Annotated in this window: 49 protein-coding genes and 1 pseudogene (2 of these 50 cut by a window edge); 28 read left to right on the top strand and 22 right to left on the bottom strand. The window is 67.6% G+C overall.

Features of this window, described 5'->3' with window-relative positions:
• The 3 genes in view from manT to mmpH are tightly spaced (at most 10 nt apart) and all read left to right on the top strand, a layout consistent with a single transcriptional unit that may run on beyond the window.
• Positions 1-762, top strand: the 3' portion of a protein-coding gene (manT, locus tag AC5Y46_RS08885) for an MMP alpha-(1->4)-mannosyltransferase (protein ID WP_499990756.1). It extends 489 nt beyond the left edge of the window; 762 of the gene's 1,251 nt are visible here — the last part of the coding sequence; the start codon falls outside the window, past its left edge; its stop codon occupies positions 760-762.
• A complete protein-coding gene (locus tag AC5Y46_RS08880; protein ID WP_499990755.1) occupies positions 756-1,490 on the top strand; it encodes a class I SAM-dependent methyltransferase in 735 nt (244 codons plus the stop codon). Before manT ends, AC5Y46_RS08880 begins: the two co-directional genes overlap by 7 nt.
• A 10-nt stretch (positions 1,491-1,500) precedes the next feature.
• Positions 1,501-2,568, top strand: a complete 1,068-nt coding sequence (mmpH, locus tag AC5Y46_RS08875; protein ID WP_499990754.1) for an MMP endo-(1,4)-3-O-methyl-alpha-D-mannosidase — start codon at positions 1,501-1,503, stop codon at positions 2,566-2,568.
• On the opposite strand, the gene AC5Y46_RS08870 is transcribed toward mmpH, so the two are convergent.
• The 3 genes from AC5Y46_RS08870 to AC5Y46_RS08860 all read right to left on the bottom strand — a co-directional run bounded on the left by AC5Y46_RS08870 (position 2,569) and on the right by AC5Y46_RS08860 (position 4,568).
• Positions 2,569-3,225 carry a class I SAM-dependent methyltransferase gene (locus AC5Y46_RS08870; protein ID WP_499990753.1) on the bottom strand — a complete coding sequence of 219 codons (657 nt, stop codon included), beginning with the start codon at positions 3,223-3,225 and terminating at the stop codon, positions 2,569-2,571.
• A gap of 99 nt (positions 3,226-3,324) precedes the next feature.
• Complete coding sequence (locus tag AC5Y46_RS08865; protein ID WP_499990752.1) at positions 3,325-3,603, bottom strand: hypothetical protein; 279 nt, start codon at positions 3,601-3,603, stop codon at positions 3,325-3,327.
• A gap of 95 nt (positions 3,604-3,698) precedes the next feature.
• Positions 3,699-4,568 (bottom strand): cyclopropane mycolic acid synthase family methyltransferase, encoded by an 870-nt coding sequence (locus tag AC5Y46_RS08860; protein WP_499990750.1) that lies wholly within the window; start codon positions 4,566-4,568, stop codon positions 3,699-3,701.
• 183 nt (positions 4,569-4,751) lie between these two features.
• On the opposite strand from AC5Y46_RS08860, the gene AC5Y46_RS08855 reads away from it, so the two are divergent.
• From AC5Y46_RS08855 to katG, 3 genes are all read left to right on the top strand, one after another.
• The gene (locus AC5Y46_RS08855; RefSeq protein ID WP_499990749.1) at positions 4,752-5,444 is read left to right on the top strand and encodes a DUF899 family protein; all 693 of its coding nucleotides are present in this window, start codon (positions 4,752-4,754) and stop codon (positions 5,442-5,444) included.
• Between the two features lie 70 nt (positions 5,445-5,514).
• Complete coding sequence (locus tag AC5Y46_RS08850) at positions 5,515-5,952, top strand: Fur family transcriptional regulator (RefSeq protein WP_499945877.1); 438 nt, start codon at positions 5,515-5,517, stop codon at positions 5,950-5,952.
• Between the two features lie 49 nt (positions 5,953-6,001).
• A complete protein-coding gene (katG, locus tag AC5Y46_RS08845) occupies positions 6,002-8,242 on the top strand; it encodes a catalase/peroxidase HPI (RefSeq protein ID WP_499990747.1) in 2,241 nt (746 codons plus the stop codon).
• Between the two features lie 52 nt (positions 8,243-8,294).
• Here katG and AC5Y46_RS08840 read toward each other — a convergent pair whose 3' ends face one another.
• The 3 genes from AC5Y46_RS08840 to AC5Y46_RS08830 all read right to left on the bottom strand — a co-directional run bounded on the left by AC5Y46_RS08840 (position 8,295) and on the right by AC5Y46_RS08830 (position 10,813).
• Positions 8,295-9,050, bottom strand: a complete 756-nt coding sequence (locus tag AC5Y46_RS08840; RefSeq protein ID WP_499990746.1) for an STAS domain-containing protein — start codon at positions 9,048-9,050, stop codon at positions 8,295-8,297.
• 130 nt (positions 9,051-9,180) lie between these two features.
• Positions 9,181-9,978 carry a DUF1906 domain-containing protein gene (locus AC5Y46_RS08835; protein ID WP_499990744.1) on the bottom strand — a complete coding sequence of 266 codons (798 nt, stop codon included), beginning with the start codon at positions 9,976-9,978 and terminating at the stop codon, positions 9,181-9,183.
• A 37-nt stretch (positions 9,979-10,015) separates the two neighbouring features.
• Complete coding sequence (locus AC5Y46_RS08830; RefSeq protein WP_499945881.1) at positions 10,016-10,813, bottom strand: enoyl-CoA hydratase-related protein; 798 nt, start codon at positions 10,811-10,813, stop codon at positions 10,016-10,018.
• 242 nt (positions 10,814-11,055) lie between these two features.
• Between AC5Y46_RS08830 and AC5Y46_RS08825 the strand changes: the two genes are divergently transcribed.
• The gene (locus AC5Y46_RS08825; RefSeq protein ID WP_499945882.1) at positions 11,056-11,694 is read left to right on the top strand and encodes a cutinase family protein; all 639 of its coding nucleotides are present in this window, start codon (positions 11,056-11,058) and stop codon (positions 11,692-11,694) included.
• A 3-nt stretch (positions 11,695-11,697) separates the two neighbouring features.
• On the opposite strand, the gene AC5Y46_RS08820 is transcribed toward AC5Y46_RS08825, so the two are convergent.
• Entirely contained in the window at positions 11,698-11,970 is a 273-nt protein-coding gene (locus AC5Y46_RS08820) for a hypothetical protein (RefSeq protein WP_499990741.1), read from the bottom strand.
• Positions 11,971-12,733: 763 nt separating this feature from the next.
• Between AC5Y46_RS08820 and AC5Y46_RS08815 the strand changes: the two genes are divergently transcribed.
• Genes AC5Y46_RS08815 through AC5Y46_RS08800 form a run of 4 tightly spaced genes read left to right on the top strand, consistent with a single transcriptional unit; the run spans position 12,734 to position 16,324 of the window.
• Complete coding sequence (locus tag AC5Y46_RS08815; protein WP_499990740.1) at positions 12,734-13,033, top strand: PE family protein; 300 nt, start codon at positions 12,734-12,736, stop codon at positions 13,031-13,033.
• 30 nt (positions 13,034-13,063) lie between these two features.
• A complete protein-coding gene (locus AC5Y46_RS08810; protein WP_499990739.1) occupies positions 13,064-14,251 on the top strand; it encodes a PPE family protein in 1,188 nt (395 codons plus the stop codon).
• A 23-nt stretch (positions 14,252-14,274) separates the two neighbouring features.
• Positions 14,275-15,462, top strand: a complete 1,188-nt coding sequence (locus AC5Y46_RS08805) for a PPE family protein (RefSeq protein ID WP_499990738.1) — start codon at positions 14,275-14,277, stop codon at positions 15,460-15,462.
• Positions 15,463-15,514: 52 nt separating this feature from the next.
• A complete protein-coding gene (locus tag AC5Y46_RS08800; RefSeq protein WP_499990737.1) occupies positions 15,515-16,324 on the top strand; it encodes a glycoside hydrolase family 16 protein in 810 nt (269 codons plus the stop codon).
• 96 nt (positions 16,325-16,420) lie between these two features.
• Here the strand turns inward: AC5Y46_RS08800 and AC5Y46_RS08795 are convergent, their stop codons facing one another.
• A complete protein-coding gene (locus AC5Y46_RS08795; RefSeq protein ID WP_499945888.1) occupies positions 16,421-16,627 on the bottom strand; it encodes a hypothetical protein in 207 nt (68 codons plus the stop codon).
• A 260-nt stretch (positions 16,628-16,887) separates the two neighbouring features.
• Here AC5Y46_RS08795 and AC5Y46_RS08790 point away from each other — a divergent pair, with 260 nt between their 5' ends.
• From AC5Y46_RS08790 to AC5Y46_RS08775, 4 genes and pseudogenes are all read left to right on the top strand, one after another.
• Positions 16,888-17,892 carry an NADP-dependent oxidoreductase gene (locus AC5Y46_RS08790; protein WP_499990733.1) on the top strand — a complete coding sequence of 335 codons (1,005 nt, stop codon included), beginning with the start codon at positions 16,888-16,890 and terminating at the stop codon, positions 17,890-17,892.
• A 192-nt stretch (positions 17,893-18,084) separates the two neighbouring features.
• Positions 18,085-18,276: pseudogene (locus AC5Y46_RS08785) on the top strand (nitroreductase/quinone reductase family protein); the annotation flags it as partial.
• A gap of 87 nt (positions 18,277-18,363) precedes the next feature.
• Positions 18,364-18,633 carry a hypothetical protein gene (locus AC5Y46_RS08780; RefSeq protein WP_499990731.1) on the top strand — a complete coding sequence of 90 codons (270 nt, stop codon included), beginning with the start codon at positions 18,364-18,366 and terminating at the stop codon, positions 18,631-18,633.
• 131 nt (positions 18,634-18,764) lie between these two features.
• The gene (locus AC5Y46_RS08775) at positions 18,765-19,520 is read left to right on the top strand and encodes an SDR family NAD(P)-dependent oxidoreductase (protein WP_499990730.1); all 756 of its coding nucleotides are present in this window, start codon (positions 18,765-18,767) and stop codon (positions 19,518-19,520) included.
• Positions 19,521-19,553: 33 nt separating this feature from the next.
• Here AC5Y46_RS08775 and AC5Y46_RS08770 read toward each other — a convergent pair whose 3' ends face one another.
• Complete coding sequence (locus tag AC5Y46_RS08770; protein ID WP_499990728.1) at positions 19,554-20,459, bottom strand: NAD-dependent epimerase/dehydratase family protein; 906 nt, start codon at positions 20,457-20,459, stop codon at positions 19,554-19,556.
• 87 nt (positions 20,460-20,546) lie between these two features.
• Between AC5Y46_RS08770 and AC5Y46_RS08765 the strand changes: the two genes are divergently transcribed.
• Complete coding sequence (locus AC5Y46_RS08765) at positions 20,547-22,250, top strand: sensor histidine kinase (protein ID WP_499990727.1); 1,704 nt, start codon at positions 20,547-20,549, stop codon at positions 22,248-22,250.
• Positions 22,232-22,927, top strand: coding sequence for a response regulator (locus tag AC5Y46_RS08760; protein WP_499990725.1), 696 nt, complete (start codon positions 22,232-22,234; stop codon positions 22,925-22,927). Before AC5Y46_RS08765 ends, AC5Y46_RS08760 begins: the two co-directional genes overlap by 19 nt.
• Here AC5Y46_RS08760 and AC5Y46_RS08755 read toward each other — a convergent pair.
• Entirely contained in the window at positions 22,893-23,219 is a 327-nt protein-coding gene (locus tag AC5Y46_RS08755) for a PE family protein (protein ID WP_499945897.1), read from the bottom strand. The two genes, AC5Y46_RS08760 and AC5Y46_RS08755, sit on opposite strands and share 35 nt — an antisense overlap.
• 308 nt (positions 23,220-23,527) lie before the next feature.
• On the opposite strand from AC5Y46_RS08755, the gene AC5Y46_RS08750 reads away from it, so the two are divergent.
• From AC5Y46_RS08750 to AC5Y46_RS08725, 6 genes are all read left to right on the top strand, one after another.
• Positions 23,528-24,163: a PE family protein gene (locus AC5Y46_RS08750; protein ID WP_499990724.1), complete on the top strand. Its 636-nt coding sequence runs from the start codon at positions 23,528-23,530 to the stop codon at positions 24,161-24,163.
• Positions 24,164-24,245: 82 nt separating this feature from the next.
• Positions 24,246-24,506, top strand: coding sequence for a hypothetical protein (locus AC5Y46_RS08745; protein WP_499945899.1), 261 nt, complete (start codon positions 24,246-24,248; stop codon positions 24,504-24,506).
• Between the two features lie 18 nt (positions 24,507-24,524).
• Positions 24,525-24,926, top strand: a complete 402-nt coding sequence (locus AC5Y46_RS08740) for an NYN domain-containing protein (RefSeq protein ID WP_499990723.1) — start codon at positions 24,525-24,527, stop codon at positions 24,924-24,926.
• On the top strand, positions 24,916-25,863 hold the full coding sequence (locus AC5Y46_RS08735; protein ID WP_499990721.1) for an NAD(P)H-dependent flavin oxidoreductase: 948 nt from the start codon (positions 24,916-24,918) through the stop codon (positions 25,861-25,863). The genes AC5Y46_RS08740 and AC5Y46_RS08735 overlap by 11 nt, the downstream gene beginning before the upstream one ends.
• Before the next feature lie 327 nt (positions 25,864-26,190).
• On the top strand, positions 26,191-26,343 hold the full coding sequence (locus tag AC5Y46_RS08730) for a hypothetical protein (RefSeq protein ID WP_499945902.1): 153 nt from the start codon (positions 26,191-26,193) through the stop codon (positions 26,341-26,343).
• 137 nt (positions 26,344-26,480) lie between these two features.
• Positions 26,481-29,723, top strand: coding sequence for a LuxR C-terminal-related transcriptional regulator (locus tag AC5Y46_RS08725; protein WP_499990786.1), 3,243 nt, complete (start codon positions 26,481-26,483; stop codon positions 29,721-29,723).
• Positions 29,724-29,728: 5 nt separating this feature from the next.
• On the opposite strand, the gene tpx is transcribed toward AC5Y46_RS08725, so the two are convergent.
• Positions 29,729-30,223: a thiol peroxidase gene (gene tpx / locus AC5Y46_RS08720; RefSeq protein ID WP_499990719.1), complete on the bottom strand. Its 495-nt coding sequence runs from the start codon at positions 30,221-30,223 to the stop codon at positions 29,729-29,731.
• 110 nt (positions 30,224-30,333) lie between these two features.
• Between tpx and AC5Y46_RS08715 the strand changes: the two genes are divergently transcribed.
• Complete coding sequence (locus AC5Y46_RS08715) at positions 30,334-31,284, top strand: GlxA family transcriptional regulator (protein ID WP_499990785.1); 951 nt, start codon at positions 30,334-30,336, stop codon at positions 31,282-31,284.
• Between the two features lie 37 nt (positions 31,285-31,321).
• On the top strand, positions 31,322-32,059 hold the full coding sequence (locus AC5Y46_RS08710; protein ID WP_499990718.1) for a DJ-1/PfpI family protein: 738 nt from the start codon (positions 31,322-31,324) through the stop codon (positions 32,057-32,059).
• Here the strand turns inward: AC5Y46_RS08710 and AC5Y46_RS08705 are convergent.
• The gene (locus AC5Y46_RS08705; protein ID WP_499990717.1) at positions 32,056-32,532 is read right to left on the bottom strand and encodes a nuclear transport factor 2 family protein; all 477 of its coding nucleotides are present in this window, start codon (positions 32,530-32,532) and stop codon (positions 32,056-32,058) included. The genes AC5Y46_RS08710 and AC5Y46_RS08705 overlap by 4 nt on opposite strands.
• A gap of 19 nt (positions 32,533-32,551) precedes the next feature.
• On the opposite strand from AC5Y46_RS08705, the gene AC5Y46_RS08700 reads away from it, so the two are divergent.
• On the top strand, positions 32,552-33,004 hold the full coding sequence (locus AC5Y46_RS08700) for a hypothetical protein (RefSeq protein ID WP_499990716.1): 453 nt from the start codon (positions 32,552-32,554) through the stop codon (positions 33,002-33,004).
• Here the strand turns inward: AC5Y46_RS08700 and AC5Y46_RS08695 are convergent.
• The 5 genes from AC5Y46_RS08695 to AC5Y46_RS08675 are packed head-to-tail and all read right to left on the bottom strand — an operon-like array spanning position 32,998 to position 38,933.
• Positions 32,998-33,765: a YqjF family protein gene (locus AC5Y46_RS08695; RefSeq protein ID WP_499990714.1), complete on the bottom strand. Its 768-nt coding sequence runs from the start codon at positions 33,763-33,765 to the stop codon at positions 32,998-33,000. The genes AC5Y46_RS08700 and AC5Y46_RS08695 overlap by 7 nt on opposite strands.
• Positions 33,762-35,585, bottom strand: coding sequence for a fatty acyl-AMP ligase (locus AC5Y46_RS08690; protein WP_499990713.1), 1,824 nt, complete (start codon positions 35,583-35,585; stop codon positions 33,762-33,764). The genes AC5Y46_RS08695 and AC5Y46_RS08690 overlap by 4 nt, the downstream gene beginning before the upstream one ends.
• A 28-nt stretch (positions 35,586-35,613) precedes the next feature.
• Entirely contained in the window at positions 35,614-36,891 is a 1,278-nt protein-coding gene (gene lipD / locus AC5Y46_RS08685) for a lipase LipD (protein WP_499990712.1), read from the bottom strand.
• Between the two features lie 21 nt (positions 36,892-36,912).
• On the bottom strand, positions 36,913-38,028 hold the full coding sequence (locus AC5Y46_RS08680; RefSeq protein WP_499990783.1) for a serine hydrolase domain-containing protein: 1,116 nt from the start codon (positions 38,026-38,028) through the stop codon (positions 36,913-36,915).
• 41 nt (positions 38,029-38,069) lie between these two features.
• On the bottom strand, positions 38,070-38,933 hold the full coding sequence (locus tag AC5Y46_RS08675; RefSeq protein WP_499945912.1) for a lysophospholipid acyltransferase family protein: 864 nt from the start codon (positions 38,931-38,933) through the stop codon (positions 38,070-38,072).
• An 85-nt stretch (positions 38,934-39,018) separates the two neighbouring features.
• On the opposite strand from AC5Y46_RS08675, the gene AC5Y46_RS08670 reads away from it, so the two are divergent.
• Positions 39,019-39,483 carry an SRPBCC family protein gene (locus AC5Y46_RS08670; RefSeq protein ID WP_499945913.1) on the top strand — a complete coding sequence of 155 codons (465 nt, stop codon included), beginning with the start codon at positions 39,019-39,021 and terminating at the stop codon, positions 39,481-39,483.
• A gap of 25 nt (positions 39,484-39,508) precedes the next feature.
• On the opposite strand, the gene AC5Y46_RS08665 is transcribed toward AC5Y46_RS08670, so the two are convergent.
• Together AC5Y46_RS08665 and AC5Y46_RS08660 are read right to left on the bottom strand one after the other, a co-directional pair.
• Complete coding sequence (locus tag AC5Y46_RS08665; RefSeq protein WP_499990711.1) at positions 39,509-40,672, bottom strand: LLM class flavin-dependent oxidoreductase; 1,164 nt, start codon at positions 40,670-40,672, stop codon at positions 39,509-39,511.
• A 174-nt stretch (positions 40,673-40,846) separates the two neighbouring features.
• Positions 40,847-41,287, bottom strand: a complete 441-nt coding sequence (locus AC5Y46_RS08660) for a hypothetical protein (protein ID WP_499945915.1) — start codon at positions 41,285-41,287, stop codon at positions 40,847-40,849.
• Positions 41,288-41,963: 676 nt separating this feature from the next.
• On the opposite strand from AC5Y46_RS08660, the gene AC5Y46_RS08655 reads away from it, so the two are divergent.
• A complete protein-coding gene (locus AC5Y46_RS08655; RefSeq protein WP_499990709.1) occupies positions 41,964-46,805 on the top strand; it encodes a PPE domain-containing protein in 4,842 nt (1,613 codons plus the stop codon).
• 396 nt (positions 46,806-47,201) lie between these two features.
• Here the strand turns inward: AC5Y46_RS08655 and AC5Y46_RS08650 are convergent, their stop codons facing one another.
• The 3 genes from AC5Y46_RS08650 to AC5Y46_RS08640 form a co-directional block, all read right to left on the bottom strand.
• On the bottom strand, positions 47,202-53,759 hold the full coding sequence (locus AC5Y46_RS08650; protein WP_499990708.1) for a PE family protein: 6,558 nt from the start codon (positions 53,757-53,759) through the stop codon (positions 47,202-47,204).
• Between the two features lie 284 nt (positions 53,760-54,043).
• Complete coding sequence (aceA, locus tag AC5Y46_RS08645) at positions 54,044-56,332, bottom strand: isocitrate lyase ICL2 (protein ID WP_499990707.1); 2,289 nt, start codon at positions 56,330-56,332, stop codon at positions 54,044-54,046.
• A 126-nt stretch (positions 56,333-56,458) separates the two neighbouring features.
• Positions 56,459-57,671 carry the 3' portion of an RsbRD N-terminal domain-containing protein gene (locus AC5Y46_RS08640; protein ID WP_499990706.1) on the bottom strand. The gene runs 71 nt beyond the window's last position, so the window shows 1,213 of its 1,284 coding nt (coding positions 72-1,284); its start codon lies beyond the right edge, outside the window — the gene reads right to left on this strand; its stop codon occupies positions 56,459-56,461.

Genomic DNA, 57,671 nt, shown 5'->3' with positions numbered 1-57,671 from the left:
GTGCACCGCTGGTATGGGTTCTCCACCATGCAGAAGCAGGTGGCGGCCCAGATCCCGGACCTGCTGACGGTGTCGTCCTCGTCGGCGCAGGACATCGTCACCGACTTCGGGGTCTCCCCGGATCAACTGCACGTGGTGCCGTTGGGCGTCAATACCGATCTGTTCAAACCGGTTTCGGCGCCGCGACAACCCGGCCGGGTGATGGCGATCGCGAGTGCCGACACTCCGCTCAAGGGCGTCAGCACGCTGTTGCACGCGGTCGCCAAGTTGCGGGTGAACCGCGACCTGGAACTGCGGCTGGTCGCGAAGGTGGAGACCAACGGCCCCACCCACAAGCTGATTGCGGAGTTGGGTATCTCCGACATCGTCCACATCGCCAGCGGCCTGTCCGATGCGGACCTCGCAGCTTTGTTCGCCTCGGCCGAGGTGGCTTGCATTCCCTCGCTCTACGAAGGGTTTTCGCTGCCCGCGGTGGAAGCGATGGCCAGCGGAACCCCGATCGTGGCCAGCCGGGTGGGTGCGCTGCCAGAGGTGCTGGGGACCGACGGCGCGTGTGCCGAGCTGGTGGCACCCGCCGACGTCGACGCCCTCACCCACGCGCTGGGCAAGCTGCTCGACTCACCGGAAAAGCGGCGCAGCCTGGGCCAGGCGGGCCGGGCGCGCGCGGTCGGCGTGTTCAGCTGGGAGGCGGTGGCAGCCCAGACCGTGCGCGTCTATGAGCGCGCGATCGACCGCGCCGCTGAGGGCCGTACGCGATGCTGACGGTTGACTTCGACCGGCTGGACATCGGTCCCGGCACGACGGTCATCGACGTGGGCTGCGGGGCGGGGCGGCACGCCTTCGAAGCGTATCGGCGCGGGGCTGACGTCGTCGCCTTCGACCAGAACGAGTCCGACCTGCGCGACGTGGACGCCATCCTGCGCGCGATGGGCGAAAGCGGCGAGGTACCGGAATCGGCCACTGCCAAGGTGGTTCGCGGCGATGCGCTGCATCTGCCCTATGCCGACGGAACCTTCGACTGCGTCATCGCCTCGGAGATCCTGGAGCACATACCCCACGACGATGCCGCCATCACCGAACTGATCCGGGTGCTCAAAGTCGGTGGCACACTGGCGGTCAGCGTGCCACGCTGGCTTCCCGAGCGGGTGTGCTGGTTGCTGTCCGAGGAGTACCACAGCAACGAAGGCGGCCACGTCCGCATCTACCGGGCCAGCGCGCTGCGGGACAAAATCGTCGGCCGCGGACTGGAATTGACCCACGCACACCACGCGCACGCCCTGCACTCGCCGTTCTGGTGGCTCAAATGCGCTGTGGGCGTGTCGAATACGCAGCACCCCGCGGTGACCGCTTACCACAAACTCCTGGTGTGGGATCTGATGCAGCGGCCCAAGTTGACCCAGCTGACCGAGACGGTGCTCAACCCGTTCGTCGGTAAGAGCGTGGCCATGTACTTCAGCAAGTCGCGGCCGGTAAAAACCAACGCAGCGTGAGGTGTTGAAGTTGCTTCGCGATAACGCGCCGGCCGTGGCCGGCATCCTCACCCCTGAGCAGTGCCGGCAGACCGCGGTGTCGATCGCGGCCGCCCAGGAGCCGTCTGGGGCCATCCCCTGGTTCGCCGGCGGCCACACCGATCCGTGGGATCACGTGGAAAACGCGATGGCCCTCACCGCGGCCGGACTGCTGGAACCGGCGCGGGCCGCCTACGAGTGGTGTCGGCGGACGCAGCGGCCCGACGGTTCCTGGCCGATTCAGTTGCGCTCGGGTGTCGTCGAGGACGCCAACAGCGACAGCAACTTCTGCGCCTACATCGCCACCGGCGTATGGCATCACGTGCTGGTCACCGGCGACGAAGCGTTCGCCGCGACGATGTGGCCGGTGGTGCACAAAGCAATCGACTTCGTCATCGACCTGCAGATCGGCTACGGCGAGATCTGCTGGGCCCGAAGCGAAGTCGGGCCGGTGCCGGAGGCGCTGCTGACCGGTTGCGCGAGCATCTATCACAGCATCCGCTGCGCGTTGGCGCTGGCCGCCTTCATCGGCGAGCCGCAACCGGAATGGGAACTGGCAGCGGGCCGGTTGGGGCATGCCATCATCGCGCACCCCGAGGCGTTCACCGAGAAGGACCGGTACTCGATGGACTGGTACTACCCCATCCTCGGTAGCGCGTTGCGTGGCCCGGCGGCCGCCGTCCGGATCAAGCAGCGCTGGGACGAATTCGTGGTGAGCGGCCTGGGTATTCGGTGCGTGTCGGACCGGCCCTGGGTCACCGGAGCCGAAACATGCGAATTGGTAATGGCTTTGGACGCCCTCGGCCACCGTTCGGCGGCGTACCGGCAGTTGGCGGCGATGCAGCACCTGCGCGAGGGTGACGGTTCTTACTGGACGGGTCTGGTGTTCGCCGACGGGAAGCGCTGGCCCGAGGAGCGGACCACGTGGACCGGAGCGGCCATGATCCTGGCCGCGGACGCGCTGTCGGACACCACCCCGGGTAGCGGGATCTTCCGCGGCGACGCGTTGCCGACGGGCCTGCAGACCGACTTCGACTGCGAGTGCGTGGCGACCGGGTAGTCAGACCTGCTCGCCGGCCTGACCGCCGGTGCGTTCCAGCACGCGCAGCGAACCCAACGCCGCCACTTCCTTGAATTGACCGGAATCCAGTGCGCGGCAATAGATCTGGTATGGAGCGCGGCCTCCGTCTGCCGGATCGGGGAACACGTCGTGGATGACCAGCGCGCCGCCGGCGGACACCCATTTCGCCCAGCCCTCGAAGTCCCGGGCGGCGGCGGCCTCGGTGTGCCCGCCGTCGATGAACAGGAACTGCAGGGGCGTGCGCCATCCCCGCGCGACGAGCGGGGACTTGCCCACGACGGCGACGACGTGGTCGTCGAGGCCGGCGGCGTCCAGCGCGCGGCGGAAGGTCGGCAGCGTGTCGAACAGTCCGGTGACCTCGTCGACCAGTGACGAGTCGTGGTATTCCCAACCGGCCTGGTGCTCCTCGGAGCCGTGGTGATGGTCGATGGTGAACAGCACACTGGCCGTTTCGAGCGCCGCCGCACCCAGCAGCAGGGTGGACTTGCCGCAGTAGGTGCCGATCTCGACTCCGATGCCACCGTCGAGGTAGCGCAGCGCGGCGTCGTAGAGTGCGCGACCCTCGTCGCCGGGCATGAAGCCGCGCACCTGCTCGGCCAGCGCGAACAACCGGTCGGTCGCGTCGTGATCGCTCATCGGCTCAACCTATCGGTCGCTCGTCGAGCGCCGGCGCCGTGGTCGTCGGTCCTTGCTGGCTTGTCCTCGTGGGCGACTCGGCTGGACAGCAGTCCGGGGTCAGCCGTGCGGCGCTTCGGAGATCTTGCTGTCCGGCTTGCCGACGGTCTGACAGTAGGTCTGCACCGAGAGGCGGGTGGCAGTGATCTCCAGTGAGGCCGGTTCGGTGCCGCTCTTGTCCTTGAGCATCTTGCTGACCTCCTCACTCTGCTTCTTCTCGTCCTGGCTGACGAAGTCCTTGCATTTGGTGTCGCCGCCGGTGTTGATCACTTCTGACGGCGAACAAGCACTGAGCATCAGCGCGGCGATGATGACTGCGGGAGGGGCGAAGCGCTTCATCGAAGGCCTTTCAGAGTCGGGGTCGCTGCTATTTATAGACCGCGGTGCCTGATTCCAAACGCCGCCTTGGGATCCCGGCCTGCGGGTGGCCCGGGTCAGGGCTGCTTTTCCAGCGTGAACTGGTTGACGTCGATATAACCCGCGCGGAAGTTGTCGGCGCAGCCGGTGAGGTACTTCATGTAGCGGTCGTAGACCTCTTCGGACTGAATGGCGATCGCTTCGTCGCGCCGGGATTTCAGCGCGGCCCCCCACAGGTCGAGGGTCTTGGCGTAGTGCTGTTGCAGCGACTGCTGGCGGGTCAGGGCGAAGCCGGCCTTCCCGGCGTGCGTGGCCACCATGTTGGTGCTGGGTAGCCGTCCGCCGGGGAAGATCTCGGTGAGGATGAACTTGGCGAAGCGGACCGTGTCCATGGTGATGGGCAGACCACTCGCGGTGAGCTGCTCCTGATCCAGCACGGTGATCGAGTGCAGCAGCATGACGCCGTCGGCGGGCAGGACCTGGTAGGCCAGCGCGAAGAAGTCGTCGTAACGGTCGTAGCCGAAGTGCTCGAACGCGCCGATCGACACGATGCGGTCGACGGGCTCGTCGAACTCTTCCCAGCCCTGCAGCAGCACCCGCCGGCTGCGCTCGGTGTCCAGCTCGTCGAACGTCTGCTGCACGTGCGCGGCCTGGTTCTTGGACAGGGTCAGCCCGATGACGTTGACGTCGTACTTCTCGATCGCGCGGCGCATGGTGGCGCCCCACCCGCAGCCCACATCCAGCAACGTCATGCCCGGCTGCAGACCCAACTTTCCCAGCGACAGGTCGATCTTGGCGAGCTGCGCCTCTTCCAGGCTCATGTCGTCGCGCTCGAAGTAGGCGCAACTGTAGGTCCGGGTCGGGTCGAGGAACAGTTCAAAGAACTCGTCCGACAGGTCGTAATGGGCCTGTACGTCGTCGAAGTGCGGCGTCAATCGCTCGTTCATGAGGTGGGGAGATGCCTTTCCGGCTTCAGAGGCACTGGGGAGCCCGGCATTCCCGCCGTTGGCTACCCCAGGGTTCCCCGGAAAGCCCAGATCAAACGGTGCGGCGATGAGTTTCGGTCGCACCGCGGGTCATAACGTTCACAACGGACACATCGACAACGTGCGCGAGCAAAGGTGGATTTCATGTCTCATTCCTCCCCGACCCTACCCCCTGTCGCCGATCATCAGACCTGGCGCGCTCAGCTGGATGAACTTCGCAAACGCGAGAAGGCCGCCACCCGGGAACTGGATGCGATCGCCGCCCAGCGCCGCCGGCTCCCGATGGTCGCCCTGCCCGATTACACGCTGATCGGCGCCGATGGTCCCCTCAGTCTGAGCGAGGTGTTCGGCGGCCGCGCGCAGCTCATCACCTACCACCACATGTGGTCGCCGGGAGCGGACTGGCAGTGCGGCGGCTGCACGGGCTTCACCTCGCAATTCACCCGATTGGAATTCCTGGACAACTACGACGCCCGGTTCGTCGTCGTCACCACCGGGACCATCGAGGAGGCCCTGGCGTACCGGACGAAGGTCGGCAACAGGATGGAGTGGTACTCGTCGTCGGACAGCACCTTCTCCTCGGACATGGACGCACCGGCCGGCGGCGGGTTCGCGGTGAATGTGTTCCTGCGCGACGGTGACGCGGTGTACCGCACCTGGCACACGGCCGGCCGGGGCACCGAGCAGCTCAGCCATTCGTTCGGCCTGATCGACATCCTGCCGTGGGGCCGGCAGGAGGAATGGCTCGACTCGCCGCCGGGCTGGCCGTCCCGACCCACCTATTCCGGCTGGCTCGACTCCCCCGACATCGCCCGCGCTTACGGCGCCCCGCATTAAGCAATCCGGTTACCGGACTGGGTTCAACAAAGTCTTGACTGAATCCAGACGAGCGCGAAATATGTGCGCTGTGTCCTCAGCCCAGGATTACGCCGAGCAATTGCGGCGGGCCGATCTGCGGGTGACACGACCAAGGATCGCAGTGCTGGAAGCCGTGCAGGTACATCCGCACGCCGACACCGACACCATCTTCTCCGCCGTACGGCTGGGCCTGCCCGACGTGTCCCGTCAGGCCGTCTATGACGTCCTGAACGCGCTGACCGCGGTCGGTCTGGTCCGGCGAATCCAGCCGTCCGGCTCGGTGGCACGGTATGAGTCCCGGGTCGGCGACAACCACCACCACGTCGTGTGCCGATCCTGCGGGGTGATCGCCGACATCGATTGCGCGGTCGGTCAGGCTCCCTGCCTGACTCCGTCGGACGACGACAACGTCTTGGATGGGTTCGTTCTCGACGAGGCCGAAGTCATCTATTGGGGCCTGTGCCCCGACTGTTCGAGTGATTCCTGATCACAACCGTGATCACTGCCCGTTTCACCTAACACCCGGAAGGAATGCTGTGTCATCCGATACGTCCGACAGCCGCCCACCCCACGACGACGCGGGAACCGCCAGCACGAGCGAGAGCGAGAACCCGGCGATCCCCTCGCCCACGCCGAAGTCGGATGCGCCGCGGACCAACCAGGACTGGTGGCCCAATCAGATCGATGTGTCGAAGCTGCACCCGCACTCGCCGCAGTCCAACCCGCTGGGCGAGGACTTCGACTACGCCGCGGAGTTCGCCAAGCTCGACGTCAACGCGCTCAAGGCCGACCTGACGTCGGTGATGACCACCTCGCAGGACTGGTGGCCCGCCGACTACGGCCACTACGGCGGCTTCTTCATCCGGATGAGCTGGCACGCGGCCGGCACCTACCGCATCTACGACGGTCGCGGCGGCGGCGGCCAGGGACTGCAGCGGTTCGCGCCGCTGAACAGCTGGCCCGACAACGCCAGCCTGGACAAGGCGCGCCGGCTGTTGTGGCCGGTCAAGAAGAAGTACGGCAACAAGATCTCCTGGGCAGACCTGCTGGTCTTCGCCGGCAACGTGGCCCTGGAGTCGATGGGATTCGAGACGTTCGGCTTCGCGTTCGGTCGTCCGGATGTCTGGGAGCCCGAAGAGATCCTGTTCGGCGAAGAGGACGAATGGCTGGGCACCAACAAGCGCTATTCCGGTAAGCGTGACCTCGCCGAGCCGTACGGCGCGACCACGATGGGTTTGATCTACGTCAACCCCGAGGGGCCCGAAGGCAAGCCGGATCCGATCGCCGCCGCGCACGACATCCGGGAAACGTTCGGCCGGATGGCCATGAACGACGAGGAGACCGCCGCGCTGATCGTGGGTGGCCACAGCTTCGGCAAGACGCACGGTGCCGGCGACGCCGGCCTGGTGGGACCCGAGCCGGAGGCGGCCCCGATCGAGGCGCAGGGGCTGGGCTGGCAAAGCTCGTACGGCAGCGGCGTGGGCAAGGACGCCATCACCAGTGGACTGGAAGTGGTCTGGACACCGACCCCGACCAAGTGGGACAACAGCTTCCTGGAGACGCTGTACGGCTACGAATGGGAGCTGACCAAGAGTCCCGCCGGTGCCTGGCAGTACACCGCGAAGGACGGTGCCGGCGCCGGGACCATCCCCGACCCGTTCGGTGGCCCGGGCCGCAACCCGACCATGCTCGTCACCGACGTCTCACTGCGCGAGGATCCGATCTACCGCGAGATCACCAGCCGCTGGTTGAAGAACCCCGACCAGCTCTCCGAGGCCTTCGCCAAGGCTTGGTACAAGCTGCTGCATCGCGATCTGGGACCGATCTCGCGCTACCTCGGGCCCTGGGTTGCCGAGCCGCAGTTGTGGCAGGACCCGGTTCCGGCGGTCGACCACGCTCTGGTGGACGACCAGGATGTGGCGTCGCTGAAGGCCAAGGTTCTGGACTCCGGTCTGACGGTCCCCCAGCTGGTCAAGGCGGCGTGGTCGTCGGCGAGCAGCTACCGCAACACCGACAAGCGCGGCGGGGCGAACGGGGCGCGGGTTCGGCTGGAGCCGCAGAAGGACTGGGAGGTCAACGAGCCGGCTGAGCTGGGTCAGACGTTGGCGGTCCTCGGGCAGATTCAGCAGGACTTCAACGCCTCTGCCGGGGACGGCAAGAAGATCTCGTTGGCCGACCTGATTGTGCTGGCCGGGTCCGCGGCGGTGGAGAAGGCGGCCAAGGACGGCGGCTACGAGATCTCGGTGCACTTCGCGCCCGGGCGCACCGATGCCACGCAGGAGAACACCGACGTGGAGTCGTTCTCGGTGCTCGAACCGCAGGCCGACGGGTTCCGCAACTACGTGCGCCCCGGCGAGAAGGCGCCACTCGAGCAGCTGCTGCTCGAGCGTGCCTACCTGCTGGGGGTGACCGGCCCGGAGTTGACGGTGCTCATCGGTGGTCTGCGTGCCCTGGGCGCCAATCACGGCGGCACCAAGCACGGCGTCTTCACCGACAAGACCGGCGTGTTGACCAACGACTTCTTCGTCAACCTGCTCGACATGGGTACGCAGTGGAAGCCGTCGGAGACCGCGGAGAACGTCTACGAGGGCACCGACCGGGCGACCGGCGAACTCAGGTGGACCGCCACCGCCAACGACCTGGTGTTCGGCTCGAACTCGATCTTGCGGGCCTTGGTCGAGGTGTACGCGCAGGACGACAATCAGGGCAAGTTCGTCGAGGACTTCGTCGCAGCGTGGGTCAAGGTGATGAACAGCGACCGGTTCGACCTGAATTAGTTCGGGGCGAGAGGGCACCCCGCGGGCCACGTGCTCGCGGGGTGTCGCTTTCTCAGCAGACGTGGTTGGCCGGACCGATGACCGCCCACACCGTCTTTCCGGAGTCGGTGGGAGTGTTCCCCCACTCACGGCTGAGGACCCGCAGGACCTCCACGCCTGACGCGCCGGGCACGGCTGTACAGATATGACGCAGTTGCGTGGGCGTGGGATCCGGGTCGTCGACGGCAACCGTGACGCTGGCGCCGTTGGTTTCCAGCCGCAGCTTCGCGCAGCCGCCGGAACGCTGATTGATCAGATCCTCGAAGAACACCGTCGCGACGGTCGTGGCCGCGGGGATGAACTCGCACTTCGACCATCGGGTGAGCCAGTCGGTGACCAGACTGCAGGCCCGTGCCACCGTGTCCGGCATGATCGGCAACTCGACGTGCGCGCGACGCCGCAGCGGACTCTCGCGGGGCACGTTGGCGACGGCTTCGGTGAGCGACGGATAAACCGTCAGATACCGCGTCAAACCGTTGCGCCGGATCGCGTCGCGACCTTGCTGGTGGGAGCAGACCAGCGCCATCGGCACCTCGTGCCAGACGTTGACCTGCCAGTAGGCGTTGAGGAACACCATCCAGGCCGAGGCGGCCGGCACCTCCAGTTCGGACACGTCCACCACCACCGCGACCGGCTCGTCGACGGCGGTCTTGACCAGGTAATCCCGCAGCCGCAGATACGTGGTGCTGTCGAGCACACCTACAGCGGTGACCAGGGTGACGTCGTCGCGCACGGACGGCGTCAGCTCCAGTCGACTATGAATGCCCAAGCTGCGCCCCCTGGCCCAGAACCACCACCTGTGCGTATCTTGCACCGGGCGTCCTACCTGTGGCAACGGCCGTTTGTCGATCGAGCTTGCCGGATGCGATGTCAGCAAACGATGTTCGGCGCGGGGCCGATCAGCGCGTCAAGTCCCACTGCCCGTAGTCAGCCGCCAGGATGTCGTCCACGTCGACTTTGATGCCGTTGAGGACGGGACCTTCGAGCACTCGCTGATACAACACCGCGGCCGGCTCGCGCTGGCCGTGCGACCACCCGATCGTCTGCCATGCCCATTTGTGGCCCGGGGTGGTCGAGTTTCCGATGACACCGTCTCTGATCGCCCAGCCGCATACCTGGTAGCTGCCGTAGATGCCGCTGCGGCCGACGCCGAGTACCGAGTTGATGCCTCGAAACCATTGCAGCGCAACGGTGTTCCAGGTGTTCTGGTCGATGTCCTCGTCGACGCTGAAGAAGATCGGGGCCGACGGTGGGCCGCCCGCGGCCGCGTGCAGGCTCTGCGCCGTCTGGGCATCGGCCACGCCGCCGTCATATCCGCGGGTGTAGTCCGACGGCGAGTCGACCCAGCCCGGCTTGCCGTATTGAAAGTTGCTGACGATGTGCAGACCGGCGGCGCGCAGGGAGTCGGCGTACTGGCGGGTGATCGGCTTGGCTTCGAAGTGCGCGCCGGGCCGCTCCGTCGACACGTAGTTGACGACCCCGTCGTAGCCGGCGGCCTTGATCTCCTCGGGTGGGATGCGGCGTTCGGCGAAATCGATCAACTGGCCGCTGGCCGCCGACGCCTTCGGTGGGTTCTGAGTGGCGGCCCACGTCCCCAGGCCGAGCAATACCGGAGCGGCGGCGTACCGGAACGCGTCGCGTCGGGTCACCGAACGCGCATGAAGGTGCCTACCTGGTGATTCAGCCGAATCGTGCACGGCGCGATGGTAACAAGCCTGTTGTCGCAGCACCCGGTCAATGCCCGGAGAAGTTCGGCGACCTCTTCTGGGCGAACGCCGACAACCCTTCCTTGGCGTCTTGGGAGCGCATGACCTCTCTGACGAAGCGTCGCTCGATGCGGCGGGCGTCTGCGTCGTCGAGCCATCCGCTGGCCAGGATCGACGCCTTGGCATTGCGGACGGCCAACGGACCATTGGCGGCGATGCGCGCGGCGATCCCGCGTGCCTTGGCCAGTGACTGGCCGGTGGGCACGACATGTCCGACGAGGCCGAAGTGGTAAGCCTCCTCGGCAGTGAGGGGATCGCCCGTCAGGATCATCTCCATGGCCTTGGTGTAGGGGATCTGGCGCTTGAGTCGCACGGTGGATCCGGCGCCGGCGATCATCCCGAACTTGGCTTCCGGCAATCCGAAGACGGCCTGCTGCTCGGCGATCCGGATATCGGTCTGCTGCAACATTTCACACCCGCCGCCCAGGCACGGCCCGTTGACCGCCGCGATCAGCGGCTTGGCCAGCGACCGGCTGAGCAGCAGGCCCTCGCTGATGATCGTGCCGACATCCTTGGGCGGCGCCGAATCCGACGGCTTGGCGGCCTCGACCATCCACCCGTCGGCCAAATCGCCGCCCACACAATAGGAGTCGCCGGCCCCCGTCAGGATCGCCGCCCGGATCCCGTCGTCGGCGTCGATCTCGTCCCAGGCAGCCGCCATCAAGGTGAGCATCGACGGCGTGAGTGCGTTCTTGCGACGTGGATTGTTCATCGTGAGAATGACGACGTCACCATCGCGCTGGTAGCTCAAGTGAGGTTCGGTCATTCGTCCGCCTATCGTAAAAGTTTGTGCTGCAGTGCGATTGGTCGATTGCCGCGCGCAGATTCGACGGCGGGAGCGTCGTCGTCGGGCATCGGACAAGTATCGCCGACAGCCGGCAGAACGCCAGTGTGCTGTGCATCTCGAATCAACCCGCGCGCGGGTCGGGTGCGAGTCGCTACCATCTTGCTGTGCGTCGAGAAAATGCCCGGAAATCGGTTGATCTTGGCCTCGCGGTGCTCGCGACCGTGGCCGCCCTGCTGTCGGCCGGCGTGGTCTTGCCCATCGCCGCGCTGGTCGCGCCGCCGTCAGCGGCAGCCGCGAACTGTCCACAGATCGAGGTCGTCTTCGCCCGCGGCCGACTCGAGTCGCCGGGCACCGGCGTCCTGGGCAACGCGTTCATCAACGCGCTCAGCTCCAAGGTGGGCGGTCGCAGCATGGGCACGTACGCCGTTAAGTATCCGGCGGACACCGAGGTCGACGTCGGCGCCAATGACATGAGCCGGCACATCCAGTACATGGTCAACAACTGCCCGAACACCCGGCTGGTGCTCGGCGGCTACTCGCTCGGTGCCGCCGTCACCGATGTGGTGCTCGCGGTTCCCATGAGCGCCTTCGGGTTCGACAGTCCCCTGCCGCCCGAGGCGGAGCAGCACATCGCCGCGGTGGCGTTGTTCGGCAACGGCAGCCAATGGGTCGGGCCGATCACCAACTTCAACCCGGTCTACAACGACCGGACCATCGAGCTCTGTCACGGCGCCGACCCGATCTGTAATCCGGCCGACCCGAACACGTGGAAGCAGAATTGGCCGGCGCACCTCGCAAGTGCCTATGTGGCCGACGGGATGGCCAACGAGGCGGCCGATTTCGTAGCGGGCAAGCTGTAGCCGCTACCGCCATCTGGGCCGGGGCCGCGCGGTACGGCCGCGCCTGCCGATAGCCGCGGGCAGCATGCGCCGGGCGCGCAGGCTGCGCTGCAGACGACGGGCCAGCACCAGGACGACCAGGCTCCCCGCGGTTCTGCCCAGGGCCAGCCGGCTGGTGCGCTGCTGCCAGGACGGTGCTCTGTTCCTGGCCGGCGATCTCGCGCCGGCGTGCCGGCCGAACTGGTAGCCGGTGCACAACGCAGTCAGCAGCGCAAAACCGATTACAAACGCCGCCATGCTCAACAGCGTGCTCGGTTGCGGTCGCGTCGAGGTCACATGCCAGATACACCTCGGCCAAAAAGTCGCGCTCGCGGTAATGGAATGCAACCTAAAATCAGTTTGAAAATAAAAGCCGAGACCGGCGAAGAGCCGGGCCGGCACAGGAAAGAGATAACCTCACCCTGAGTTCAACTATTGCCGGCGAGCCTCATATGTTCGTCGTGCGGAAATCTCTTCAGTTATCCGTGATAGCTGTGCTATAGAGCCGCGCGGTGCCGTTGCGGCGGGGGTGCGTCCGGCGGGACGGGTCGCCCGGCGCGACCCGCTACGACAGGCCCCTCCAATCGACGAGTCGGAGTCCTGCTGACGGCGGCACGGATCGGGTGTGGCCCGGCCGCAGACGGTCGCGTCGAAGCTGGCATTCCGCGAAAGACGGTCACCGACAAGCTGATTCAGCGCAGCCGGGCGGGTGTCGTTTCGCGCGGCCGGCGTCTGGGCGGCGCATTCCAGGACAAACCGGACCGCGGGACGGTTGCGCCGCGCCGGTGCCGCCGTTCTTTCCGTGCCCGCATCCCGCCCTCGGCAACAGCTGCCTTAATTCTATGAAGTGCATGTGACTAAAAATCAGGATGAATGTTGTGAAAACATCAAGATCAGCGTCCATTTGTGGGACGGACACGTTGGGACGGTTCGGCACAGAGTCAATACCGTGTCGAAATAACAACGCAACACACAGACGTGTGCGTGTGCAATTTTCCCAATGCTTGTTGGAGGAAATCCTATGTCTTTCGTTCGCACATATCCAGAGCACTTGACGGCGGCCGCCAGCAACCTGCAGTCGCTGGGCGCGGCGCTGAACATCGGGACGGCGGCGGCCGCCGCCCCGACCACCGGCGTGGTTCCCGCGGCTGCCGACGAGGTGTCGATCCTGACCGCGGCGCAGTTCGCCACCCACGCGACCCGGTTCCAGGAACTGCACGCCCAGGCGGCCCGGATCCAGGCCACGTTGACGGCGACGCTTTCGGCCAGCGGCGGCTCGTACGCGGAGACCGAAGCTGCCAACGCCGCGGCAGCGGGCTAGTCAGCCTCGGACATCTAGGGAGTCATAGCAATGGTGGACTACGGATTGTTGCCGCCCGAGATCAATTCCGGGCGTATTTATGCAGGCCCGGGTGCGGGTTCGCTGGTGGCCGCGGCGGTCGCCTGGGGCAACCTGGCCGCTGACCTCGGCGAGGCCGCGGCCGGACACCGTTCGGTGATCGAGAGCCTGACCAGCGGCCCCTGGCTGGGACCGGCCTCAGCGCAGCTGGTTGCGGCTGTCTCCCCGTTCGTGACGTGGTTGAGCAGCAGCGCCGAACAGGCAGCCGAGGCCGCCAGTCAGTCGGCCGCGGCAGCGGCCGCCTACGACGCGGCGTTCGCGGCCAGCGTCCCGCCGCCACTGATTGCGGGCAACCGGGCCCTGGTGCAGGAGCTGACCGCCACGAACCTGCTCGGCCAGAACAGCGCGGCCATCGCGCAGCTCGAGGCCCAGTACGCCGAGTTCTGGGCCCAGGACTCTGGCGCGATGTATGCCTATGCGGGTCGCGCGTCGTCGGCGACCCAGCTGTCCGAGCTGGCGGCGCCGGCCGAGGTGGCGGACCCCTACGGCCTGGTCGACCAGGCGCTGGCGGTGTTCAAGTCGGAGTACAACTCCGCGTACACCAACGTCAACCAGGTGCTGGCGCAGATCAACCCGAGGGTCGGCGATGTGCTGAAGACGCTGTCGACGCCGATCAACCAGCAGGCGATCGACGCGTTCCTGGTGCAGAACACGCCGCTGGACGACATCGTCGGGCTGTACAGCAAGTACATCGGGCCGTACGTGCAGGCGCTGCAATCCGGGATTCAGTCCACCCAGTCCTTCGGTCAGGTCACCAATGGTCTGGTGGCGGCGGCCAACTTCGCCAAGCCGGCCGCGTCCGCTGCCAAGGCCGCCGAGGGCGCGGCGTCGGCGGCCGGCGCTGCCGCCTCCAACGCGGGCCAGGCTGCGGCCGGCGCAGGTCAGGCCGCCGCCGGTGCGGCTGCAACGCTCGGCAAGGCCATTCCGATCGGCGGTTTGTCGGCCCCGGCCAGCTGGGTCCCGTGGCAGTCCACCCTCAACCCCGGCGTCGCGTCGGCGATCCCGGCCGGCGTCGAGAGCGCCAACAGCTTCCCGATGGCGCCGCCGTTCGGACAGTTCCTCAACGGCGGCTACGGCCGGAACCAGCCGACCTACGGATTCAAGCCGTCGGTCATGGCCAAGCCGCCGGCAGCCGGCTAGCGGTCGGATCTGGGGGACAAACCATGGTCGACTATGGCCTTTTGCCGCCCGAGATCAATTCGGGACGGATATACGCCGGACCGGGGTCGGGTCCGTTACTGGCCGCCGCGGCGGCATGGAGCGGGGTGGCCGCGGACCTGCAGGCCGCCGCGTCCGGTCATCGGTCGGTCATCACCGAACTGACCAGTGGCCCGTGGCTGGGGCCCTCGTCTGCGGCGCTGCTCTCGGCGGTGACGCCGTTCATCGCCTGGCTGGACAGCGGTTCGGTGGAGGCTGAACAGACGGCGAGCCAAGCCTATGCAGCGGCGGCCGCATACGAGACGGCGTTCGCGGCGCACATCCCGCCGCCGGTGATCGCGGCCAACCGTGCCCTGCTCGCGGTGTTGGTCGCGACCAATTTTCTGGGTCAGAACACCCCAGCAATCGCAGCGACCGAGGCCGTGTACGCCGAGTTCTGGGCTCAGGACGCGGCCGCGATGTACACCTACGCGGGCAGTTCGGCGGCGGCGACGGAACTGACGGAGTTGCCGCAGCCGGCCGACGTGGCCGACCCACTGGCGGTGATCGACCAGACCCTCGCGGCATTCAAGTCACAGGTGACGTCGTTGCAGAACCAGCTCACCAGCGTGATGAACCCGATCAACACCAGGGTCGCCGACGTCCTCAAGACGCTGTCGTCGCCGATCAACCAGACGGCAATCGATCAGTGGTTGATCGCCAATACGCCGCTCGACGACCTGGTCCCCCTCTACAGCAAGTACATCCAACCGTATCTGCAGGCACTGCAGGGCGTGTTCCAGTCCGGTCAGGCTTTCGGGCAGGCGACCAGCGCCCCCATCGCGTTGAACACCTTCGCGAACAATCTGGCACCCGCGGCCAAGGCGGCCGCCGGTGCGGCTCAGGCCGCCGGGTCTGCGGCGGGCAACATCGGATCGAAGGTCGGCAGTGTGACCGCCGGTCTGGGCAGGTCGGTTCCGCTCGGCCGGCTGTCGGTGCCGGTGAGCTGGACCTCTGCGACCGGCTCGGCGACCCCGGCGGCGACCGCGGCCGGCAGCGCGGGCGCGGTCCCGGCCGCGGCGGAAGGTGCTGTCGTCGGAAACACGCCGGTGGCGCCGCCGTTCGGCCAGTTCATCAACGCCGGGAACGGTCGCAAGACGCCGTCCTACGGGCACCGACTGACGTTCATGACCCGACCGCCGGCGGCCGGCTGAGCGGTTCGCGGATTTTCCCGAGGTTCGGCGCGGCTGCTATGGTGCGTTGCTTATGCGCGAAATAGATCGTCGCCGCATGCTTTTGATGACGGGGCTGATGACGGGGGCGGCCGCGCTGACCGCAGTCCCCTCCCCCAAGGTCTCGGCAGCGCCCAGCGGCGGCTCGGGGCCCTACATCTTCCACGACGAATTCGACGGACCGGCCGGCTCGGCGCCAGATCCGTCGAAGTGGACGGTGTCGAAGGCACGCGAGACCATGAAGGACCCGACCTATTGGGAGCAGCCCGAGCGTGTCGGGCAGTACCGCGACGACCGGCGCAACGTGTTCATCGACGGCAACTCCAACCTCGTCATTCGGGCCGCCAAGGACGGCGACACCTACTACGGCGGCAAGATCTTCAGCCCGTGGCAGGGCGGCATCGGGCACACCTGGGAGGCCCGGATCAAGTTCGACTGCCTGACCGCCGGTGCTTGGCCCGCATTCTGGTTGTCCAGCGATGCTCAGGGTGAGATCGACATCGTCGAATGGTATGGAAACGGCAAGTGGCCCTCGGCGACGACCGTGCACGCCAAGGCCAACGGCTCGGAGTGGCAGACGCACAACATCGCGGTCGACAGCGGGTGGCACACCTGGCGGGTCCAGTGGGACGACGCCGGCATGCGTTTCTGGCAGGACTATGCCGATGGTGCGGCGCCCTACTTCACCGTCGCCGCTCACTCGATGGCGGATTGGCCGTTCAACAATCCCGGATACCAGGTGTTCCCGATCTTGAACCTCGCGGTCGCGGGCTCCGGTGGCGGTGACCCGGGACCCGGGACCTATCCGGCGCAGATGCTCGTCGACTACGTGCGGGTCTGGTAGAGGAAATACTTCAGCAAACCCACGCCGGAATCCTCAGCGCGTTCAATACGACAAGTGTCGAATATGGGGGTCGAAAGCGAAAATCGTGCGAAATCGTCAGGCCGGAGCGTCGTCGGTACCGTAGCGCCGAGGCCTGTGGGTAACGCCCTGCACGTCGTGACCCATCGCGAGTGCGCGCTGCCTGCCGATATATGCCGGGTGGCGCCGCATAGCGGCTTCGAGTTGGCGTTCCCGGCGCTGAGCTGCCGTCCACAGCGGGTGCGATTGGAGGTCAATCACTTTGGCCTCGGCTGCCTTCGCCATGATTGTCAGCTCCTCTCCGATTAGCACGCATAAGCGAAAATCGGGTGTTTTTGTCGCCTGTTTCGCAAGGATGCCCAGCAAAGCTGTGACCTAACCGTGTCTGAAGATGAGAATTTGCCGTGAATTTGCAACTCGGCAGTTATCTGCATCACAGGAAGCGCTCGTCGGACCAACAGGTTGGGGTTCGGCCGTGACATGCACAGCGTTATAACACTCACCGGTGACAACGTGGCCGAACGCGCATGGGTACCGTTCGGGGCATGGCCAACCGACGCTTTCTCCTGCACAAACGCCCCACCGGACGCATCGGAACGGACACCTTCGAACCCGACGAGCAACCCGTCCCCGACATTGGCGAGGGCGAGGCGCTGGTTCGGGTGGACTGGATCTCGCTGGACCCGACGAACCGCATGTGGATCACCGATGTGCCGACCTACCTGCCGCCCGTCGGCATCGGGGAGGTCATGCGGGCGGGCGGTATCGGCGAGGTCGTCGCCTCCAACAACCCGAACTACCCGGTGGGGCAGACCGTCCAGGGCCTGGTCGGCTGGCAGGAATATGTGGTCGCGTCCGACACCATGCCGCTGATGCCGGTCCACGTTGCTGACGGCGTCTCTCCGAGCGCCTACATGGGCGCGCTGGGCATGACCGGGCTGACCGCCTGGATCGGTATCCGCGACATCGGCAAGCCGAAACCGGGCGAGACGGTAGTGGTGTCGGCGGCTGCGGGCGCGGTCGGCTCGGTCGCCGGTCAGCTCGCCAAGGCCGACGGTGCCCGCGTCGTCGGCATAGCGGGGGGCCCGGAGAAGTGCGCGCTGCTGACCGAACAACTCGGTTTCGACGCCGCAGTCGATTACAAGACGGACGACTGGTACGCGCAGCTGGCCGCGGCGACGCCCGACGGCATCGACGTCGACTTCGAGAACGTCGGCGGCCCCATCATGGACGCCGTCTTCGCGCGGCTGAATATCGGTGCGCGCGTTGCGCTTTGCGGTTTGATCTCGGGTTACAACGAGGCCGATCCGCCGCCCGGGCCACGCGCGTTCGGCAACCTGCTCATCCAGCGCGCGACCGTGCAGGGCTTCATCGTGCTGGACCATTTCGGCCGCGCTCCCGAAGCGATCAGCGAAATCGGCGGGTTGATCGCCGATGGCAAGCTCACGCCGCTGGAAACCGTCGTCGAGGGCTTCGAGGAGTTGCCGACCGCGATCAACATGCTCTTCGACGGCCAGAACGTCGGCAAGCTGATGGTGAAGATCACCTAGCGGCATCGTCATGCCGACCTACTGCTCACCCACCTTGGCCGAGCAGACACAAAAGCCCCCTTTTTGCCGACGATTTAGGGGTTTTTGCGTCTGCTCGGCAGATTAAAGTTGATCGTGCGCCGCCGGCCCGGTCGCGCCGAGCAGTACCGTGTGTTCCAGGCCGAGATGCGACAACCCGCCCCGTGACCCACCGACGTCGACCCGGCATGGCTACACAACCTGCGCGCGCACCCGGACGTGCACATCGAAATCGGTACCGACGCCTACGATGTGCGGGCCCGTGAGCTGCCTCGCGACGAACGCGACGCCGTCTACCCACGGATCGTGGAGCGGGCACCCGGGTTCGGCGGGTTCATCCCGGTCATCGAACTGCAGCGGATCTGATTCTTGGGATCGGTAGCGGTCCGGCGGCTCTGTACTTGGCGCAACGACGACGCCAACGAGGCGCCGCGCCACGAAAGGAAGACCGCCATGAACATCGTCCCCGCCGGCATCGAGCAGCAGATCAACCGCGTCGACCGGCAGCGCAGCCTGTGGATCGGGATCAGCCTGGCCGTGCTGGCCGCCGGTTCGTTCTTCCGGTTGCTCTGGATGCTCTACGTCTCGATGACATTCGGCTGGTTCGTCGGTCCGATGGCCTTCAACATCGTGGTGTCACTCGTCGTCGGCACGGTCGCCGCGGCCGGCGCGATCGGCTTTCTGAACCGCTACTTCAACGGCCCCGAATCCCATCGGATCTGACGCACAACAGACAAATGGTCCCGGGCTTCGGCTCGGGACCATTGGTCGTCGGATCGTTCGACCCAGAGGTTAGGCTACCGTCGACAAATCAAGAGCCTAGGGGCAGAAGATGATTCGTGAGGAGTGAGGCGTTGACCGGGACGGGCAGTCGCATAGCGGTGGTAACCGGCGGAGCCTCGGGTATAGGGGAAGCCACCTGTCATGAACTGGCGCAACGCGGCCACAGCGTCGCCGTGCTCGATGTGAACGGCGCTGCCGCGCAGCGCGTCGCCGCCGACCTCGGGTCGGCGGGCGTTGCCGCGCTGGGTGTCCAGGTGGACGTCACCGACCGGGCCGGTGTGGAGAGCGTCTTCGCCCGGGTGCGCGCCGAACTGGGGCCTATCGGCATTCTGGTGACCAGCGCCGGCAAGGCAACCTTCTCGCCGTTCGCCGACATCACCGTCGAGTCGTGGGCCGAGATCATCGACATCAACCTGACCGGAACATTTCACTGCTGCCAGGTGGCGCTGCCGGACATGGTCGCCGCCAAGTGGGGCCGGATCGTGATGATCTCGTCGTCGAGCGCGCAACGCGGCAGCCCGTACATGGCGCACTATGCGGCGGCGAAGGGCGCGGTCATCACCTTGACGAAGTCGCTGGCCAACGAGTATGCCGCGGTCGGCATCACCGTGAACAATGTGCCGCCGTCGAGTATCGACACGCCGATGTCGCGCCAGTCCCAGGCCGAGGGCAAACTCGGCTCACCCGAGCAGTTGGCCAAACTGATCCCGATGGGCCACATGGGTTCTCCGGAGGACATCGCCGCCGCCGTGGGTTTCCTGTGTTCAAAGGAAGCGGGATTCATCACCGGACAGGTGCTCGGTGTCAACGGCGGCGCGGTGATGTGACTTCCAGCCGGCGGTCGACTGTTTCCGGGATCGCTAGACCTGCACCAGGTCCGGGTGGAACTTGGCCGCCATCCGGCGTAACCCGTCGCGCCAGTCGACCGTGCTGCCACCGCCGATGAGTTCGTGCAGTCGGGTCACATCGACGGGATTGCCGCGCAGCGCCTGGGCGCTTTCGCTGAACACCGGTTCCCGACCGATCAGCGTGCCCAGATAGCCGCACCATTCCTGGATGCTCACCATCTGGTCGCCGGCCCAGTTCACCGTCACGGCCGGAACCGAAGCCGCGGCAAGCAGTTTCGGGATGGTGGCGATGATGTCGTCCTGGTGGATCGGGTTGTAGAACGCCGCGCCGCCGGGTGGCACCGGGATCGGGCTGCCGCCCAGGATCATCTCCATGTGGTAGAACGGCCAGCCGCCGTTGTCGCCGTAGGGGACGTTGAGTCGCGCGATCGTGGTGGGTACGCCGAGGATGCGCGCCGTGGTGCGGGCGACCGTCTCGCCGGCGATCTTGGAGATCGAGTAGGTGGGGAACAGCGGCTTGTGGTTGTCGCCCAAGGCGGCACGCTCGGTGCGCACTTCGTCGTCGGGCGGATCGTAGACGGCGGCAGATGAGCAGTGCAGGAACGCTTTTGCGTCGCGACAGTGCGCCATCAGCAGGCCGACCGATTCGGCATTGGCACCCAGGTCCTTGTCCCAGCGGCCGCTCTTGGCCACCGCCAGGTTGAGCACGTAGTCGAAGTCGGCGGGCAGCGCGCTGAAGTCCCCCGCGGCCAGGTTGACCGTCTCGCACCGCACGCCTGCCTGCTCGAGACGGTTGCGCGCAGCCGCGTCGGTGAACCGGGCGATACCCCAGACCTCGTTGTCGGGCGCCAGGGCCAGGGCGACCGGAGTGGCGACCTGGCCGGTCACCCCGGTGATCAGGATCTTCGAGTCACGCATGGGCTGATGGTAGGTGACCTCGGTAGCCAGGACGCGTCCCCGGTGACTTTTGCGCATTCTGCTCAGCACCCGTGGTAGGGTCCCCCCATGCCCACCCGGGGGCGCATCGACCTGCGGCTCGCCAGCCGGGTACTGCTGCTGCAACTGGTGTTGGTCACGCTCACGCTGATCGTCGCCTTCGTGCTGTTCGCTCAGTTCAACCGGCACCGCCTGGATCTGCAATACGGCGTGCACGCAATGGATATCGCTCGCGTGGTGGCTTCGTCCCCGACCGTGCTGACCAACATCCGGCGCTACGACGACACTCAGGTGACGACGGACCCCGCAACGGTGAACGAGCTTGCGGCGGGCCCGCTGCAGACCGTCGCCTCCCGGGTGGAGCAGCGCACCCACGTGTTGTTCGTCGTGATCACCAACGTCGACGGCATCAGGCTGGCTCACCCCCATCGCGACGAGCTGGGCCGCCGGGTCAGCACCGATCCCGGTCAGGCGCTGGCCGGACACGAAGAGGTGGTTCACGAATCGGGCACCCTGGGACGCTCGATCGTCGCCAAAGTCCCTGTGTTGGAAGCGGGTACGAACCGGGTGCTGGGCATGGTCAGCGTCGGCGTCTCCACCAGGGCGTTCGACGAACAATTCTCCAAGAACCTGCGCGTGCTCGCTCCGCTCGGTGGCGCCGCCCTGCTGATCGGAGTGATCGGCTCGGTCGCGCTGGCGCGGCGGTGGCGGGGTTTGACGCTGGGATTGCGGCCCGCTGAGATGGCCGAACTGGTGCGCACTCAGGCGGCGGTGCTGCACGGTATTGGCGAGGGGGTGCTGGCGACCGACCAGACCGGCACCATCACCTTCGTCAACGACGAGGCGTGCCGATTGCTGCAGATCACCAACGAGCTCGGCCGCAATATCAGCGAAATCGGTTTGACACCAAGGGTTCTCGATGTCGTCGAGGTCGCGTCCGAACACACCCCGACCGCACCGACGCTGGCCACCGTCGGTCAGCGCATCGTCGTCGTCTCGGCGCGCAAGGTGCACCGCGACGGACGCGAACTGGGCACCGTGCTGGTGGTCCGCGACCGCACCGACGTCGAATCACTGACCCGCCAGCTCGACGCGGTGCAGGTGATGAGTACCGCGTTGCGCGCCCAGCGCCACGAATTCGCCAACCGGTTGCATCTGCTCAACGGGTTGCTGCACACCGGCCACGTCGAAGAGGGCTTGCAGTATCTGGAGGAACTGCTCGGGTCGGGCCCGCTGGGATCGGCGGTGCCCGGTATCGATTCCATCCGCGACACGCATCTGCAGGCATTCCTGGCGGCCAAGGCGGCGACCGCCCGCGAAGCCGGGGTGACGTTGGTCATCGGTGCCAACACCTGGGTGTCGGGCCGGCTCGAATTGCCGGTGGATGTCACCACCGTGGTGGGCAACCTGGTCGACAACGCGATCGACGCCGCCCGGACCAGTGACAACCCGGTCAAAGAGGTGGAAGTCGAACTGCTGCAAGAGGGTTCGACGCTGCACGTGACGGTGGCCGACAGCGGTGACGGTGTCGCGGCCGACTTCGTCGAGGAACTGTTCACCGAGGGCACCTCGACGAAGCCGGATTCGGGGATACCGGGCGGGCGCGGTATCGGACTGGCGTTGTCGCGTCAGATCAGTCGTGCCCTGGGCGGTGATCTTCGGCTGTCCAGTCCGGGCAATCCGGCTGCAGGACAAGGGCTCCGAGGCGCGGAGTTCATTGCCCGGCTACCGGGCGTGATGACCGAGGAGGAGCAGTGGGCGGCGCAGACCTGACCGTGCTGGTGGTAGACGACGACTTCCGGGTCGCCAACATGCACGCCGGAATCGTCGACGCGATGCCAGGTTTCGCCGTAGCCGCCCGCGTCAACACGCTCGCCACGGCACGCGAGGCCCCAGCAGTCGACCTGGCACTGGTCGACGTGTACCTGCCCGACGGGTCCGGCGTCGACTTCGTGCGCGAACTGCGCGGGGACGCCATGATTTTGACGGCGGCCACCGAAGCCGAAACCGTCCGCGCGGCGCTGGCCGCGGGCGCGGTGAGCTATCTGGTCAAGCCGTTCGCCACCACCGAACTGGCTGCCCGCCTCGCCGGTTACGCCCGCTACCGGAAGATCCTGTCCGGTCCCAACCTGGCCGCCGGCGACGTGGATGCCGCACTGGACGCGCTGCGGCCCAGGGTGACTGCCGCGCAGCCGTCCACCTCCGTGGCCTCCCCCACCAAAAAGCTTGTGCTGCAAGCCCTGCGCTCTACGACAGCGCCGATGTCGGCCGCCGAGATGTCCGCGGCGATCGGCATCTCGCGAGCCACCGCGCAGCGGTATCTGGCATCGCTGGCCACGACCGGGGAGGTCAGCGTCGGGCTGCGCTACGGGACCACCGGACGTCCCGAACAAGAATTCAGGGCGGTCGAATCTGCTAATCGCCGGCCCAGGGATAGGACATCGGGATAACCAGAGAATCGGCGGCCAGCTGGTCGACGTCGGTATAGGTCTGCGCGATCTGAGTGAATGCCGCACCGGCCCGGATGAGCTCCTGCTGGGCCGCCCTGTTCAGGTCCAGCATCGCGGCGGCTTCGGCATGAAACGCCAGCACCGCCTGCGCCGACACCTCGTCGGCGCCGGCCGGCGCGAGACCGGTCACCGACATCGACGCCTGGTCGCCGGCCTGTAGGGAACTGATACCGATCTGGACGACCTGCGCGCCGATATCCCCGACGATCGGATGAAATGTCATGGTCTGCATTGGTGTACTCCTCGTTGTTGCGCCCCCGCAGTGCGAAACCGGTGACACCGCCATCGGCGGGTGCTTGTTCGTTTCGCGTCGCACCTGCTGCTCGTGAAGTCGAAGCTAGGGCGGCGGCACAAAGCTGTCGCGGTTGTGGGCGATAGTCGGAGTAAGCGACGATTACCTGGTTTTGCGCATTGTGCTCATGGACCGGAAAACGTGCATTCGGGCCGGTCCGGGCGGCTTAGAATTGACGTGTTGTCCAGCACGGTCGAGTGATGATGGGTGACCCGCGCACAGAGCACAGGAGCAGCACGCAGATGGCAATGGATTCCATGTCCCACAACCCGGCTGCCGGTGACATCGGCTCGCAGTTGGTCGACATCGGCAGCCAGGGCATCAGCGCGGGCTCCACCGCGGCGATGTCGGTGTTGAGCGGGTTGGTGCCCGCCGGCGGCGAAGAGGTCTCGATGCAGGCGGTGCTTGCGTTCGCGCAGGAGGCCGCCACCATGTTGGCGTCCAACGCGGCGGCCCAAGAGGAGCTGATGCGGACCGGCACCGCGTTGACCGACATCGCGCGCATGTACGGGGAATCCGACGACATCGCTGCGGGCGCTTTGGCATTCAGTTCCAGCCCCATGTCGAGATTGGCATCGATGGCCGGATCGGGCGGCGGCGGACTGGCCAGCGCGGCGGCGGTGCAGCCCCAATTGGGCGCCGCCGCAACCACTCCGGTGGTAGCCGGCTTGGCTCAAGAGTCCGCGATGACGTCAGCGGCGGCCAGCGCGGGGACGTCGGCAATGAGCGGCGCCGCCCCGTTGGGCAGCGGGATGGGTGCGGGCACCCCGGCCACGGGCTCCTCCAAGCCGGGACTGGCGTCGGCCACCGAACCGGCCGACGAGTCGGACGACAATCGGCGCGACGGCGACGACGACCGAGCCGACGGTCAGCGCCTGATCTGACGGACTCGTTCGCGCGTCGGGTCTGCATCAGGCCACGCACTCTTACGCTAGCGCTGACACCCGATCGTGAAGGAGCGACGTTGTGACCGACGAACCTGACATGGCCTCGATCCTGCGGCAGATGAAGGTGCCCGAACGGATGGCGGGCAGTCAGGCCCTGCGCAACTTTTTGCTCGTCTATGTCGACGACGAAGAATCGATCGAGAACAACCCGGAACGGCTCAAGCAGTTGAACGGGTTGATGATCCTGTCCCAGCTCGAGGTCATCAATGCCCTCGGGAGCATGGAGGAGGCTGCCAAGAGCCAGGCTCAGCAGCCGCCGCGCAAGCGTAGGTGGTTCTGAGTCGCCGTACGGTGAGGTGTGCGCTGGATTATCGACGGCATGAATGTGATCGGAAGCCGCCCCGACGGATGGTGGCGGGACCGTCAGCGTGCCATGACGACGTTGGTGCAGCGGCTTGACCGTTGGGCAGCAGCCGACGATCGGGTGACCGTGGTGTTCGAGCGTCCGCCGGCGTCACCCATCGCCGCGTCGGTTATCGAGGTGACGCATGCACCCAGAGCGGCCGCGAACTCCGCCGACGACGAGATCGTGCGACTGGTGCAAGCCGCCGATCTGCCGGGCGAGATCCAAGTGGTGACATCGGACAAGGTGCTTGCCGAGCGGGTCCGCAGCCTGGGCGCCTCGGTGTACCGTGCGGAACGATTCCGTGATCTGATCGACCCTCGCGACGCCAAATCCGGAGTACGACATGCCGATTGACCAAAATCGGGTCTGTGCGCTCGCGCGGATCGAGATCCCGATCATTCAGGCGCCGATGACCTACATCGCGGGCGCGCAACTGGCGGCCGCGGTATCCAACGCCGGCGGGCTCGGCATCATCGAGACCACTTCGGAGCAGGGCCGTGCCGATCTGCGCCGCGTACGCGACCTCACCGACCGGCCCGTCGGAGCCAACATCGCGCTGCTGTTCAACCGTGACCCGGCGATGGTGGATTTGTTGGTGGCCAACGGCGTTCGGTTCGTGACGACCTCGGCCGGAGATCCGGGGCTGTTCACCGCACGCCTGCACGATGCGGGCATCACCGTCTTCCACGTCGTCGGTACCTTGTCGGCGGCCAGGAAGGCCGTCGATGCCGGCGTGGACGGCCTGGTGGTCGAGGGTGTCGAAGGCGGCGGGTTCAAGAACCGGTTCGGCGCTTCGACGATGGTGCTGTTGCCGTTGGTCGCGGCCCACGTCGACGTCCCGATCGTCGCCGCGGGCGGCATCTGCGACGCCCGCTCCATGGCCGCTGCGCTCGTCCTCGGCGCCGAGGGTGTGCAGATGGGCACGCGACTGCTCGCCTCGGCGGACTCCCCGGTCCACGGCAATCTCAAGCAGGCGGTGGTGAGTGCGGACGAGACGGGCACCGTATTACTGCCGTTGGACGGCCGGCGGATGATGCGGGTGATCCGCACGCCCGCCGCGGAAAAGCTGGATGCCTCAGCTTCGGCGGAAGCGGGCGGCGCCGCGCTGCAACGGGTCCAGCGGCTCTACTTCGATGGCGACATGGACGCCAGCGTCGCCAACACCGGTCAGGTGGCCGGACGTATCGAGGATCTGCCGCCGGCGGCTGACATCATCACCGGCATGTGGGCCGGGTGTCGGGAGGTGCTGGCTGCGACGGCCCGTCGTCTCGGCCAAGCCTCGTGCACATAAACCGTACTGCGGATATCCGATCTCATCCCCGATGACTATGAGCGCCGTTCGAAAAATTCGACAAGCAGGCAGCGACAATCCGTCAATTCATGCATTGTCAAATTTGTTGACACGACGTTCCGATACAAGACCAGAGCAGTCAAAGAGTCTGTCTTGCAACAACTCTTAACGATCGGATCGATTGCTAGTGGGAACGCGTCCTGTCAATTCCCGGATACCCGAATTGGCTGTTCAAGAACTCCCCATTAATTCTCAACGGGCTATTCCCGATAACGTGCCGCAGCGCTAATATCCCACAAATCACGATCGCGGACTCAGGGAGCGCGCATGACCGACGAACACCGAATCCTGGCGGTTCGCGTGGTGCTGGGCCTGGTGATGACAGCGGTCGCTGCGACCATGCTCGCGGGGTGCCCGGCCGGTACCAATCCGCCGCTCCAGCCGCGTGCCGCGGTGATGACAACGCACACCACCCCCTGACGCCCGTCCGCGGCGTGCACGTACGCATGCCGACACCAGGCCAATTGGCGATTTCGCTGATGATTTGAGCCGCAGGTCACCGCATGCTGGCTAGCATGACCGAAACCAGCCTGCCCGATCTGGACTTGGACGCAGACATGAGTGAGCTTCCGACCGGAACCGTCACCTTGCTGCTGGCCGACGTCGAGGGTTCGACCCGACTGTGGGAGACCGACCCGGACGCGATGCGGGCCGCGGTCGAGCGCCTGGACCTCCATCTTTCGGACGCGACCGCCACCCACCACGGTGTGCGACCCGTCGAACAGGGTGAGGGCGACAGCTTCGTGATCGCGTTCGGCCGCGCCGTGGACGCGCTCAGTTGCGCGCTGGAGTTGCAGCAAACGGCGCCGGCGCCGATCAAGTTGCGCATCGGCATCCACACCGGGGATGTGCAGTTGCGCGACGAGAGCAACTACATCGGCTCGACGATCAACCGCACCGCCCGGTTGCGCGACCTCGCGCACGGCGGTCAAACCGTGCTCTCCGGAGCGACCGAGCTGCTGGTCATCGACCAGTTGCCGGCAGCCGTCACACTCACGGATCTGGGTTCACATCCGCTGCGGGACTTCGCCCGGCCCGAGCGCGTGCTGCAGCTCTGCCATCCGGACCTGCGCAACGAGTTCCCGTCCCTGCGGGTTGCGAAAACGGCTGCGACGCAGAACCTTCCGGTGCAACTCACCAGCTTTGTCGGGCGGGCCGGGCAGACAGCCGAGCTGAGTGAGCTGCTGAGCGCCAACCGGCTGGTGACACTGACCGGCGCGGGCGGGTCGGGCAAGACGCGGCTGGGCCTCGAGGTCGCAGCGGCACTGACCCCTCGGATGCCCGGTGGGGTGTGGTACGTCGACCTGGCTCCCCTCACCGACGCCGACGTCGTGCCGGTAGCGGTCGCTCGCGCGCTGGGCCTACCCGACGAGTCCGGTCAGTCGACGCCGGACACCCTGATCCGATTCATCGCCGATCAGCGCCTGCTGATTGTGCTCGACAACTGTGAGCATCTCCTGGATGCGAGCGCATCGCTGGCAACGGCGATCCTCGGGGCGTGCCCGGAGCTGCGGTTGCTGACCACGAGCCGGGAACCGATCGGGGTGCCCGGCGAGGTCACCTACGTGGTGCCGTCGTTGTCGCTGGCCGACGAAGCGATCCAGTTGTTCACCGACCGCGCCCGCCGCGCGCAGTCGGATTTCGCTGTCTCCGAGGACAATGCCGCGACGGTCACCGAGATCTGCCGAAGGCTCGACGGCATGCCGCTGGCCATCGAACTCGCCGCGGCGCGGGTGCGGGCGCTGACCCTCGACGAAATCCTCGCCGGACTGCACGATCGCTTCCGCCTGCTCACCGGCGGCGCTCGCCGGGCGGTGCGCCGTCAGCAGACGTTGCATGCCTCGGTGGACTGGTCGCATGCCCTACTCACCGATAGCGAACGGGTGCTGTTTCGGCGGCTGGCCGTCTTTCTCGGCGGCTTCGATCTGCCCGCCGCCCATGCGATTTCCGCCGAGGCCGGCGTGGAACGCTACCAGGTGCTCGACCAACTCACCCTGCTCGTGGACAAGTCGCTACTGAATGCTGAAAACCGCTGCGGCCGAACGCGATACCGGCTGCTGGAGACCGTCCGCCAATATGCGCTGGAGAAATTGGGCGAATCCGGCGAGGCCGACGGCATCGGCACCCGCCATCGGGACTACTACACCGCACTGGCAGCCGAGCTCGACGCACCGGGCGGCGCCGATCATGCGCAGCGCCTCGAGCAGGCGGAGATCGAGATCGACAATCTCAGAGCCGCATTCGCCTGGTCGCTGGAGAACGGTGACAGCGTGCCGGCGTTGCGGCTCGCGGCATGCCTTCAGCCACTGTGGTTTTCGCGGTGGCGCTTGAAGGAAGGTCTCGCCCTGCTCGACGCCGCGCTGGCGGCCGAGGCCACCACCGATACTGACTATGATTCGGCGCGCGTGCGGGCACTGGCCGACAAAGGTCTGATACTCGCCTATCTCGGCACCACCGACAGCGCGCCGATCGCCGAACAGGGGCTTGCCCTGGCACGCGAGATCGCCGAGCCTGATGTGCTCATGCGGGCGCTCGTGACGCACGGAAACGCGTACGCCTATGACGCCGACGTCGCACGAGCGGACTTCGTCGAAGCCGCCGCGCTGGCTCGCGAACTCGGCGACCAATGGCGACTGAGCGGGATTCTGGGCTGGCGATCGGTAGCCGGAATGGTGGTGGGTGACCACGACGCCATCCGTGCCGCGGCGACCGAAGGTCGTGAACTTGCCGAAGCGATCGGTGATCAGTCCACCGCACGGGTGTGTCGGTTGGCACTCGCGACCGCGCACACCGATCGGGGCGAGGTGAGGCTGGCCACCGCCCCGCTGCGCGAGGTCATCGTCGATTCGACAACAGCCCGCGATGTGTTCTGCCGATCAGTCGCGTTGATAAATCTGGTTTTTGCGCTGGTCTGGCAAGGCGACGTGGACGGCGCACAGGCGGCGATGGATGAGTTTCTGGACGATCGCTCGAAACCGGGCGAACTCGTGGACCGCGTCGGCTACTCGGCGATCGGCCTCATCAAGCTGTTCCGGGGGGACATCACCGGGGCGTGCGAGGCATACGAAGCGGCACTGCAGCGCACCCCGATAACGCCCGCGACGGTGGTCACTTACGTGGTGTCGGCATTGCCGTTGCTCGGCGGCGACCTCGCCGCAGCGCGCCGCCGTGCCGACGAGGTGGTGGCGGCGGCAAAGGACATCTCGCTGGTGGCGGCGCTGGCTACCCGAGCCCGCGTCGCGATCACGCAGCGCGAGTTCGAGCAAGCCGGCGACGATGCGCTCCAGGCACTCATCGTGGCGGACCAATCCCACGGCTACATGAGTGTGGCGGAGGCGTTCGAATGCCTGGCCTACCTTGCGGCGGAGGCCGGTAATCAGCGAGAAGCGGCACGCCTGTTCGGAATTGCCGCTGCCGCACGCCAGTCCACCGGTGTCGTCCGATTCCCGATGCTCGAAGCCGATCATGAGAGTCAGCTCGCCGCGGTCCGAGACCAGTTGGGCGAGAACGAGTTTCAAGCCGCCTGGGATGAGGGTGCGGCCGTGACGATCGAGGAGGCGATCGCCTACGTCCGCCGCGGCCGCGGTGAGCGCACCCGCGCGAGCACCGGCTGGGACTCGCTGACCCGCGCGGAACTCGACGTGGCCAGGTTGGTCAGTGCGGGCCTGGGCAACAAAGAAGTCGCGGCACGGTTGTTCGTCTCACCGCGCACCGTGCAGGCGCATCTGACGCACATCTACACCAAGCTCGGGTTCAGTTCGCGGGTGCAGCTCGCCCAGGAAGCGGCACGGCGCGGCTGAGGTTGTCAGTCCAGCGCGGCCAGCGCGGCGTCGTAATCGGGCTCCTGGGCGATCTCGGGCACCAGTTCGGTGTAGGTGACGTTGCCGTCGGCGCCGATCACCACGATGGCGCGGGCCAGCAACCCGGCCATCGGGCCGTCGGCGATCGTGACGCCATAGTCCTCACCGAAGCTGTCCCGGAACGCCGAGGCGGTCGTGACATTCTCGGTGCCCTCGGCGCCGCAGAACCGCTGCTGGGCGAACGGCAGATCCTTGGACACGCACACCACCGACGCGCCGGTGGCACCGGCGCGCTCGTTGAACGTCTTCACGCTCTTCGCGCACACCGGGGTGTCCACCGACGGGAAGATGTTCAGCAACACGGCTTTACCGCCGAACTGTTCGTTGCTGACCGTGCCGAGATCGCCGCCGGTCAAGGTGAATGCCGGGGCCGGGGAGCCAACGGCGGGAAGGTCGCCGACGGTGTTGATCGCATTTCCGCGCAAAGTTATCTGTGCCATGTGCACAGTCTGCCAAGCAGCGCCCCGCCGCCCTTGATCGGGTCCTGATGTCCTGATTCGTGGGCACCATGACGTAGACGCCATGGTGTCGCATGGCCAAGACTGTCCGCATGGCACGCAAAGTCGTCATCGCCGGCTTCCCGGGAGTGCAGGCGCTTGATCTGATCGGGCCCTACGAAGTGTTCACCGGTGCATCTTTGCTGACTCAGGGCGGTTACGACGTTCTCGTGGCCTCGCTGGAGGGACAAACCATCAGCACCGCCGCGGGGTTGGGCTTCACCGCCGCGCCGCTCCCCGATCCCCGCGACCGGGTCGATACCGTCGTGCTGCCGGGTGGCGGCGGCGTCGACGCTGCACGGGCCAACCCCGAGTTTCTGGACTGGATCAAGGCGGTGGCCCGAACCGCCCGCCGCATCGTCACGGTCTGCACGGGCGCCTTCCTGGCAGCCGAAGCCGGATTGCTGGACGGGCATCGCGCGACCACGCACTGGGCGTTCGCCGACCGGTTGTCCGCTGAGTTTCCGGACATCGAGGTCGATCCCGACCCGATTTTCGTCCGCAGCAGCGCACGCATCTGGACCGCCGCAGGCGTCGCCGCCGGGATCGACCTGGCGCTGTCGCTGGTGGAGGACGATTACGGCACCGAGGTGGCGCAGACGGTCGCCCGCTGGCTGGTGTTGTATCTGCGGCGTCCCGGCGGGCAGACCCAGTTCGCCGCACCGGTGTGGATGCCGCGGGCCAAACGGACGTCGATCCGGGATGTGCAGGAGGCCATCGAGTCCGAACCGGGTGGTTCACACAGCGTCGACGAGTTGGCGCGGCGGGCGGCGATGAGCCCGCGGCACTTCACCCGGGTGTTCACCGAAGAGGTCGGGGAGGCGCCCGGGCAGTACGTCGAACGCGTGCGCACCGAGGCCGCGCGCCGGCAACTCGAGGAAACCGACGACACCGTCGTGGCGATCGCGTCGCGGTGCGGCTTCGGCACCGCGGAAACCATGCGGCGCAACTTCATTCGGCGCGTCGGCATCCCACCTGATCAGTACCGCAAGGCGTTCGCCTGATCGCCAGCGTCTGCTCGAGAAACCAAGGAGAACACCCATGACCCAGATCGCCTTCGTGGCCTACCCGGGATTCACTGCGCTGGACATGATCGGCCCCTACGAGATGCTGCGTCAACTGCCGCACGCTGAGGTGCGCTTCGTCTGGCACGAGGTCGGGCCGGTCACCGCCGATTCCGGCGTGCTGGTGATCGGCGCCACCCACACGCTGGCCGAAACACCTTCGCCCGACGTCATCCTGGTGCCGGGCGGTCCGGGGACGCCGGTGCACGCACGCGACGAGAAGCTGCTCGGCTGGCTGCGTCAAGCTCACCAGACTGCCAGCTGGACCACGTCGGTGTGCTCCGGTTCGGTGATCCTGGCGGCCGCCGGCCTGCTTCAGGATCGGCGCGCGACATCGCACTGGATCACCCTGCCCGCGCTGAAGGCGTTCGGCGTCACGCCGGTCGCCGACGAACGAATTGTGCACGAGGACAACATCATCACCAGCGCAGGCGTGTCCGCGGGTCTGGATCTCGGGCTCTGGCTGGCCGGCCAGATCAGTGGCCAGGCGCGCGCCAAGGCCATCCAGTTGGCCCTCGAATACGACCCGCAGCCGCCGTTCGACTCGGGCCACATGTCCAAGGCGTCGGTTACGACCAAAGCCGCGGCCACGGCGTTGTTGTCCAAGGACAGTGCCGCACCCGCCACCCTCAAGGCCGCGACGCTGCTGGCGTGGGACCGCGCACTGCAGGTCGCGCGCACGCGTCGGCGCAAGCGGTCGTTGGCCCGCGTCTAAGTGCGGGGTTCCGGAAACTTCTTGGACGCGAACCGGCCGCCGGCCTCCAGCCAGGCGCCGACGGCGCCGGGGGCGTCGCGGTTCGGGTTGTAGATGTCCTCTTCACTGGAGAACAGACCGTCGCCGGCGTAGACCAGCCGGGTCCAGTTCGGGAACCAGAACGGCTCGCCGTCGGGGTCGGTGGGGTGATCGAGCAGATTCTTGATCATGATGACTACGGCGTCGTTGTCTTCGTCGTAGGCGGTCCAGCCGGCGGGAAACCGCATGTGCGGGAACGGCGCCATCACGGCCACGATCCATTCACGTACCTCCTCGCGGCCGTGGAAAGTCCCGTAGTGATGCTCGATGTAGACGACATCCTCGGTGAACAGATCCGCGAACGGACGCCAGTCGCCCGACGCCGAGCAGCCTTCGACGACGGTCGTGTAGTTGCGGACGGCTTGCTCGATCTCTGCTTTGGCGAACTTGCCCATACCGGACACACTAGAGCCCATGGACGGGCGGGAGATGAAGGCTACGCCTGCCCCTGAGCCCGACGAAGCCCGGTTCAGTTGCGCGGTCTGCGGCAACCTGGCCGGCCGGGTCAAGTTCCTGACTCCTGCCGACGCGGTCGGGGACGAGCCGGGGTCCACCTTGCAGGCGCTGGCCGAACTGGACGTGCTGCAACGGCCCGCGCAACAAGCCGCGTTGTTGGTGCAGACGTTTTTCGGCGTCATCACGCAGCCGGTGTCGAGTGAGCGGGTCGAATGGCTCAGCTACGCAATCGCCGACGGCGACGCCGCGGCGCTCTATCGAATGGGCCACGCCTATGCCCCCTTTCACTGCCCCGACTGCCCGGCGTGCTACTGCGGTGAGCACTGGGACTGGCGGGAATTCGACGACGAGCCCTTCAGCGGCGTCGAAGGTCGCTGTCCCCGGGGACATTTCCACGTGCTGAGTTACTGAACGATGCAGGGTTTGCCGAATTGCGTTCGCACACCGCGGGAAAACATCGCAGGCAGAGGGTCTCCTGCGGGCTGGACCCCGGCCGCCGCCACCAGCTCGTCGTGCAATTCCACGATCTGCGCGGCCTGCAGCGGCCATTGCACGTGATCGTTCGGCAGCCACCACGTTCGGCCCGCCTTGCGGGTGTGCGCGCCCCAGCGGGCAGTGAGCCACACCTGCAGCGGCGTCGGTTCGATCACGTCGCCCACATCGACCGTCACCAGGCAGCGCAGCCCGCGCCGCGGCCAGCGCCGGACGCTGGTGTAAGTGATCCGGTTGTCCGAGCGGGTGATTCGCATCTTGGCCCACGTGTAGGGCACCCCGAGACCGATCCGGGTCACCGGCACCACCGCCAGTCGCTCGGTTTCCAGTGACCGGAACAGCACCCCGTGGCGTCCGGCGTCGTCGACCGAATACAACCGCACGTTCGTCTCGTGGAACGACCCGAGATACGGAAGCGGTAGTGCCGCACCCAATTTGGTGCTGGTCATGGTGAACGGAACCAGGCCGACGTAAGCCCACCCGTCGGCGAAGACGTCGGGACGGGTCCCGGGCGGATACAGGTGCGCGATGCCCTCGGGCGCCACCGGCCAGTGGATGAAGGTCAGTTCGCTCCAGTATTGGTCGAAGGTGACCGGACGCACCAGCGGCGGCGGTGTGACCGGATACCCCACCAGTTCCGGGGCCCGGTCGGGTTCGTCGGCAGACGGGGTGGCGCTCACCGGATCAGGGTGCCGTCCAGATATTGCGCGCGGCACGCGACGCGGGCCAGCTTGCCGCTGGTGGTTCGCGGGATGGCACCGGCCGGCAGGAAACGCACGTCGGCGACCGGCAGGCCGTGCCGGCTGGACACCGCGGCGCGGATGGCGTCCATCGCGGGTGCCGGGTCGGCGCGGCTGGTGCCGGTGGCGCGTTCGGCGATGACCACCAAACCGTCCGGCCCGACGAACACCGTCACGTATCCCCGTCGCACCATCGGCGACGCCTCGGCCACGGTGGCCTCGATGTCCTGCGGGTAGTGGTTGCGACCGTCGACGGTCACCAGATCGGCGATCCGGCCGGTGACGTAGAGCTCGCCGTCGAGGTAGACGGCCAGGTCGCCGGTGCGCAGCCAGTTCCCGTCGACATCGGATCCAGTGGCATGGCTACCTGCCGGGAGGGTCGACTTCAGCTTGGCGCCGAACGTCGCACGCGTCTCCTGCGGGCGTCCCCAATAACCGCGTCCCACGTTGTCGCCCTGCAGCCACGGCTCGCCGATCTGACCGTCGGGCAGTTCGCAACCGGTTTGCGGGTCGACGATGACCAGCCACAGACTGCGGGCCACCTGGCCGCACGACACCTGCGCGACGGCGTTGGGCGCATCCGGGGCCACCCGGACCGCGCGCCCCGCACCGAGTTGCTCACGGTCCAGATAGATCACCGAGGTCTCGGCGGCGTGGTCGATGGTGGCGATCATCAGCGTCGCCTCGGCGATACCGTAGGAGGGTTTGAATGCGGTGCGCGGCAACCCATATGGGGTGAACGCCTTCTCGAAGGTCCGCACCGCGTCGACGCTGACCGGCTCGGAGCCGATGATCAGCACGACGTTTCCGAGGTCGATGTCGTGCCCGGCGGCGGGCAGACCGCGCTGCGCCGCCCACTCGTAGGCGAAGTTGGGCGCCGCGGTGACCACACGGCCGGTCCGCGAGCCGTCCGACAGTGCCTGAATCCAGCGTTGCGGCCGGCGCACGAACGCCGTGGGTGACATCAGCGTGGTGTGGCCCCCGTAGACGGTGGGAAAGCCGATCATCGACAGGCCCATGTCGTGGTAGAGCGGCAACCAGCTCACGCCATGGGTGTTCCGGTTGAGCAGGTCGATCGACAGGATCATCTGGGTCAGGTTGGTCGCCACCGCCCGGTGGGTGATCTCCACGCCCACGGGCGGCCGGGTCGCACCGGAGGTGTACTGCAGATAGGACACCGCGTCCATGTCCAGCGCCACGGGGACGAACAGGTCCTGGGTCGCGTCGGGGATCTGGTCGACGACCAGTACCCGCGGCTCGGCAAGCCCGGCAACGGTTTTCAGAAAGCTCTCGACGGCATCCTTGGCCGCGGTCGTGGTGAGGACGACGGTCGGCTTCGAGTCAAGAAGCGCGGTTTGCAGACGTTCGGCGTGGCCGGGTAGCTCGGGAGCGAACAGCGGCACCGCGATGGTGCCCGCCTTGATCGCGGCGTAGTAGCCGACGACCCAGTCGATGCTCTGCGACGCCAGTATCGCGACCCGGTCACCGGGCCCGGCATGCTGCTGAATGTGTGCGGCGACCGCGCGCAGCCGAACCCCGAACTGCGCCCAGGTCACGTCCTGGGCGTGTGCTTCGCCCGGGCGCCCATAGTCCAGGAAACGGTAGGCGACCTCGTGGCCGACGTGGCGGATATTGCGGTCGATCAGCGAGATCAGCGTCGTGTCCGGGGGCAACGCGATGTTCCCGTCGGCGTCCAGGCAATCCTCGATCTCGAGCAGGCCGTCGGGCACTGCTGGCTCCTGCCGGGCACCGCCTTCCATGACCGCAGTCTATAAACCGCTCGCTGGGCTACTCCCCCGCCGCCGGCTCGTGCTCACCGGAGTCGTGGTAACCCGACCCGAATTGCGGAACCTGTAGCGGTTCGTCATTGCGCACTGCGTTGACGGCGTTGGTCAGCAGCGGAGCCAACCCCGCGAAAGACCCGACGTCGAACAACAGCAGCGTGAGCAGGCGATTGTGCACGTAGCCGAACGAGCTGCCGGACTCCGGATCCGCCCAGCCGACCGTCCCGCCCAGACCGATGTGACCGTAACCTTCCAAAAACCCTGGGACAGGCGATGATTGGTAACCCTGGTGGTAGGTGAAGGGCAGACCCAGGTTCAGGTCCGGCCACAGTTCGGCCTTGCCCTTCATCCCGGATACCGCCTCCGACGACAGCACCCGGGTGCCGTCGATGACGCCGTCGTTGGCCAGCACCGCGTACGTCTTCGCCAGCGCGCGTGCGGTCACCACGCCGTTGACCGCTGGCAGCTCGCCATCCAAAAACGGCATGTCGTCCTGCAGCATCGACATGATGCCGGGGAAATAAATCGAGCCGAGCAGCCCGGAGAAGGACAGCCCCGCGACCTTGGGAGCGATGAAGTCCAGCAGCGGGGTCGGGATCTTGGCCTGGGGCAGCAGCGTCTGCGCGGCCTTGGTCGGACACTCGGCCGGTGGCCGGCCGAGGTGCAACCCGTCGGTGTTCAGTGGGCGGGCGAGTTCCTCTCGGAACAGTTCCCGCATCCCTTTGCCGGTGGCCGCGCGGGCCAGACCGGAGAGCAACCAGCCGTAGGTGATCGCGTGGTAGGCCATCTTGCCGTGCGCGCGGTCCACCGGGGCCGCCGCCAGACGCTGCTCCATCAGCAGGTGGTCCATGATCGTGTCCTTGTCGACGCCCTTGAGGTGCGACAGACCGGCGCGGTGCCGCAAGACGTCGCTGACGGTGATCTCGGACTTGCCGTTGGCCGCGAACTCGGGCCAGTAGTCGGCGACCGGCGCATCGTAGGACAGCAGACCGCGATCGACGAGAAGGTGAATGATGGTGGCGGCCAAGCCTTTTGTCGCCGAAAACACCATGGCGCCGGTGTCGGCGGTCCACAGCACGTCGCCCTTGCGGTCCGAATAGCCCGTCCAGACGTCGACCACCTGTCGGCCGTCGACGAACACCGACAGAGCCCCGCCGCCGAACTTGCGCCCGGGATACAACCCGGCGAACGCACGGGTCACATTCAGGAAGCGGGAATCACACGCGCCCTGCACGCCGGAAGGTAAACCATTGTCGCTGGTGAGAATCGACGGTTGCGCCATACCGTGAATGATGGCAGCTTGCTAGCCCGGCATCCAGATGCTGCCCAGCGCGTCGATCATGGCCCCGGGGTCCTGATTGTCGACGTTGCAGCTGACGGCCACGGCCGTGCGACGGTCACTGCTGATGCGGAACGCGGTGACGAAGCCGGCCCAAACCCCGGGATGATCGAGCATGCCGTTGGCAAGTGACTGGATCCCGGCGCCGTAGCGGTCGCCGCCGCCCGGCTCGGTCTCCACCGCCCCGGCCAGTTGCGCGTCGAGCAGCTGTGGACCGCCGACCTTGCCGGTCCGATAGTTGTCGGCCCACCGAACCAACTGGCCGGGTGTGGTCTGGATGCCGCCGTCGCCGACCTGTTCCCATTTGAAGTCCACGACTTGGTAGTCGTCTGACTTGGTGTACGCCACAGCCTTGTTCGGAAACTTGGCGACGGGCTCGAGCGCCATGTTCAGGCCGAGCGGACGGAAGATCTCGGCGCCGATGAAGTCCGCGAGCGCACGACCCGAGACGCGGTGCACGATCTCGCCGAGCAACAGGTAGTTGGAGTTGTTGTACTCGTAGCGCGAACCGGGCCTGAAGCTCAACTCCGGCGCCGACACCAGCGCCTGCAGCGCCTGCGCTTCGGTGGTGCGGTCGGTGTAGCTGAATCCTTGCTCCTGAAGCAGGTTCGAGTAGTCGGGGATCCCGCTGGTGTGATGCATCAGCTGGGCCAGGCTGACGCTTGCGGCCCACGGCGGCATCTCGGGCAGGTGCTGCGACAGCCGATCGTCCAGCGTGAGTCTGCCCGCCTCGGACAGCAACAGAATCGACGTGGCGGTGAACTGCTTGGACACCGAAGCGATGTCGAAGACCGTGTCCGCAGTGATCTTGGTCTTGTTGCTCAAGTCGGCCAGACCCGCGACGCCGGTCCAGGCGATACGACCCTCGATGCCCACCGCGGCCGAACAGCCCGGCCCGTCGGCCTTGACCGCGGAGTCCAGCACGTGCTGGCTGTTTCCGGCCTGGGCGCCGGAGACTGTCGTGGTCGCGGTGCCGGTCCCGGAGACGGGCGCGTCATGGGCATTACTGCAACCGGCGATCACCAGCACTGAGATCAGCCACGCCGCGCCGCACCGGCAGCGAGAGAACCTATTCGTCATCGACATCGGTTGTCGGGCAATCTCATCCATTCGCTGACTGGTCAGGCATCGGTGCGCAGTAGCCGCCCGACCACGGAGCGGTTCGGGTCGGCTTCGCGTTCGGCGAGCATCAGTTCGATACCGTCCTCGATCGCTGCGGCGGTACGTTCGCGCACCTTGCGGGCGGCGTTGTCGTCATCTTCCTGACCCTGGAATTCAGCGGTGCCGATCGGCTCACCGAACCAGTAGTACTGCCGTTCGGGACGCGGCAGCGGCGTCAGGCCCACGCCACGCACCAGCGGCGGCGCGTCAGAAACCCCCAGCAGCTTCTCGGCCAGGAACTGCACCGGCGCCAACAGCGGGGATTGGTTGTCCAGCACGATGTCGATGCCGTGTTCGGCGCCCACCGAGGCGAACGGCACGATCGGGTAGCCGAATCGAATCGCCAAGCGCGCGAACCCGAGTCGGTTCTTCCAGACCAACTTGTAGCGTTCGTTCTTGCGTTTGTTGACTTCACGGCCACCGCCGGGGAACACCATCACGAGTTCACCGCGTCGCATCAATTCGGCGGCATTCTCCCGGGTGCCGTCGACCACGCCCATCCTCTTCAGCCCGTCCCCCCAGCCGGGAACTTTGAAGTGGGCGTGGTCACCGAGGGAGCGGACCAATCTGTCCCGCTCCCACAGTTCGGCCGCCAGCAACGGCGCATCGACGATGCCGAGCGTGTTGTGATTGCCTACCAGCAGCGCGCGTTCGGTCGGCACGTTGTCAATGCCATATACCTTGGGCTTGATCAACTTTCGCAACGGCTTCAGCACGTTCAGCGCCGCTGCGACGTCGGCCTTGGTGAGGGTGGCCAACTCGGTGACGTCGTCGGCTTTCGGCACATGGTGAGTATGCCCCTGCCGGCGGCCGCACGGAATCACTTCCGTTGCGAAGGTCCGGCCCGGGGTCGCCTACCGGCCGCGCGGTAGGGTACACGGCGACATTCATCGAGACGGGGAGTTTGACATGTCGGGTCGCAAGTTCACATTCGAGGTCAACAAGACCACCAGTGCACCCCCCGCAACTGTGTTCCGGCTGGTGACCGACGGTGGCAACTGGTCGTCCTGGGCAAAGCCCGTCGTCATGACCTCCAGTTGGGTGCGGCAGGGCGACCCCGCCCCGGGTGGGGTCGGAGCCATCCGCAAGCTCGGCATGTGGCCGGTGTTCGTGCAGGAGGAAACCGTCGAGTACGAACAGGACTACCGGCACGTCTACAAGCTGGTGGGATCCCGGCAGCCGGTCACCGATTACGTCGCCGAGGTGGTACTGACCCCGACCCAGACGGGCGGCACCAATATCTACTGGGGCGGGTCGTTCACCGAGAAGGGACGCGGGACCGGCGCGGCCGCGCGTGCCGCGATGGGCGGCGCGGTCAAGTACTTCGCGGGCAAGTTGGTGAAGGCGGCCGAGCGCGAATCGCCTACCCGGTAGCCTTGGCGGACAACGCTTTTCGCAGTTACTGAGCTCCGACCTCGTCCTGGTATTTCTTGGTCATGTGCTCGATGGCCTGCAACTGCGTCTGAGCCAGTCCCTCACGCATCTGGCCGGCGCGTTCCGCGGCTGCCAACGTGGGTTCGGCCTGTCCCTGGAAGTGCGGCATCACTTCCGCGGCGAACAGCTCGGCCGAGCGTCTGGTCGCGGCCGGATTGGCCCACTCGTGGCCCATCTGCAGCATGCAGCCGAAACCACCGGATTGATCCCACAACCGCTGGACCTGTTCCCGGGCACGCTCGGGGGTGCCGATCACCCCGGCGCCGTTCTCGTTGATCATGTCGATCATCTCGTCGAGCCGGTCCCCCGGCATCGTCATCTGCGGGAAGGCGGCCACCTTCTGGAAATAGCGGAACCAGGGTTCGATGCCGAATTTCACGTCGGCGCGGGCTTGTTCGTCGGTTTCGGCGATGTGCATGGGCCCCACCAGAGTCCAGTTGCTGCGGTCGACGCGGGTGCCGAATTTCGCCGCACGCTCCTCGACGATGCCCCAGTGGTAGGCCAGCGCGTCGAAGCCCTCGACGACCAGTGTCGCGCCGATGGACAGCAACCCGATGCCGTGCTTGCCGGCCAGTCGCGCTCCCGTCGGCGACGCGACCGCGGCGACCGCCAGCGGAATCCCACCGTCTGAGTAGGGGGCGAGCTGCAGCCTGGCGTCGAAGAGTTGGTGGGTGGGGGTCTTGGCGCTGACCGTCTCCCCCGCCAGCAGCCGGACCACGATGTCGAGGTTGGTCTCGAGCAACTCGCGGGTGTCGGTGGGCGTCAGCCCGATCATGGACGAGTCGGTGGGCAGTGATCCGGGGCCGACCCCGCCGATGATGCGGCCGTGGGTGAGGTGATCGAGCAGCATCAGCCGGTCCGCCACCCACAGCGGGTTGTGGTAGGACAGCGAGATGACACCGGTGCCGAATCGAATCCGCTTGGCCCGCTGAGCCGCCGCCCCGATGAATATCTCTGGGGAACTGATGATTTCGCTGCCGGCCGAGTGGTGCTCGCCGATCCATGCCTCGTCGAATCCCAGCGCGTCGAGATGTTCGACGAACTCCAGATCACGCTGCAGAGCGAGCGTCGGGTTGGTGCCGGCGCGGTGGAATGGTGCGATGAAATATCCGAACCTGAGCTTCGCCATCGGGGCTCCCTTGCGATCGACGCTGACCGAACCCTAGCCCGGCGGGTGTAGCCCGGCGACGACGCCCGCCGGAACAGTCCCACTGGTCCCGGGGCCGCAACAAACAAGGACCGGGGTCACCCCCGGTCCTTGTCGGTCGACATCTCGTCCGCCGATATCAATGTGAGCGGTCGATCACGGAAAGCCGCCGCAGATGTTGCCGACGCAGCCGCCGCCACCGCCCGGTCCGCCGCCGCCACCGCCGACGCCGGGAATAGTGCCACCGCCGCCACCGGGTCCGCCGCCGCCGGTCGGGCCACCGGGTACGCCACCGCCGCCGCCGCCGGGTCCGCCGCCGCCGCTCGGGCCACCGGGCACGCTGCCGCCGCCACCACCGGGTCCGCCCCCGCCGCTCGGGCCACCGGGCACGCTGCCGCCGCCACCGCCGGGTCCGCCGGTGCCGCTCGGAGCGGGTGAGGTCTCCGAATTGGCGGGAGCGCTCGTCGACGTCGCCGGCGTTGACGGAGTGGTGCTGCTGCTGGGCGACTTGTTGTCGCCGCCGCCGCAGGCCACGGCCATGACGAGCATGGCGCCGCCGCCGAAGACCGCAAACGCCGTCCTGGCTTCAGATCTCATCAGACTCACCAATCTTCACTGTTGTCTGCAAATGTGCTCGGGTCGCATACCCCCTAATTTGGGGGCGGAAACTAGCGTCAGGAGCAGCGGAATCTCCGCCATAGGACGCCACGGCCGGGGTCACCCGGCGCGGAACAACAGCTCATCGGACGGCTGAGGCGGGTGAGTTGCGCGCTTCCACCTCGGTCACCGGCCTGGCGTCGTAGGCTGCAGCTTCGGGCATCGGCATTCGGGTGATGTCCTGGGCCGTGTACGCTCGGAAAATTGCGCCACGGCATTTTGAATTCTTTTATTTGTGAAGTTTTTGAGGCGCATATGTCGTGCATCAAGCGGTGCATTCGAGGGCAAACTCCAGCAGCCTCAGTGTGCCGCCGAGCGCGGGCGAATTCCGTTGGGGCTTCGTGACTCCGGGCTGGTAGAGACCCTGCGTCGGTTGACACCGGACGCGGAACAAATGCTCCAAAAACGCTTTGTAAAGTAAACTGTCAAATGGCATGTTGGTTTATCACATTTTGATAACGGTTAGATCGCGTTTTGATAAATCCGACGGTTTACCACCTGTGTCTCCGCGTAACTTGTGCGCTACCAGATCACCTTGCTGACGGTTGTGGGTCGGGAATCACGCCGGTTGTAGATGGCTGTCCGTGGCGCGATGCCACCAGAGAGAGGTAGAGCGATGAGCTTCTTTGTGCTGCCACCGGAGATCAACTCGGCTTTGATCCACGCCGGTGCGGGCGCCCAGCCGATGTTGGCGGCAGCGGCGGCTTGGGGTGGGCTTGCAAACGAATTGGCAACGGCGGCGGGCGCTTTCGAAACCGTCACGGCCGGGCTGACCGGTGGTGCATGGCAAGGCGCGGCATCGCAAGCCATGGCGGCCGTTGCGGCCCCGTACGCAAGTTGGCTGGCGGCGGCGGCCAGCCAGGCTACGCAGGCGGCCACCCAGGCCTCGACGCTGGTCGGCGAATTCGAGGCGGTCCGAGCCGCCATGGTGATTCCGGAACTGGTCTCGGCGAACCGCAATCAGCTGGTTTCACTGGTCATGTCCAACATCTTCGGGCAGAACGCTCCCGCCATCGCGGCGATGGAGTCGCTGTACGAAGAGATGTGGGCGCTCGACGTGTCGGCGATGGCGGCCTACCACGCCGGTGCCTCGGCCGTCGCAGCCGGACTGACACCGTTCCTGCAGCCGGCGAACTTCCTGGCGTTGTTGCAGAGCTCGGTGGAGCCGAACTTCAACGTGGGCTTCGCCAATGCGGGCTACGGCAGCATCGGTACCGCCAACGTCGGCAACCTGAACCTCGGTAGCGGCAACATCGGCAACTACATCCTCGGTGCCGGGAACATCGGCAGCGGGATCATCGGTTTCGGGAACCTCGGTGACAACAACTTCGGGTTCGGCAACGTCGGAACCGGCAATCTCGGCTTCGCGAACATCGGGCCGGGGCTGACCGCAGGCCTGCGGAACTTCGGTTTCGCCAACATCGGCGCCGACAACATCGGCTTCGGCAACACCGGTAGCGGCAATATCGGCTTCGGCAACACCGGTAACGGCAACATCGGTTTCGGGCTCACCGGCGACAACCAGGTCGGCTTCGGCGCGCTCAATTCGGGGACCGGCAATATCGGCTTCGGCAACTCCGGCACCGGCAACATCGGTCTGTTCAACTCGGGCACCGGCAATTTCGGCTTCGGCAACTCCGGCAGCTACAACACCGGCTTCGGCAACGCGGGCGTCGCCAACACCGGCCTGTTCAACGTCGGGAACATCAATACCGGGCTTGCCAACCTCGGCCATTTCAACAGCGGCAGCTTCAATACCGGCGACCTGAACACCGGCGACTTCAACTTGGGTAACTCCAACACCGGCTTCATGAACCCCGGCAACTACAACACCGGTATCGGCAACACCGGCAACGTCAACACCGGTGCGTTGATCCCCGGCAACTACAGCAACGGCATGTTCTGGCGCGGCGACTACCAGGGACTGGCCGGCTTCAACGGCACCATCACCATCCCGGCGATGCCCCTCACCGTAGGCGGATTGGGTACCGTCGGCCCCATCACCGTGCCGCCCATCTCCATTCCGCAGATCGGGTTCGGCGTGAACAGCAACGGTGCGCTGGTGGGACCGATCACCTTGCCGCCGATCTCGATTCCGCCAATCAGTCTGGGCGTCAACAGTTCTGGTGCACTGGTGGGTCCGATCACGGTTCCGCCGATCACCATCCCGAACATCGGTTTGGGCATCAACAGCAACGGTGCGCTGGTCGGTCCGATCACGATTCCGCCGATCACCATCCCGAACATCGGCTTGGGCATCAACAGCAACGGCGCGCTGGTCGGCCCGATCAGCGTGCCGCCCATCACCATTCCCACCATCGGGTTGGGCATCAACAGCAACGGGGCCCTGGTCGGACCGATCAGCGTGCCCCCGATCAGCATCAATCCGATCACGCTGTCGTTGAGCAGCGCGAGTTTGTACGTCCCCATCGAAATCCCGGAGTCGCCGTTCAACTTCGCCTTGATCGGCTTGCCTTCCGCCCCCGGGACCATCGGTCCTTCGCTCATCGATCTGACTCTGGGCGGCATCACGGTCGGCGGTTCGATCGGGGGCATCAACACCCCCACCATCACACTTCCCGGAATTCCGTTGGGTATCAACGTGGGTGGCACCATCGGCCCGTTCAGCACCCCGCCGATCACCCTTCCCGGCATACCTCTGGGAGTCAATCTGGGCGGCGGCCTGGGCCCCGTGACACTGTTCCCGAACGGGCTGAGCCTGGCCGAAATTCCGTTGAGCGTCAACGCGGGTGGCGGCCTGGGTCCGGTGACGTTGTTCCCGAACGGCTTCACCATTCCGGCGATTCCGTTGGGCGTCAACGCAGGTGGCGTGCTGGGCCCGTTGACACTGTTCCCGAACGGTTTCACCATCCCGGAGATTCCGTTGGGCGTCAACGCAGGTGGCACTCTGGGTCCCCTCACCACTCCGCCGATCACCCTGGCGCACATACCACTGGGCATCCAGGTGACCGGCACGGCCGGACCCATCGAGATCCCGATAAACATCGGCGGCACACCCGGATTCGGGAACTCCACCGGAGCCCCGTCGTCCGGGTTCTTCAACAGCGGCGCAGGCACTTCGTCCGGTTTCGGCAACCTGGGAGCCGGTGCGTCAGGATTCTGGAACTCCGCTGTGGGCGCGCTGGGCAACTCGGGCATGTTCAACGTCGGGCCGCTGACCTCCGGCGTTGCGAACCTGGGCAATTCGGTGTCGGGTCTGTTCAACACCGGCACGCTGGGCCAGGCGACGGCGTCCTTCACCTCCGGCGTCGGCAATTTCGGCGACCACCTGGCCGGCTTCCTGCGCGGCGGTGCCGCCGAACCGGTGTTCAACCTGGGCTTCGCCAACGACGGCAGCCTGAACTTCGGCGCCGCCAATGTCGGCAACTACAACTTCGGCCTCGGCAACGTCGGCGGTTTCAACTTCGGTGCCGGCAACGTCGGCAGCACCAGCCTGGGTTTCGGCAACCTCGGCGACAACAACTTCGGCTTCGGCAACATCGGCCTGGGCAACTTCGGGTTCGGCAATGCCGGTGCCGGCCTGACGGCCGGACTGCAGAACATCGGCTTCGGCAACCTCGGCGACAACAACTTCGGCTTCGGCAATACCGGTAACGGCAATATCGGCTTCGGCAATACCGGCAACGGCAATTTCGGCATTGGGCTCACCGGCGACAACCAGGTCGGGATCGGCGCGCTGAACTCCGGCAGCGGCAACATCGGCTTCGGCAACTCCGGTACCGGCAACGTCGGATTCTTCAACTCCGGCACCGGAAACTTCGGTATCGGCAACTCCGGCAACTACAACAACGGATTGGGCAACGCGGGCCTGGCCAACACCGGTCTGTTCAACGTCGGCAGCGTCAACAGCGGTCTCGCCAACGTCGGCAGCCACAACACCGGCAACTTCAATGCGGGCAACGTCAACACGGGAGACTTCAACCCCGGTGACACCAACACGGGCGCGTTCAACCCCGGCGACATCAACACCGGTATCGGCAACACCGGCAACGTCAACACCGGCGCGTTGATCACGGGCAACTACAGCAACGGAATGTTCTGGCGAGGCGAATACCAGGGTCTGCTGGGTGCGGGAGCCACCATCAGCATCCCCACCATTCCGCTGAGCGTGAACGCCATCGGTGCGTTCGGTCCAATCACCGTGCCGGACATCACCATTCCCGCGATCCCGTTGAATCTGTTGGCGGGCGGCGGTGTTGGTCCGATCGTGGTGCCCAACATCGAGATACCGGGCATTCCGCTGGACTTGTTGGCCGGCGGAGGTGTTGGTCCGATCGTGGTGCCCAACATCGAGATCCCCGGCATTCCGTTGAGCATTCTGGCCGGCGGGGGCGTCGGACCGATCACGGTGCCCGGCATCAACATCCCGAGTATCCCGTTGAACATGATCGCTGCCGGCGGTGTCAGCGGCGTGACGATTCCCAGCATCAGCATTCCGGGGATCCCGATCAGCCTCAACGCCGGTGGCAACGTCGGGGGCGTGACCATCCCTGCGATCACGATTCCCGGTATCCCGATCAGCGTCGGTGCGAACATCCCGGTGGACGTCACCATTCGAGTCGTTCCATACCGGGTCCCGGGTTTGCCGGGTCTACCCGATGTCCTCAACGGCAGCATCGGTCCAATCTCGTTGGTGCACTTCGACATCGGCCCGGTACTCACCGGGGGCACCGGCAACATCTCCGTGAACGGCTTCAGCATTCCGCAGTTCAATCTCAACATTCCGTTGAGCGGCTCGACTGCTCCGTTCACCATCGGCGGGTTCAGCATTCCCGAGTTCGGGCTCAACATTCCGCTCAGCGGTGCCACCAGCCCGTTCAGCATCGGTGGCTTCAGCTTGCCGCAGATCGGTCTGAACGTTCCGTTGAGTGGCTCGACGGCTCCGTTCACCATCGGCGGGATCAGCTTGCCGCAGATCGGTCTGAACGTTCCGTTGACTGGCTCGACGGCTCCGTTCACCATCCCCGGCATCAGCTTGCCGCAGATCGGTCTCAACGTTCCGCTCAGCGGCAGCACCAGTGCCTTCACCATCCCCGGGATCAGCATCGGCCAGGCGCCGGTGAACATCACCATGAATGGCGGGCTGGGGCCGATCACCATCCCGCTCAACTTCGGCGGCGCGCCCGGTTTCGGGAACGGGACCACTTCCCCGTCCTCTGGCTTCTTCAATATCGGCGCCGGTGGGGTGTCGGGGTACAGCAACGTCGGCTCCGCGGTCTCGGGCTTCTTCAACCAGATGCCCCAGACGCTGCTCGGTGCGGTTTCGGGCTACAACAACGTCGGCCAGTTCCTCTCCGGTGTGTCCAACCTGGGCCACACCATGTCCGGGATCGCCAACACCAGCTCGGTGGGCCTGATGACCGCCGCGTTCAACGCCGGCGTCCGCAACTTCGGGGAGCGGCTGGCCGGGTTCTTCACTACCGGCGCCGGGCCGTAGCCGGTCGGACCTGCCGCTGCGCGCTTTCGCGGCTCCGAGGTCGTGCTGACGGCTGTGGTCGGCGATTCCTGGGCTTTGAGTGTGAAGCCCTGGCTTTGAGTGTGCGTCCTGGGCTTTGAGCGTGAAGCCTGGGCTTTGAGCGTGAAGCCTGGGTGGGATTTCGGTCGGCTTTCCCACCGTGGGTTCACTCCGAAAGCCAAGGCTTCACACTCAAAGCCAAGGCTTCACATTCAAAGCCGGTGCAGCGGTCAAAAGCCACTCACCCTGCCGCGTGGACTTGACCAGGGATTCACACTTGGCCGGGAATCACCCGAAGACACCGGGTCCGCGAAGAGTACCGCCAGCACCAAGACTGAGACCGGGGAAGTCCCAAGCGGCACCGTTGTCCGATACGCCCTACCCGTGAGCGCCGTTGCTGCCGGCGATGCCGTTGCCGCCCGAGGCGCCGGTAGCGCCGTTGCTGCCGGTGGCACCGTTGGACCCGTTGAACTGACTGCTCCCGTTGTTCCACGAGGTGCCCGCGCCGCCGGCACCGCCGGTGCCGCCTGAACCGCCGGAGCCGCCTGTGCCGGCAGCGCCGCCAACGCCGCCGGCGCCGCCGCCGACAGTGCCACCATTGACACCCAAGCCACCGGCGCCACCGCCGCCACCGTTGCCGCCTGCGCCGCCGGTGCCACCGGTGCCTCCGCTACCCCCCCAGCCACCGTTACCGCCGCTGATGCCGCCGCTTCCGCCGCTGCCGCCCTGGCCGCCCACCGCCCCGACTCCACCGCCGCCGCCGGCCCCGCCGTCGCCACCGATGCCGCCGACCGCGTTCCCAGCCCCGTATCCGGCGTTGCCACCGGCTCCGCCCGCGCCGCCGTAACCGCCGTTGCCGCCGCCAGCCCCTTGACCACCCTTACCGCCGTTGCCGCCCGGACTGTTGGTCGGCACCGCGGCATTGCCGCCCTCGCCGCCCCTGCCGCCCATGCCGCCGCCGGCGCCACCTTCACCGCCGACGCCACCGGGGCCACCGCCCGGGTAACCGGGGAGAGTCCCGGCGTTGTATCCGCCCTTGCCGCCGGTGCCGCCGTTCGCCCCGTATCCGCCGGTGCCACCCGCGCCGCCGGTGCCCCCGATGGCACTTGTCCCGTTGGACCCATTGCCGCCCATGCCGCCGGTGCCACCGTTAGCCCCGTACCCGCCGGTGCCGCCGGCACCGCCGGTGCCACCGACCGCGAACATCTTGGCGTCGGCCAGGGTCGACCAACCGCCGTTGCCGCCGGTGCCGCCGATTTCGCCGTACCCGCCGTTCGCGCCGGCGCCGCCGGTGCCGCCCACCTGGTTGGGGGCAATGACATCCACCCCTTTGGCCCCGGACGCGGCGGGACCTGACTGGTTGGCGAAGGCGCCGGGGTTGACGCCGGCAGCACCGCCGGCGCCGGCACCCCCCTTGCCGCCATTGCCGCCGCTACCGGCGTTGCCGACGCTGCCGTTCGAAGCTCCGACACCGCCGGCCGTGCCGCCAGCGCCGCCGTTACCACCATTCCCACCGATGCCGCCGCTGCCACCGTTGGCCCCGTTCGTCGTGGCACCGCCACCGGCGCCACCGTTGCCGCCGCTGCCGGCGTTACCGCCCTTGCCGCCGTTTCCGGCGCCGGTACCGCCAGCGACCGCCGCTGCGCCGCCGTCGCCGCCCTTGCCGCCGTTGCCGCCGTTGCCGCCCGCGGAGCCGGCAGCGCTGCCGGTGCCGCTCTTGCCCAGCGCGCCGAGGCCGCCGTTGCCGCCGATGCCACCGTCCCCGGCGACGCCCACGGCCCCGCCGGGGGCTGCGGCCGCACCGGCTTGGCCGCCGGTCCCGCCGGTCCCGCCATGCCCTCCGTGGATGGATCCGGTGGTTCCGGCGCCGCCGGCACCGCCGGTGCCACCGATCCCGCCGTTTCCGCCTGCGCCCAACGTGCCCGATTTGAAGCCGGCAGCGGTCGCGTTACCGGCTGCGCCGCCCTGGCCGCCCGTCCCGCCGTTTCCGCCGATGCCGCCGGTCGCGCCGGCACCACTGGTGCCGCCGGTGCCGCCGATACCGCCGACGCCCCCATTGCCGCCGTTGCCGCCGTCGCCGGATATCGATCCGCCGCTGCCGCCCTTTCCGCCCTTGCCCCCGTTGCCGGCATTCCCACCGGCGCCCCCGTTCTGGCCGGCGCCGGATGCGTCCGACCCGGTAGTGCCGATGGCACCCGCTCCCCCGGTGCCGCCCGCGCCACCGCTACCGACCGGCCCGGCGTCCCCGCCATTGCCGCCGTTGCCGCCGTTGAGCCCACTGAAGGCGGGCGCGGCGGCGCCGGTGCCGCCGATACCGCCGTTGCCGCCGACACCCAGGTCGCCGGATTTGCCGTTCGCACCCGCCGTGCCGGCGTGGACACCGCTACCGCCGCCGGCACCCCCGGCGCCGCCGCCACCACCGGCACCCGGGTTTCCGCCCTTGCCGCCGTCACCACCGTTGCCGCTGCCGCTGTTGGCGAAGGTGCCGGTACCGCCGGCGCCGCCGTCGCCGGCCGCTCCGCCGAACCCGCCGGTGCCCGCAACCCCGCCGGCACCCCCGGTGCCGGTGCCGGACGCGCCGGTACCGGGCGCGCCGCCCGCGCCGCCTTTGCCGCCGGTACCACCTTGACCGCCGTTGCCGCCCAGACCGCCGGTCTGTCCCGCGTCGCCGGTGTTGCCGTTTGCGCCGGACCCGCCGATTCCTCCGACGCCGCCGCGGCCGCCGGCGCCGCCATTGCCTCCGACGCCGGAGATCGACCCGCCTTTGCCGCCGGCTCCGCCCTCGCCACCGTCGCCGCCGTTACCACCCGCGGCACCGTGGCCACCGGCACCGCCCGACTGACCGGACTTGGTCCCGTTCGTGCCTTCGACGCCCATCGCTCCCGCTCCGCCGGCGCCACCGGTACCGCCGTTGCCGAACGCTCCGGCGTCGCCGCCCGACCCGCCCTTGCCGCCGTTGAGGCCACTCAACGCCGGTGCGTCAGCTCCTGCGCCGCCGGTGCCGCCGTGCCCGCCGACACCGTGGGCGCCCACGACACCGTCCGCGCCCTTGGCGGCTGTGCCGTAACCCGCTCCGCCGTTGCCGGCGGTACCACCGGCGCCTGGCGTCCCGCCGGTCCCGCCGTCACCGCCGTTGCCGGTGCCGCCGTTCTCGAAAGTGCCGGCGCCGCCGGTGCCGCCACTGCCGGCAGTCCCACCGAAACCGCCGTTGCCGCCTTGGCCGCCGACACCGCCCTTGCCGGTGCCCGAAGCCCCGGTGCCGGGCGCGCCGCCCTGGCCGCCGTCGCCGCCGGCACCGCCTTGACCGCCGTTGGTGCCGGCTCCGCCGGTCTGGCCTGCTAGTCCGGTGGCACCGTCGGTGCCGGCGCCGCCGAAGCCGCCCGTGCCGCCGGTCCCGCCGGCGCCGCCGTTGCCGCCCACCCCGGACGTGGTGCCGCCGCTACCGCCGACACCACCGTTGCCGCCGTGGCCGCCCGAGCCGCCGATCAGGCCGTTGAGACCTTGGGTCCCGTTGGCGCCGGCACCCCCGGCCCCGCCGGTGCCGCCGTTGCCGACCGGCCCGGCGTCACCGCCGTTGCCGCCGTGGCCGCCGTTGAGTCCGCTGAATGCGGGCGCGGTGGCACCGGCGCCACCGGTGCCGCCGTGACCTCCCGTGCCGATTGAGCCGACGGATCCGTCGGCACCTTTCGCGCCGGTGGTGCCGCCGCCTGCGCCGCCGGTGCCGCCGGCACCGCCGGAGCCGACCGTTCCGCCCGCTCCGCCCTTGCCGCCGTTTCCGGTGCCGCCGTTGGCGAAGGTGCCGACGCCGCCCGTCCCGCCGCTGCCGGCGATGCCGCCGGTGCCGCCGTCGCCCGCCGCGCCGCCGCCCGCATCGATGCCTTTACCGGAAGCACCGCTACCGGCCTGCCCGCCCGCGCCGCCGTTACCGCCGCTGCCACCCTGACCGCCGTTGGTGCCGTTTCCGCCGGTAGCACCCAGCGCGCCGGTGTTGCCGTCGTAGCCGTTGCCGCCGAACCCGCCGAGGCCGCCGCGGCCACCACCGCCGCCGCTGCCACCGAATCCGGACGTGGTACCGCCGGCGCCGCCGGCGCCGCCGGCCCCCCCGTTGCCACCGTTACCGCCGATGCCGCCGTTCTCGGCGGCGGTGGTCGCGTTGGTCCCGTGGGCTCCGACATAACCGTGGCCGCCGCTACCGCCGGTGCCGCCGTTGCCGACCGAGCCGCCGTCACCGCCCTTGCCACCCGCGCCGCCGTGACCGCCGTCGACGGTTGCGGAGGCACCGACGCCGCCGGCGCCGCCGTTGCCGCCGAAGCTCGGGCTGCTGCCCGCCTTACCGTTTGCCCCGCTCAGGGTCCCCGTGCCGCCTGCCCCTCCGGAGCCGGCGACGCCGGCGGCACCCGGATCGCCGCCGTGGCCGCCGTTGCCGCCGTTGCCCGCGACTCCGTTCACGACGGCACCGTTGCCGCCACGCCCGCCGTGCCCCGGGGTGCCACCCTGACCGCCGTCACCGCCGGCGCCGCCTTGACCGCTCACGCCCTTGCCCAGCGCGGTGCCACCGACGCCGCCGGCGCCGCCCTGGCCGCCAGATCCGCCGTCGCCGCCGTCGCCGCCGGCCACACCGGCACCGCCGTCCGTGCCGGTGATGCCGGCGCTGCCGTCCGCGCCATGGCCACCGGCACCGCCCACGCCGCCGTTGCCGGACGTCGTGCCACCAGCGCCGCCGTTGCCGCCGGTACCGCCGTTGCCGCCGGCGTTGCCGTCGGCGCCCGGGGCCACCACCGGTGCGCCGGCCAACCCGGCACCACCGGCACCGCCGGCGCCGCCGTCGCCGACCGACCCGCCGTCACCACCGTGGCCGCCCGCGCCGCCGTGCCCGCCGGCCGTGATCGCGCCGGCACCTGCCCCGCCGGCGCCACCGTTGCCGCCGGAGGCCGCCGTGCTCCCGGCCTCGCCGTCCGCGCCGAAGGCGCCCGGCTGGGCGCCCGCGCCGCCGGCGCCGCCGAGACCCGCCGCACCGGCCGCGCCGGGATCGCCGCCTTTGCCGCCGTCGCCGCCGTTGCCCGCAACCCCGTTGGTGACGGTGCCCTGGCCACCGGCACCCCCGTTACCGGGCGCGCCGCCGCTGCCGCCGTTGCCGCCGGCACCGCCTTGCCCGCCGGCGCCGGAACCGAGCGCAACACCGCCGAGCCCCCCGGCTCCGCCCTTGCCGCCGGCGCCGCCGCTGCCGCCGTCGACGCCGTTGGATCCGGCCCCGCCGGCGGTTCCGGACACCCCGGCGGTGCCGTCGGCGCCCGCACCACCGGCGCCACCGACGCCGCCATTACCCGAAGTCGTGCCCCCGGCGCCGCCGTCACCGCCGGCTCCACCGTCACCCCCGGCGTTGCCGGTTGCTCCCGGAGCCGTCACCTGCGCGCCGGCCCGTCCGGCCCCGCCGGCCCCGCCGGCACCACCCGTCCCGACCGCTCCCGCGTCGCCACCCCGACCGCCGGCTCCACCGGCCGCACCGGCGGTTGTCGCGTCAGCCCCGGCGCCGCCCGCACCGCCGTTGCCGCCGGTTGTGGGGGTGGCGCCGTGCAGTCCGGCACCGGCTCCGGGCGCGCCCGCACCGCCCGCGCCGCCCAGGCCGGGGTTGCCGCCGCGGCCACCCTCGCCACCGCTACCGGCGACCCCGTTGACGACGGTGCCCTTGCCGCCCGCTCCACCGGTTCCGGCGGTACCACCCGCGCCGCCGGCTCCACCGGCACCCGGGGTGCCGGCCTGGCTGAACAGAGCACCCCCGGAGCCGCCGACGCCGCCCACCCCGCCGGTTCCGCCGCCGCCGCCGTCGCCGCCGGCTCCACCGGGCAGGCCCGGGTCGCCCACCGCGCCGAGACCACCGGCACCGCCCGCGCCGCCGACACCGCCGACGCCCCCGGCGCCCCCGTTGCCGTAGAGCAGTCCCGCGTTGCCGCCGGCGCCGCCGTTTCCGCCCAGACCGCCGGCCGTGCCGTTGCCGCCGTTGCCGCCCGGTGACAGGGCGTCGCCGCCGACAGACCCGGAGATGCCGGTGCCACCGGCGCCGCCGGCACCGCCGTTGCCGAAGAGGAATCCCGCGTTACCGCCGGCACCGCCGCTGCCGCTCTGGGCGCCACCGATGCCGCCGATCCCGCCGGCCCCGCCGGCGCCGGTCAGCAGTCCGCCGCTACCCCCGGCTCCGCCGGTGCCGCCGGTGCCGGTAGCGGAGAAGCCGCCCGCGCCGCCGGCTCCGCCGGTGCCCCACAATGCAGCCGCACCCCCGGCCCCGCCGGTACCGCCGGTGCCGGACACCGAGGATCCCCCGGCCCCGCCGAGGCCCGCCGCGCCGAACAGGCCGGCCGCTCCGCCGGCGCCGCCGCCGCCCCCGACACCGCTCGTCGACGATCCGCCGGCCCCACCGATTCCGCCGACGCCGAACAGGCCGGACGCCCCGCCGCTGCCGCCCGCGCCGCCGTTGGCACCGTTCAGACCGGTCGCGCCGGAGCCGCCGGCGCCGCCATTGCCGAACAGCAGTCCCGCCGCACCACCGTGCTGCCCGGTGCCCGGCGCCCCGTCGGCGCCGTTACCGATCAGCGGACGGCCCAACAAAGCCAGCGACGGTGCATTGATTGCGTTAAGTGTCTCGCGCATGAACGCCGCGCTGACAGCCTCGGCGCTCGAATAGGAAGCCGCAGTCGCCTGCAAAGTGCGAACGAATTGCTCGTGGAAAACGGTCGCTTCGGCGGCAAGGTTTTGGTAACTGACGGCATGCGCGCCGAATAACGCCGCGATGCGGGTGGAAACTTCGTCGGCGGCGGCGGCCAACATCTCCGTCGTGGGCACCGCTGCAGCGACATTGGCTGCGCTGATTGTGGATCCAATGCTCCCGACGTCCGATGCCACGGCGGCGAGTGTCTCGGTTGCAGCAATCACGTACGACATGGCAGTAGAACCCGCTTTCCCAAAAGTGGCCCGACCCGCCGATGCTATTACTCGCCTGCCGAATCTCGACTAGATCCGGCGTTCGTTATCGAAACGTTATAGCCGTCATAGAAAACGTCTATTTGCTTTACAAGCGACCTTTAATTGCATGAATTCGACCTTCTTGTATGGCAGGTGGTCACCGAGTGCGGGCAGTGCCCATCGCCGGTTCGATGTCGGCGATGCAAGAGACGAAATCTCCCCGGCGCAGCCGGCGCCGGGGAGACTAGCGAGAAGATTCGCGCTCAGTTTTCCTTGAGGATCAGCTTCCGCAACGCCGCGCCGTCGGAGGTGAGCAGTTCCTCGATACGAGGCTTGCTCACCTCAGCGACGATGATCTCGCCGACCTCCTGATACACCTCGCTGAAGATGCCGTGCGACTTCATCTTCTCGGTCTGGTACTGGTTGTCCTCGGTCGGCGTGACGTAGTAGACCGCGTCGGCCTTGAACCGGTGCACCAGCCACAGATGGATCAAGGTCATCAGCCGCTTCTGGCGTAGCTTCTCGGCGAAGGTGTTCTGGTCACGCACCTGCAGGATGCTCCGGCCGTGCCGGTCCTTGATGGGGTCGACGACGACGTTGGCCAGCTGCTCGTCGGCGTCCCCGTAGATCCCCAGCTCCAGCACATCCGAACCGGCGCGGCGGGGTCGCAGCGTGACCCGGAGCTTCTCGCCCAGCTGATAGTGCTCGCTCCACACCGCCAGCCACTCCTCGAGCAGCTTCTTGGGCACCTCGGTCTGCACCAGGTGCTGGTGCTGGGTGGACCCCTTGCCCATGGATTTGGTGGTCGCCGTGCGTCCCGAGGACGCCGCCAGGGCGGCGTCGCTGCGCGGCCCGCCCACCAACGTCTGCGGCGTGCGGTACGGCGACTCGACCAGGCGCATCTTGCGTTGCAGCCGGGCCAGCGCCAGCATCCCGTCCTGGCGGAGGTTGGTGGCGAACTCCTCGGCGGCGACGCCGTCGATCTGGTGACCGCCGTAGGTGATGAAGTTGAAGACGAACCCCATCTTGCCCAGCTCCGCGGGGAACTCGCGCATCTCCTCGTCGGTCATGCCGGTGGTGTCCCAGTTGAACGACGGCGACAGGTTGTAGGCCAGCATCTGGTCGGGATATACGGCATGGATGGCATCGGCGAACTGGCGTGCGTCGGCCAGATCAGCGGTCTTGGTCTCCATCCACAGGATGTCGGCGAACGGCGCAGCCGCCAGCGACTTCGCGATCGCATAGGGGATGCCGCCGCGGATCTGGTAGTAGCCCTCCGGCGTCTTGGCCAGCTCGCAGTCCCACCCCGGGTCGACACCCAACTCTTTGGCCTTGCGTCGCGCGTCATAGAGCGACGCCGTGGCGGCGAACGTGCGCCAATCCTGCGCGCTCATCCCACGCGGCTCGTCGTCGCTCTCACCGAATTCCAGGACCTCGGCGACCGCTTCCCCGTAGGTGAGCACCCCGGCGTCGTCCTCCCAAGCGGCCACGAAACGCGATTCGACGTCGTCGTACACGTCGTCGATCGAGGTCTCGCCGTTCTCCCGCCACGTCTTGATCGCCTCGGCGATCAGCTCGGTGATTCCCTGACGCTCCAGCCACGCGCCCGCCTCGGCGTACTCGTCGTCGCTGAGCGAATACAGCAGGTGCCCGTTGAGTTCCTCGACACCCGAGTCGTAGAACCGCCGCATCATCGCCAGGAAACACGCCTTGTACGACGGCACCTGGAGGTTGGTGGCCCCTAGCAGGAACGGCTGGTCGCGTTCGTCGCCGCGGCTGTCGAGCAGGTTGGCCGCCTCGGCGTCGGTGCGCGCGACGATGATGCCGGGCACCCGCATGATGTCGAGCTGGAACCGGGCGGCGTTGAGTCGCTTGATCTGTTCGTCCGAGGGGACCAGGACCTTGCCGCCCTGGTGGCCGCACTTCTTGGTGCCCGGGCGCTGGTCCTCGATGTGGTAGCCCGGCACGCCGACCTCGGCGAAACGTCGAATCAGGTTGCGCACGTGCGGATCTCCGCCGTGACCGGTGTCCGCGTCGGCGATGATGAACGGCCGGTAGTCGAAGAAGGTGGCCGAAGCGCGCTGGCGCTCAGTCATGTTCAGCCGCTGATATTCCTGGTTGCGGTCGGCGGTCAGCAGCGCACGCACCAGCACCGCGGCATCGTCGGGCACCTGGCTCAACGGATAGCTGGCCAGGTCCGGTCCCGGGTCCTCGGTGACCGAACCCTTGGCCGAGGTCGCCCAGCCGCCCAGGTAGATGGCCTCGATGCCCATCCGCTTCATGCTCACCGCCTGCCCCGGTGAATAGGGGCCGAAGGTGGTGACGCTCTTCTTCTCGGCGAACAGTTCGCGCAGGCGCGGGAAGAAGGCGGCCGCCGCCTCGCGGGCCACGGTGTAGTCGACCGGGATCGTGCCGCGTTGCTCGACGACCTGGCGGGCCGTGTAGAGGCGGGTGATGTCGGCGAAGCGCGGGCTCTCGAAGTAGCGCTGCGTCGCGGCGACGTCTTCCTCGAACTGTGATTGGACCGCATTGTCCGTTTCCGCGATGGCCATGGCCTTACGCTCCTCTTCAGCCCCGATTCACCTGACGCACGAAGTGTATGCCCCAAGATAGTGATCTGAATCACCGGCCGAGGGGCCTGCATCACAATGGCTTTCGCGCCACGTCCGGGGCGAGCGTCAGCTCGGTCCCGGTACGGCCGCGCCGTACCGGTGGCAGGCGGCCAGCGCCAATTCGACGTCGACGCGGTCATCAATCGGGCGTCCGCGACGAGCGACAGCTTGCTCCACCCGGTTCCTCAGCACGGTGAAAGGGACATCGAGATCGCGTGCCGCGGCCTCGTGGACGGATCCGCTGTGCAGGAACACCCGCAACGACTCTCGCAGCAGCGCGTCGTCCTCGGTGTCGGCGGCCAGCGGGCCGAGGACATCGGCCACCCATCCGCGGATTTCGGCGGTGTCGGTGCCGAGCAGTGCCACGGCCGCCAGGTCGGGATCGGTGGCCGCGGCCACCGATCGCTGAGCATCCGAGTGCGCCGGGCCGCCGGCCGACACCGCCGACCGCACCCGCTGGGCCTGACGGTGGGAACGACGGAATCCACCCACCCCGGTGCCGATCGCGCCCAGCGCGATGGACGGCGAATCCTCTCGGAGACGGGCGAATTGGCGCACCTTTGCGACGATGTCGCCGGGCGCGGTTCGAAACGGCAGCCAGCCCCAGGCGCTGGTCCGGTCGGCGGCGGCGAACAACGGCGCCGCGGAGGCGTCGACGGCCCCGGCCAAGCTGCGGACGAAGCGCTGCATGCGGGCCAGCTCGTCGTGTTCGGTCGCCGGGTCCGGCTGCCACGCGATGACCGCGACGTGTTGCCACCGCAACGGGTAACGGATTGTGGCAGAGGCGATGTCGACGTCGACGGCGGATCCGTCGGCAAGCACGTCCCGCACCCTCATCGCGCGGATGCTGTTCTGGTTTTCCAGCCAGTGCTGGCGTTCGTCTTCGTACGCGCTGACCACGTGTTGGGACACCAGGTCGACGTATTCGAACACCAATGTGGTGATCACCTCGATCACGGCGACCCGGGTGGTGGGTTCGACGTCGAGGGCACGCAGTTCGGTGAACACCAGCTCGGTCATGTGCCGCTGCCCGAGTCGGTACGCCCGCACCAGAGACGTGACCGGTACGTCGTGCTGGGCCACCCGGCGGGCATACTCCAGTGCCGCATCGGGAGCGGTGATTTCGTCTACCGGGATGTCATGCAGCAGTGCATCGAAGATCGTCTCGATGTTGGACCGGATGCTGGCGCCCATCAACTCGAGCATGTGCGCATCGCCGCGCAGTTCGGGGACCTGTTCTTCGAGCGCTTTTTGAATCGTCGTACTGATGTCGGCGACC

Source organism: Mycobacterium sp. NGS59 (genome assembly GCF_059812345.1).
Note: the sequence above shows the minus strand (reverse complement) of the source record. Positions and strands in the feature narration are given on the sequence as shown.

What these genes read in the sequence shown, in the direction of transcription:
- AC5Y46_RS08880 (WP_499990755.1), top strand. Translation starts at nt 756, where the DNA reads ATGCTGACGGTTGACTTCGACCGGCTGGACATCGGTCCCGGCACGACG.
- AC5Y46_RS08870 (WP_499990753.1), bottom strand. Translation starts at nt 3,225, where the DNA reads ATGAGCGATCACGACGCGACCGACCGGTTGTTCGCGCTGGCCGAGCAG.
- AC5Y46_RS08865 (WP_499990752.1), bottom strand. Translation starts at nt 3,603, where the DNA reads ATGAAGCGCTTCGCCCCTCCCGCAGTCATCATCGCCGCGCTGATGCTC.
- AC5Y46_RS08860 (WP_499990750.1), bottom strand. Translation starts at nt 4,568, where the DNA reads ATGAACGAGCGATTGACGCCGCACTTCGACGACGTACAGGCCCATTAC.
- AC5Y46_RS08855 (WP_499990749.1), top strand. Translation starts at nt 4,752, where the DNA reads ATGTCTCATTCCTCCCCGACCCTACCCCCTGTCGCCGATCATCAGACC.
- AC5Y46_RS08830 (WP_499945881.1), bottom strand. Translation starts at nt 10,813, where the DNA reads ATGACCGAACCTCACTTGAGCTACCAGCGCGATGGTGACGTCGTCATT.
- AC5Y46_RS08820 (WP_499990741.1), bottom strand. Translation starts at nt 11,970, where the DNA reads ATGGCGGCGTTTGTAATCGGTTTTGCGCTGCTGACTGCGTTGTGCACC.
- AC5Y46_RS08815 (WP_499990740.1), top strand. Translation starts at nt 12,734, where the DNA reads ATGTCTTTCGTTCGCACATATCCAGAGCACTTGACGGCGGCCGCCAGC.
- AC5Y46_RS08810 (WP_499990739.1), top strand. Translation starts at nt 13,064, where the DNA reads ATGGTGGACTACGGATTGTTGCCGCCCGAGATCAATTCCGGGCGTATT.
- AC5Y46_RS08805 (WP_499990738.1), top strand. Translation starts at nt 14,275, where the DNA reads ATGGTCGACTATGGCCTTTTGCCGCCCGAGATCAATTCGGGACGGATA.
- AC5Y46_RS08800 (WP_499990737.1), top strand. Translation starts at nt 15,515, where the DNA reads ATGCGCGAAATAGATCGTCGCCGCATGCTTTTGATGACGGGGCTGATG.
- AC5Y46_RS08795 (WP_499945888.1), bottom strand. Translation starts at nt 16,627, where the DNA reads ATGGCGAAGGCAGCCGAGGCCAAAGTGATTGACCTCCAATCGCACCCG.
- AC5Y46_RS08790 (WP_499990733.1), top strand. Translation starts at nt 16,888, where the DNA reads ATGGCCAACCGACGCTTTCTCCTGCACAAACGCCCCACCGGACGCATC.
- AC5Y46_RS08780 (WP_499990731.1), top strand. Translation starts at nt 18,364, where the DNA reads ATGAACATCGTCCCCGCCGGCATCGAGCAGCAGATCAACCGCGTCGAC.
- AC5Y46_RS08770 (WP_499990728.1), bottom strand. Translation starts at nt 20,459, where the DNA reads ATGCGTGACTCGAAGATCCTGATCACCGGGGTGACCGGCCAGGTCGCC.
- AC5Y46_RS08765 (WP_499990727.1), top strand. Translation starts at nt 20,547, where the DNA reads ATGCCCACCCGGGGGCGCATCGACCTGCGGCTCGCCAGCCGGGTACTG.
- AC5Y46_RS08755 (WP_499945897.1), bottom strand. Translation starts at nt 23,219, where the DNA reads ATGCAGACCATGACATTTCATCCGATCGTCGGGGATATCGGCGCGCAG.
- AC5Y46_RS08750 (WP_499990724.1), top strand. Translation starts at nt 23,528, where the DNA reads ATGGATTCCATGTCCCACAACCCGGCTGCCGGTGACATCGGCTCGCAG.
- AC5Y46_RS08735 (WP_499990721.1), top strand. Translation starts at nt 24,916, where the DNA reads ATGCCGATTGACCAAAATCGGGTCTGTGCGCTCGCGCGGATCGAGATC.
- AC5Y46_RS08730 (WP_499945902.1), top strand. Translation starts at nt 26,191, where the DNA reads ATGACCGACGAACACCGAATCCTGGCGGTTCGCGTGGTGCTGGGCCTG.
- AC5Y46_RS08725 (WP_499990786.1), top strand. Translation starts at nt 26,481, where the DNA reads ATGAGTGAGCTTCCGACCGGAACCGTCACCTTGCTGCTGGCCGACGTC.
- tpx (WP_499990719.1), bottom strand. Translation starts at nt 30,223, where the DNA reads ATGGCACAGATAACTTTGCGCGGAAATGCGATCAACACCGTCGGCGAC.
- AC5Y46_RS08715 (WP_499990785.1), top strand. Translation starts at nt 30,334, where the DNA reads ATGGCACGCAAAGTCGTCATCGCCGGCTTCCCGGGAGTGCAGGCGCTT.
- AC5Y46_RS08710 (WP_499990718.1), top strand. Translation starts at nt 31,322, where the DNA reads ATGACCCAGATCGCCTTCGTGGCCTACCCGGGATTCACTGCGCTGGAC.
- AC5Y46_RS08705 (WP_499990717.1), bottom strand. Translation starts at nt 32,532, where the DNA reads ATGGGCAAGTTCGCCAAAGCAGAGATCGAGCAAGCCGTCCGCAACTAC.
- AC5Y46_RS08700 (WP_499990716.1), top strand. Translation starts at nt 32,552, where the DNA reads ATGGACGGGCGGGAGATGAAGGCTACGCCTGCCCCTGAGCCCGACGAA.
- AC5Y46_RS08690 (WP_499990713.1), bottom strand. Translation starts at nt 35,585, where the DNA reads ATGGAAGGCGGTGCCCGGCAGGAGCCAGCAGTGCCCGACGGCCTGCTC.
- lipD (WP_499990712.1), bottom strand. Translation starts at nt 36,891, where the DNA reads ATGGCGCAACCGTCGATTCTCACCAGCGACAATGGTTTACCTTCCGGC.
- AC5Y46_RS08680 (WP_499990783.1), bottom strand. Translation starts at nt 38,028, where the DNA reads ATGACGAATAGGTTCTCTCGCTGCCGGTGCGGCGCGGCGTGGCTGATC.
- AC5Y46_RS08670 (WP_499945913.1), top strand. Translation starts at nt 39,019, where the DNA reads ATGTCGGGTCGCAAGTTCACATTCGAGGTCAACAAGACCACCAGTGCA.
- AC5Y46_RS08665 (WP_499990711.1), bottom strand. Translation starts at nt 40,672, where the DNA reads ATGGCGAAGCTCAGGTTCGGATATTTCATCGCACCATTCCACCGCGCC.
- AC5Y46_RS08660 (WP_499945915.1), bottom strand. Translation starts at nt 41,287, where the DNA reads ATGAGATCTGAAGCCAGGACGGCGTTTGCGGTCTTCGGCGGCGGCGCC.
- AC5Y46_RS08655 (WP_499990709.1), top strand. Translation starts at nt 41,964, where the DNA reads ATGAGCTTCTTTGTGCTGCCACCGGAGATCAACTCGGCTTTGATCCAC.
- AC5Y46_RS08650 (WP_499990708.1), bottom strand. Translation starts at nt 53,759, where the DNA reads ATGTCGTACGTGATTGCTGCAACCGAGACACTCGCCGCCGTGGCATCG.
- aceA (WP_499990707.1), bottom strand. Translation starts at nt 56,332, where the DNA reads ATGGCCATCGCGGAAACGGACAATGCGGTCCAATCACAGTTCGAGGAA.